Annotated in this window: 48 protein-coding genes, 1 tRNA gene and 1 pseudogene (2 of these 50 running past the window's edge); 30 read left to right on the forward strand and 20 right to left on the reverse strand. The window is 66.9% G+C overall.

The annotated features are described in order from the left end of the window. Both H976_RS0117320 and H976_RS27035 read right to left on the reverse strand, forming a co-directional pair. A protein-coding gene (locus tag H976_RS0117320; RefSeq protein ID WP_027862563.1) for a sensor histidine kinase crosses the window boundary here: on the reverse strand, positions 1 to 997 show its 5' portion. Its footprint begins 125 nt before the window's first position; only the first 997 of its 1122 coding nucleotides appear in the window; the start codon lies at positions 995 to 997; its stop codon lies beyond the left edge, outside the window. A 52-nt stretch (positions 998 to 1049) separates the two neighbouring features. Next, a complete protein-coding gene (locus H976_RS27035) occupies positions 1050 to 1940 on the reverse strand; it encodes a class I SAM-dependent methyltransferase (RefSeq protein ID WP_051276969.1) in 891 nt (296 codons plus the stop codon). A 34-nt stretch (positions 1941 to 1974) separates the two neighbouring features. Here H976_RS27035 and H976_RS0117330 point away from each other — a divergent pair, with 34 nt between their 5' ends. After that, positions 1975 to 2694: a hypothetical protein gene (locus tag H976_RS0117330; protein ID WP_027862564.1), complete on the forward strand. Its 720-nt coding sequence runs from the start codon at positions 1975 to 1977 to the stop codon at positions 2692 to 2694. 225 nt (positions 2695 to 2919) lie between these two features. Here the strand turns inward: H976_RS0117330 and H976_RS0117335 are convergent, their stop codons facing one another. Then, on the reverse strand, positions 2920 to 3726 hold the full coding sequence (locus tag H976_RS0117335) for an HAD family phosphatase (RefSeq protein WP_036227101.1): 807 nt from the start codon (positions 3724 to 3726) through the stop codon (positions 2920 to 2922). A gap of 138 nt (positions 3727 to 3864) precedes the next feature. On the opposite strand from H976_RS0117335, the gene ssd reads away from it, so the two are divergent. From ssd to H976_RS0117370, 7 genes are all read left to right on the forward strand, one after another. Then, the gene (ssd, locus tag H976_RS0117340) at positions 3865 to 4944 is read left to right on the forward strand and encodes a septum site-determining protein Ssd (protein WP_027862566.1); all 1080 of its coding nucleotides are present in this window, start codon (positions 3865 to 3867) and stop codon (positions 4942 to 4944) included. Then, positions 4941 to 6095, forward strand: a complete 1155-nt coding sequence (locus H976_RS0117345) for a TadA family conjugal transfer-associated ATPase (protein WP_027862567.1) — start codon at positions 4941 to 4943, stop codon at positions 6093 to 6095. The genes ssd and H976_RS0117345 overlap by 4 nt, the downstream gene beginning before the upstream one ends. Beyond that, positions 6092 to 6871, forward strand: a complete 780-nt coding sequence (locus tag H976_RS27040; RefSeq protein ID WP_051276970.1) for a type II secretion system F family protein — start codon at positions 6092 to 6094, stop codon at positions 6869 to 6871. The genes H976_RS0117345 and H976_RS27040 overlap by 4 nt, the downstream gene beginning before the upstream one ends. Then, on the forward strand, positions 6868 to 7614 hold the full coding sequence (locus tag H976_RS0117355; protein WP_027862568.1) for a type II secretion system F family protein: 747 nt from the start codon (positions 6868 to 6870) through the stop codon (positions 7612 to 7614). Before H976_RS27040 ends, H976_RS0117355 begins: the two co-directional genes overlap by 4 nt. A 151-nt stretch (positions 7615 to 7765) precedes the next feature. Beyond that, complete coding sequence (locus H976_RS0117360; protein WP_027862569.1) at positions 7766 to 7993, forward strand: DUF4244 domain-containing protein; 228 nt, start codon at positions 7766 to 7768, stop codon at positions 7991 to 7993. Between the two features lie 88 nt (positions 7994 to 8081). Further along, positions 8082 to 8438 (forward strand): TadE family type IV pilus minor pilin, encoded by a 357-nt coding sequence (locus tag H976_RS0117365; protein WP_027862570.1) that lies wholly within the window; start codon positions 8082 to 8084, stop codon positions 8436 to 8438. Further along, positions 8432 to 8800, forward strand: coding sequence for an Rv3654c family TadE-like protein (locus tag H976_RS0117370; RefSeq protein ID WP_051276971.1), 369 nt, complete (start codon positions 8432 to 8434; stop codon positions 8798 to 8800). Before H976_RS0117365 ends, H976_RS0117370 begins: the two co-directional genes overlap by 7 nt. A gap of 10 nt (positions 8801 to 8810) precedes the next feature. Here H976_RS0117370 and H976_RS0117375 read toward each other — a convergent pair whose 3' ends face one another. Next, positions 8811 to 9116: a hypothetical protein gene (locus H976_RS0117375; RefSeq protein WP_027862572.1), complete on the reverse strand. Its 306-nt coding sequence runs from the start codon at positions 9114 to 9116 to the stop codon at positions 8811 to 8813. Positions 9117 to 9168: 52 nt separating this feature from the next. After that, the gene (locus H976_RS0117380; RefSeq protein WP_027862573.1) at positions 9169 to 11499 is read right to left on the reverse strand and encodes a DEAD/DEAH box helicase; all 2331 of its coding nucleotides are present in this window, start codon (positions 11497 to 11499) and stop codon (positions 9169 to 9171) included. Positions 11500 to 11631: 132 nt separating this feature from the next. Between H976_RS0117380 and H976_RS0117385 the strand changes: the two genes are divergently transcribed. The 15 genes from H976_RS0117385 (at position 11632) to H976_RS30095 (ending at position 35069) form a co-directional block, all read left to right on the forward strand. Continuing rightward, positions 11632 to 11967, forward strand: coding sequence for an STAS domain-containing protein (locus tag H976_RS0117385; RefSeq protein WP_027862574.1), 336 nt, complete (start codon positions 11632 to 11634; stop codon positions 11965 to 11967). Between the two features lie 125 nt (positions 11968 to 12092). Further along, positions 12093 to 14405, forward strand: a complete 2313-nt coding sequence (locus H976_RS0117390; protein WP_027862575.1) for a sodium-translocating pyrophosphatase — start codon at positions 12093 to 12095, stop codon at positions 14403 to 14405. A gap of 149 nt (positions 14406 to 14554) precedes the next feature. After that, entirely contained in the window at positions 14555 to 16033 is a 1479-nt protein-coding gene (locus H976_RS0117395) for a methyltransferase (RefSeq protein ID WP_081682994.1), read from the forward strand. Between the two features lie 7 nt (positions 16034 to 16040). Next, positions 16041 to 16976 (forward strand): MBL fold metallo-hydrolase, encoded by a 936-nt coding sequence (locus tag H976_RS27045; RefSeq protein WP_196804131.1) that lies wholly within the window; start codon positions 16041 to 16043, stop codon positions 16974 to 16976. Positions 16977 to 17174: 198 nt separating this feature from the next. Beyond that, positions 17175 to 18890, forward strand: coding sequence for an ABC transporter ATP-binding protein (locus tag H976_RS0117405; protein WP_027862577.1), 1716 nt, complete (start codon positions 17175 to 17177; stop codon positions 18888 to 18890). Beyond that, positions 18887 to 20644 carry an ABC transporter ATP-binding protein gene (locus H976_RS0117410; RefSeq protein ID WP_027862578.1) on the forward strand — a complete coding sequence of 586 codons (1758 nt, stop codon included), beginning with the start codon at positions 18887 to 18889 and terminating at the stop codon, positions 20642 to 20644. Before H976_RS0117405 ends, H976_RS0117410 begins: the two co-directional genes overlap by 4 nt. A 160-nt stretch (positions 20645 to 20804) precedes the next feature. Further along, entirely contained in the window at positions 20805 to 23501 is a 2697-nt protein-coding gene (topA, locus tag H976_RS0117415; RefSeq protein WP_036227104.1) for a type I DNA topoisomerase, read from the forward strand. A 1-nt stretch (position 23502) separates the two neighbouring features. After that, positions 23503 to 24168 carry a cutinase family protein gene (locus H976_RS0117420; protein WP_081682995.1) on the forward strand — a complete coding sequence of 222 codons (666 nt, stop codon included), beginning with the start codon at positions 23503 to 23505 and terminating at the stop codon, positions 24166 to 24168. Positions 24169 to 24177: 9 nt separating this feature from the next. Continuing rightward, the gene (tmk, locus tag H976_RS0117425; protein ID WP_027862581.1) at positions 24178 to 24816 is read left to right on the forward strand and encodes a dTMP kinase; all 639 of its coding nucleotides are present in this window, start codon (positions 24178 to 24180) and stop codon (positions 24814 to 24816) included. Positions 24817 to 24880: 64 nt separating this feature from the next. Further along, complete coding sequence (locus H976_RS0117430; protein WP_027862582.1) at positions 24881 to 26017, forward strand: DNA polymerase III subunit delta'; 1137 nt, start codon at positions 24881 to 24883, stop codon at positions 26015 to 26017. 44 nt (positions 26018 to 26061) lie between these two features. Next, the gene (locus H976_RS0117435) at positions 26062 to 27663 is read left to right on the forward strand and encodes an alpha/beta hydrolase (RefSeq protein WP_051276972.1); all 1602 of its coding nucleotides are present in this window, start codon (positions 26062 to 26064) and stop codon (positions 27661 to 27663) included. Between the two features lie 80 nt (positions 27664 to 27743). Then, positions 27744 to 27816: transfer RNA gene (locus tag H976_RS0117440), tRNA-Thr, on the forward strand. 545 nt (positions 27817 to 28361) lie between these two features. Continuing rightward, positions 28362 to 31898 carry a hypothetical protein gene (locus H976_RS0117450; protein WP_155918418.1) on the forward strand — a complete coding sequence of 1179 codons (3537 nt, stop codon included), beginning with the start codon at positions 28362 to 28364 and terminating at the stop codon, positions 31896 to 31898. A gap of 131 nt (positions 31899 to 32029) precedes the next feature. Further along, entirely contained in the window at positions 32030 to 33283 is a 1254-nt protein-coding gene (locus tag H976_RS29025) for a hypothetical protein (RefSeq protein ID WP_051276973.1), read from the forward strand. Between the two features lie 280 nt (positions 33284 to 33563). Then, positions 33564 to 35069, forward strand: coding sequence for a hypothetical protein (locus tag H976_RS30095; RefSeq protein WP_155918421.1), 1506 nt, complete (start codon positions 33564 to 33566; stop codon positions 35067 to 35069). Positions 35070 to 35197: 128 nt separating this feature from the next. Here the strand turns inward: H976_RS30095 and H976_RS0117460 are convergent, their stop codons facing one another. Beyond that, positions 35198 to 36742 (reverse strand): hypothetical protein, encoded by a 1545-nt coding sequence (locus H976_RS0117460; protein ID WP_155918423.1) that lies wholly within the window; start codon positions 36740 to 36742, stop codon positions 35198 to 35200. A gap of 248 nt (positions 36743 to 36990) precedes the next feature. Between H976_RS0117460 and H976_RS31165 the strand changes: the two are divergent. The 3 genes and pseudogenes from H976_RS31165 to H976_RS30100 form a co-directional block, all read left to right on the forward strand. Then, positions 36991 to 37173, forward strand: a pseudogene (locus tag H976_RS31165) (integrase); the annotation flags it as partial. Further along, positions 37167 to 37862 (forward strand): tyrosine-type recombinase/integrase, encoded by a 696-nt coding sequence (locus H976_RS31170; protein WP_369759038.1) that lies wholly within the window; start codon positions 37167 to 37169, stop codon positions 37860 to 37862. The pseudogene H976_RS31165 and the gene H976_RS31170, both read left to right, overlap by 7 nt. 173 nt (positions 37863 to 38035) lie before the next feature. Then, positions 38036 to 38788, forward strand: a complete 753-nt coding sequence (locus H976_RS30100; protein ID WP_155918426.1) for a hypothetical protein — start codon at positions 38036 to 38038, stop codon at positions 38786 to 38788. A 278-nt stretch (positions 38789 to 39066) separates the two neighbouring features. Here the strand turns inward: H976_RS30100 and H976_RS0117480 are convergent, their stop codons facing one another. From H976_RS0117480 to H976_RS30105, 7 genes are all read right to left on the reverse strand, one after another. Further along, entirely contained in the window at positions 39067 to 41124 is a 2058-nt protein-coding gene (locus H976_RS0117480; protein ID WP_027862588.1) for a KAP family NTPase, read from the reverse strand. Positions 41125 to 41482: 358 nt separating this feature from the next. Beyond that, positions 41483 to 42304 (reverse strand): hypothetical protein, encoded by an 822-nt coding sequence (locus H976_RS0117485; protein WP_027862589.1) that lies wholly within the window; start codon positions 42302 to 42304, stop codon positions 41483 to 41485. A gap of 147 nt (positions 42305 to 42451) precedes the next feature. Beyond that, complete coding sequence (locus tag H976_RS0117490; RefSeq protein ID WP_027862590.1) at positions 42452 to 43045, reverse strand: hypothetical protein; 594 nt, start codon at positions 43043 to 43045, stop codon at positions 42452 to 42454. Positions 43046 to 43212: 167 nt separating this feature from the next. Beyond that, entirely contained in the window at positions 43213 to 43590 is a 378-nt protein-coding gene (locus H976_RS0117495) for a hypothetical protein (protein ID WP_155918429.1), read from the reverse strand. Beyond that, the gene (locus H976_RS0117500) at positions 43587 to 43838 is read right to left on the reverse strand and encodes a hypothetical protein (RefSeq protein ID WP_155918432.1); all 252 of its coding nucleotides are present in this window, start codon (positions 43836 to 43838) and stop codon (positions 43587 to 43589) included. The genes H976_RS0117495 and H976_RS0117500 overlap by 4 nt, the downstream gene beginning before the upstream one ends. A 221-nt stretch (positions 43839 to 44059) precedes the next feature. After that, positions 44060 to 44530 carry a HEPN family nuclease gene (locus tag H976_RS0117505; RefSeq protein WP_027862593.1) on the reverse strand — a complete coding sequence of 157 codons (471 nt, stop codon included), beginning with the start codon at positions 44528 to 44530 and terminating at the stop codon, positions 44060 to 44062. Positions 44531 to 44865: 335 nt separating this feature from the next. Continuing rightward, complete coding sequence (locus H976_RS30105; RefSeq protein ID WP_155918435.1) at positions 44866 to 45102, reverse strand: hypothetical protein; 237 nt, start codon at positions 45100 to 45102, stop codon at positions 44866 to 44868. 770 nt (positions 45103 to 45872) lie between these two features. On the opposite strand from H976_RS30105, the gene H976_RS0117515 reads away from it, so the two are divergent. Continuing rightward, on the forward strand, positions 45873 to 47351 hold the full coding sequence (locus H976_RS0117515) for a hypothetical protein (RefSeq protein WP_155918438.1): 1479 nt from the start codon (positions 45873 to 45875) through the stop codon (positions 47349 to 47351). A 259-nt stretch (positions 47352 to 47610) separates the two neighbouring features. Next, complete coding sequence (locus H976_RS30110) at positions 47611 to 48189, forward strand: hypothetical protein (protein WP_155918442.1); 579 nt, start codon at positions 47611 to 47613, stop codon at positions 48187 to 48189. On the opposite strand, the gene H976_RS0117520 is transcribed toward H976_RS30110, so the two are convergent. From H976_RS0117520 to H976_RS30115, 3 genes are all read right to left on the reverse strand, one after another. Then, positions 48178 to 49167, reverse strand: a complete 990-nt coding sequence (locus tag H976_RS0117520) for a hypothetical protein (RefSeq protein WP_155918445.1) — start codon at positions 49165 to 49167, stop codon at positions 48178 to 48180. The genes H976_RS30110 and H976_RS0117520 overlap by 12 nt on opposite strands. Positions 49168 to 49528: 361 nt before the next feature. After that, positions 49529 to 49909: a hypothetical protein gene (locus tag H976_RS0117525; protein ID WP_155918448.1), complete on the reverse strand. Its 381-nt coding sequence runs from the start codon at positions 49907 to 49909 to the stop codon at positions 49529 to 49531. A 106-nt stretch (positions 49910 to 50015) separates the two neighbouring features. Continuing rightward, complete coding sequence (locus H976_RS30115; protein WP_155918451.1) at positions 50016 to 50354, reverse strand: hypothetical protein; 339 nt, start codon at positions 50352 to 50354, stop codon at positions 50016 to 50018. A 1515-nt stretch (positions 50355 to 51869) separates the two neighbouring features. Between H976_RS30115 and H976_RS29030 the strand changes: the two genes are divergently transcribed. Next, on the forward strand, positions 51870 to 52649 hold the full coding sequence (locus H976_RS29030) for a class I SAM-dependent methyltransferase (protein WP_051276974.1): 780 nt from the start codon (positions 51870 to 51872) through the stop codon (positions 52647 to 52649). Positions 52650 to 52781: 132 nt separating this feature from the next. Here H976_RS29030 and H976_RS27060 read toward each other — a convergent pair whose 3' ends face one another. The 4 genes from H976_RS27060 to H976_RS0117560 form a co-directional block, all read right to left on the reverse strand. Then, positions 52782 to 53402 carry a bifunctional 2-polyprenyl-6-hydroxyphenol methylase/3-demethylubiquinol 3-O-methyltransferase UbiG gene (locus H976_RS27060; RefSeq protein WP_051276975.1) on the reverse strand — a complete coding sequence of 207 codons (621 nt, stop codon included), beginning with the start codon at positions 53400 to 53402 and terminating at the stop codon, positions 52782 to 52784. 214 nt (positions 53403 to 53616) lie between these two features. Further along, positions 53617 to 55383, reverse strand: a complete 1767-nt coding sequence (locus H976_RS0117545; RefSeq protein WP_155918454.1) for a hypothetical protein — start codon at positions 55381 to 55383, stop codon at positions 53617 to 53619. A gap of 276 nt (positions 55384 to 55659) precedes the next feature. Beyond that, positions 55660 to 56550, reverse strand: a complete 891-nt coding sequence (locus H976_RS0117550; protein ID WP_027862599.1) for an LpqB family beta-propeller domain-containing protein — start codon at positions 56548 to 56550, stop codon at positions 55660 to 55662. Positions 56551 to 56968: 418 nt separating this feature from the next. Further along, entirely contained in the window at positions 56969 to 57571 is a 603-nt protein-coding gene (locus tag H976_RS0117560) for a maleylpyruvate isomerase family mycothiol-dependent enzyme (RefSeq protein ID WP_027862601.1), read from the reverse strand. Positions 57572 to 57625: 54 nt separating this feature from the next. Here H976_RS0117560 and H976_RS0117565 point away from each other — a divergent pair, with 54 nt between their 5' ends. Next, a protein-coding gene (locus H976_RS0117565; protein WP_027862602.1) for a MarR family winged helix-turn-helix transcriptional regulator crosses the window boundary here: on the forward strand, positions 57626 to 57671 show its start. 398 nt of this gene lie beyond the right edge of the window; 46 of the gene's 444 nt are visible here — the first part of the coding sequence; its start codon is at positions 57626 to 57628; its stop codon lies beyond the right edge, outside the window.

The raw sequence follows: 57671 nt of genomic DNA on the forward strand, positions 1-57671 counted from the left end.
TGCTCAGACCGATCGAGTCCATCGAGCTGTCCCCGGCCAGCGCCCGTCGTACCCGCTCGGGGTCCTCGCCGACACCGTCGTCCTCGATGTGGATCACCGCCTCGCGGTCGTGGTCCTCGGCCGAGATCGAGATGCGGCCGCCACCCTCCTTCTCCCCGAGCCCGTGGCGCACGGCGTTCTCCACCAGGGGCTGCAGCGAGAGCACCGGCACGGTCACCGGGAGCACCTCGGGCGCGATCCGGAGGGTGACCTGGAGCCGCTCGCCGAAGCGCGCCTGCTCGAGCACGAGGTAGCGCTCGATCGACCGGAGCTCCTCCTCGAGGGTCGTGTACTCACCGTGCCGCTGGAGCGAGTAGCGCGAGAAGTCGGCGAAGTCGAGCAGCAGCTCGCGCGCGCGGTCGGGGTCGGTGCGCACGAACGACGCGATGGCGCTGAGTGCGTTGTAGACGAAGTGCGGCGAGATCTGCGCCCGCAGCGCGCGCACTTCGGCCTCCATCAACCTCGTCCGGGAGACGTCGAGCTCGGCCAGCTCGAGCTGGCCCGACACCCAGCCGGCGACCTCGGTGGTCGCGCGCACCAGGCCGGCCGATGCCAGCGGCGCGAAGACCATGAAGGTCCCGATCACGTTGTCCTCGACGGTGAGCGGGCTGACGACGGCCTTGCGCAGCGCGCAGGTCGGGTCGCCGCAGTCGAACTCGGCGTGGTCGTGCACCGTGGTGTTGCCGTCGGCGACCCCCGAGAGCGCCAGCGAGGCCGCGCCCTCGACGTGGGGGCGGGCCTGCCCGTCCCAGGCCAGCAGCCCCGCGGTGTCGGTGAGCGCGACGGCCGGCGCGGAGAGCAGCGAGCGCAGGTGTCGCACCGATCGTTCAGCGGAGCCCGTGCTCAGGCCGGTGCGCAGCGCGGCCGTCATCAGCGAGACGGTGTGCAGTGTGCGGAAAGTGGCACGGTCGCCCTCGCTGCCGAGGTGACCGGGCCGTAGCCATCGCCACCGAGCCATGCATCAAGAGTAGATGGGTAAGGGCCCGGCACGACGGGTTCTGAGACGGCCGTCAGTGGAAGTCGATCAGCTGCATGCCGGGGTCCTCGGGCGGCTTGCGCGGCGGCCGGGTGACAGGCCCGGTTTCCTCGCTGTCGTCGTCCTCGAGGCCGGGCGGTGGCGCGTCGAGGTTCTCCGGCGGCAGGTCCTGATGACGTACGACGGCCCGGTAGCACCGCGTGATGTAGGGCACCTGCATGCCGTCGTGGCCGCGGCCGTACTCGGCGTACAGCGAGTCGACCTTGGCCAGCACGTCGGCCCGCGCGGACTCGCTCATCGTGGCGACGTGGGAGACCGAGCGGGCCAGGTCGGCCAGCGTCTTCGCCGTGTGGGGCTGCCAGATGCGGAACTGCTTGCTGTCCACGAAGCCGAAGTACGGCGTCTCCATCAGCGGCATCGCGTCCTTCTCGCTGCTGGCGTCGGGAGAGAGCAGGCGCTTGAGGCGCTTCACCCACGGAATGCCCTCGTCGTAGGTGTTCCACGCCAGCGCGAGCACCCCGCCGGGACGCAGCACCCGCGCGATCTCGGCCATCGCCACGTCGTGGTCGAACCAGTGGAAGGACTGCCCGCACACGACCACGTCGACCGAGCGGGAGCGGACCGGGATCTGCTCAGCGGTCGCGACGACGTGGTGCGCGTCGACGCGCGTGGCCAGCACCGCCAGCATGTCGGGGAGCGGGTCGGTGGCGAGCACGTCGTGGCCGGCGCGGTGCAGCACCTCGGTCAGCTTGCCGGTGCCGGCACCGAGCTCGAGGACCATGGAACGTCCGGAGCCGACCATCCAGTGCACGGCGTCGTCGGGGTACGACGGGCGGGCGCGGTCGTAGGCATCGGCCACCGGTCCGAACGACCGTTGCGGGGGTGCGCCGTGCTCGCGCTGGGGCTCGCTCCTGGGCTCGCTCATCGTGCGCTCGAAGTTACCCGATAGCGTTCCGGCCGTGCCCCACCCGTCGACCGATTCCGCCAGTGACCCGCTCGCCTGGCTCACCGGGCTCGAGGGCGTGCCGTCGGCCTTCGCCGCGACCCGTGACGGGATCGACGTGATGCTGCGTGACCGCGGACTGCGCCGGACCTCGCCGGAGCAGACGGCGGAGTCGCTGTTGAGGGGTGCACACGCCAGCGCCGAGCTCGCCGGATCGGCTTCGTCGCTCGAGGACGTGCGTGCTGGTCTCGGTGACGAGGTGGCCGCCGGCGCGGTGCGGGTGAGCACCGAGCTGTTGTCGCTCGTACCCGTGATCGGGCGTTCGCCGCTGCAGGCGTTCGCGCGGCTGCACGTGCTGGCCGGCGGGTCCGGGCAGCCCGGCTCGCCCGAGGGTGCTCAGCGGCTGCAGTCGTTGTCGGCCACCTTGCTGGCGACCTCGACACCCGGGCTGATCGTGGCGGCGCTGGTGCACGCCGATCTCGTCACGGCCGAGCCGTTCGGCACCCACGACGGGCTGGTAGCGCGCGCGGCCGAGCGGCTGGTCATGGTCGCCCGGGGAGTCGACCCGGCCTCGCTCGTCGTACCCGAAGCCGGGCACCTGGCCCTGCGGGCGGCGTACGAGTCGAACCTGCGCGGCTACCGCGACGGCGGACGCGACGGGCTGCACTCCTGGTTGCTGTACGCCGCCGAGGCACAGACGAAGGGCGCCGAGGCGAGCCCGCTCCTGGACAGATGAGCGGCACCGAACTCCTCCAAGAATTCTTGGAAGATCTCGATGCCGCTCGACACACGGGATTGGCTACCAGGCGTGCATTGTCTAACTGTGGCCCCCGGCGGTTCCGGGTCTGACCAGCGCCCTGTAGGAAGGGTAGATCGCCGCGTGGGTACCGCCACCGTGTGAGCTCTGGAGTTGTTGTGTCCTGTGTACGCCGGGGCCCAGAGGAACACAACCCTTGACTTTTCAAGCCGCGGCGCGACGCCGCCTGAGGTTGAGCCAGACCGCCGCGACGATGGCCGCGACACCGCCGATCGTGAGCGCCGCGATGGTCTGTCGGGCGGGTGGGAGCTTCAACCTGGTGCGCAGCGCGACCGGCTTGTTGAAGACTAGGATCGGCCAGCCGCGGTCGCGGGCGACGCGGCGCAGGTCCTTGTCGGGGTTGACCGCGTGGGGGTGGCCGACGGCCTCGAGCATGTGCACGTCGGTGATCGAGTCGGAGTAGGCGTAGCTGCGCTTGAGGTCGTAGCCGCGGCGCAGGGCGAGGTCGCGGATGGCGGTCGCCTTGTTCTCGGCGTAGGCATAGAAGCTGATCCCGCCGGTGTACTTGCCGTCGCGCACCTCCATCCGGGTAGCGACCACCTTGTCGGCGCCGAGCATCTCGCCGATGGGCTCGACGACCTCGGAACCGCTCGTCGAGACGATGATGACGTCGCGACCGGCCAGGTGGTGCTCCTCGATCAGGCTGACCGCCTCGTCGTACACCAGGGGGTCGACGATGTTGTGCAGGGTGTCCCCGACGATCTCCTTGACCGTCTCGACGTCCCAGCCCGAGCACAGCTGCGACATGAACTGCCGCATCTTCTCCATCTGGTCGTGGTCGGCGCCGCCGACGAGGTAGACGAACTGTGCGTACGCCGAACGCAGGACCGCTCCGCGCGAGATCAGTCCGCCGGCCTGGAACTCGCGGCTGAAGGCAAGCGTGCTCGACTTCGCGATGATGGTCTTGTCGAGGTCGAAGAAGGCTGCCGTCGGTCGGGGCACCGGGCTCATGTCCTGAAGTGTAGGCAGCGCGCCGGATTGCCCCATGAGATGGACCGTTTCGCGTCCACAGGCCGTGTCGGTGCCGGGTTGTCCACTGCTCCGGATCTCGCGCTCGTCGGCGCTGCCGGTGCGGCGCAGCATCGACTCATGGATGCCCCCAGAGATGCCTCCGCCCCTCTCCTGATCTCGTCCGATCCACTGCTCGTCTCCGACGTGCAACGCCTCAGTGCTGCCGCCGGCGTGCTGCCCGAGGTGGTGCGCGACCCGGCCCAGGCGCTGCGCCGGTGGAGTGCAGCGCCGGTCGTCCTGGTCGGTTCCGACTGCGCCGGTGTTCTCGCGGCCTCGAGCCCACCACGACGTGCTCGCGTCTTCGTGCTCGGCCGCTCGCCGCTCGACAACGCACTGTTCCGCGACGCCCTCGGGGTCGGTGCCGAGACCGTGGCCGGCCTGCCGGAGTCGGAGACCTGGCTCGTCGAGCTGCTCACCGACGTCGGCGACGGCTCGGCCGTGCCGGGGGTGACGATCGGGGTGCTCGGAGGTGCAGGCGGAGCCGGTGCCACGGTGTTCGCAGCTGCACTGGCGCAGGTGGCGGCCGACGTCGGCCCGACGCTGCTCGTCGACGCCGATCCCATCGGGGCCGGGATCGACCGGGTGCTCGGGCTCGAGTCGTCCGACGGCATCCGCTGGGACTCGATGCTGCAGACCACCGGCCGGCTGAGCTCGCGGTCGTTGCGCGAGGCGCTGCCGCATACCGGGATGCTGTCGGTGCTGACCTGGCCGCCCGATCGTCCCGCCTCTTTGCAGGCGTTCGCGATGCGCGAGGTGCTCTCGGCCGGGCGGCGCGGCTTCGACGTCGTGGTGGTCGACCTGCCCCGGCACCACGACGCCGTCGTGGAGGAGACGATCACCCGCTGCGACCACGTCGTGCTGGTCTCGACGTTGACCGTGCCGGGCGTGACGTCCGCGGCCCGGGTGGCGAGTCGCCTGCCGGAGTTCAGCCCGGAACGACACCTCGTCACGCGGGGGAGCAGGGCCGGCGCCACCCCCGAGTCGGTGAGCCGGTTGCTACGGATGCCGTTGCTGGCCTCGATGGGCGACCAGCGAGGGCTCGACGAGGCGATCAACCTCGGCGCGGGACCGGCCCGTTCCCGTCGTGGCACCCTCGCGCGGGCGGCCCGTTCGTGCGCCATCGCGCTGCTGCCGGATCGGTCAGTGGCTGCGGCATGAGCGACATCCCGGTCGAGCTGCTGGACGGCGTACGCGAACGGTTGGCGCGTGACGCCGCGCCGCTGACGCCCCAGCTGGTGGCCCGGGCGCTGCGCGACCAGGGACGCCCGGTCGGGGACGCCACGGTCCTCGCGGTGCACGACGCGCTGCATCGCGATGTCGTCGGAGCCGGACCCCTCGAGCCGGTGCTCCGTCTCGAGGGGGTCACCGACGTGCTCGTCAACGGCGCCGACCAGGTCTGGATCGACCGCGGTGCCGGGCTCGAGCGCACCGGCATCACGTTCCCCGATGACTCGTCGGTGCGCCGCCTGGCCCAGCGACTGGCGGCGGCCGGTGGCCGCCGTCTCGACGACGCCTCGCCGTACGTCGACCTGCGGCTGCCCGACGGGACCCGTTTCCATGCCGTGCTCGCTCCGCTGTCCCGTCCGGGCACCGTGCTCTCCCTCCGGGTGCCGAGGCAGCGGGTCTTCACGATGGCCGAGCTGGTCGCCGCGGGTGCCGTGCCGGAGGCCGGTGTCGGCCTGATGGAGTCCGTCGTCCGAAGACGGTTGGCGGTCCTGATCAGCGGCGGCACCGGCTCCGGCAAGACGACCTTGCTGAACGCTCTGCTCTCCATGGCCGACGCCGGGGAACGGCTGGTGCTGGTGGAGGACGCCTCCGAGCTCCGGCCGGAGCACGCCCACGTCGTGGCCCTGGAGGCGCGGCCGGCCAACATCGAGGGGGCCGGTGAGGTCACCCTCCGCACGCTGGTCCGTCAGGCGCTGCGGATGCGCCCCGACCGGCTCGTGGTCGGCGAGGTTCGTGGGGCCGAGGTCGTCGACATGCTGGCCGCGATGAACACCGGCCACGAGGGAGGGTGCGCGACCGTGCACGCCAACTCGGCCGCCGACGTGCCGAGCCGCATCGAGGGGCTGGCCATGGCTGCCGGGCTCAGCCGCGAGGCCGCGCACAGCCAGCTCAGCTCGGCCGTCGACATCGTCATCCACCTCGGCCGAGACGTCGACCGGATGCGTCGGGTGAGGGAGATCGGCGTGGTCACCCGAGCACCCGACGGTCACGTCGAGGTGGCCACGGGCGTCGCGTTCGCTCCCGACGGCCAGCTGCGTCCCGGTCCGGCGATCGACGTCCTTTCGGCCCTGATCGAGCCGTGACCCTGCTGGCGGTGGCACTCGTGGCGGTCGCGACCACGCTTGCGATCCCGGCCCCCACGCAGCTGCCCGGCGCGCCCTCGGCCGACCGGGCCGTGCCGCGAGTGCGGGTCGTGGTCACGCTGGTCTCGGGTGCGCTGGCGCTGTGGTCCTGGCTGGACGCGCACCAGTTCGCGCTGGTCACACTGCTCGGACTCGTGGTCCTGGGCATCGCTCGGCTGGTCCGGAGGCGACAGGTGGCGCGAGCAGCAGACCGAACGGCCGAGCGGGTCCTGGCGGTGTGCGACGCGATGGCCTCCGACCTGGCTGCCGGTCAGCCGCCCCTGGTCAGCCTCCGTCGTGCTGCCGAGGAGTGGCCCGACTTCGCGCCGGTCGCGGTTGCCGGGCAGATGGGCGCCGACGTGCCCAGCCAGCTGCGCGAGCTCGCCCACCGTCCCGGTGCCCGCCAGCTGCGCACGCTCGCGGCGACCTGGCAGGTGGCCCACGACACCGGCTCGGGGCTCGCGGCGGCGATCGGACAGGCGGCGGACGCCATCCGTGCCGACCGTCGCACCGCCAGGCTGGTCGCTACCGAGCTGGCCTCGGCCCACGCCACCGCCCGGATGCTGGCGGCGCTGCCGGTCGGCGTCCTGCTGCTCGGCACCGGCATCGGGGGTGACCCGGTCGGGTTCCTCACCGGGACGACGGCGGGTCTGGTGTGCCTGGCCATCGGGCTGGGCTTGTCCTTCGCCGGGTTGCTGTGGCTCGAGCGCATCGCCGACCGGGTGCTCGGCCGATGAGCGGTGGAGTCTCCTGGCTGGTCGGGTCGCTCGCTGCGCTGTCCGTCGCCTTGTTCCTCAGACCGCGACCTGTGCTGCTGCCTGAGCCACCCGGGACCGTCGCTCCTCGGTCAGCCTCGGGGTCGGGTGAGCGGGCGGTGCTGCGCCGGCTGCGACCCGTGCTGGCGACGACCGCCTTCGCGGGCGGGTGGGCGATGTTCGGCGGACCAGTCGGCTGGGTGGCCGGGTCCGGCTCGGCCGTGGCGGTGTGGGTCGTCCTGGGTCGCGCGGAGGATCCGGCCGCCGTACGACGTCGGGAGCAGCTGCTGGACGACCTGCCCACCGGAGTCGACCTGCTCGCCGCGTGCCTCGACGCAGGGGCGGCGCCGGAGTCCTCGCTGGTCGTGGTGAGTCGCGCGCTGGAGGGGCCCGTCGGCGAGGAAATGCTCGCCATCCACCACCGGCTCGAGGTCGGAGTCGACCCGGCCCAGGTCTGGCGCGCCGTCGCAGCCCATCCCCAGCTCGGACCACTGGGACGTGCGATCGGTCGTGCCCACGAGACCGGTGCACCCGTCGGACGGGCGGTGCACCAGCTCGCCGAGGAGCTGAGGGCGCAGGCCCGCGCGGACGTCGAGACCCGTGCTCGCAGCATCGAGGTCAAGGCGGCAGCACCGCTCGGACTGTGCCTGCTGCCGGCCTTCGTGGTGCTCGGCGTGGTGCCGATGGTGGTCGGCGTCTTCAGCTCGATGCGGCTCTTCTGGTGACCAGCACACGTCCACAGACCATGGCCGCACCCAGGTTCTCCACCGGGCAGAAAGACGTGATCGCGCTCGGAGGCCGGGTCGAGAAACCTCGACCACGTCAACACATCCACCCCGGACCCCCACGGCCCGGGTCGCCAGTCAGGAGACCGTCATGAGCAACACCGCACTCGCCCTCGTCGAGGAGTCCCAGGACCGCGCCAGGAGCCCCCGGCTCCGCCTGCTCCGGGACGAGGTCGGCGCCACGACCGCCGAATACGCCACCGTCACCGGCTGCGGTGTCGGGTTCGCCGCGGTCCTGTTCAAGTTCCTCACCAGCTCGGCGGGGCAGGGCTTCTTGAAGCTGATCTTCAACGCCATCAAGGGCCTGCTCCCCTTCTGAGCCCCCAGGCCGGCCGGCGGGGCGCGCTGGGGCTGTCCGCTCCGCCGGCCGCACCCCCTCGACAGCTCATCGGAGACTGGAGACCCACATGCGACGCGACGAGTCCGGCGCGGTCACCGCGGAGACGGCGATGGCGTTGCCGCTGATCGCCATCTTCGCGCTCTCCATGGCGTGGCTGGTGAGCCTCGGCATCACCGATGTCCGCGCCATCGACGCGGCCCGGGAGACCGCTCGAGCTGCAGCCCGCTCGGACTCGAGCGGTGAGGCGACCTCGCTCGGTCGCCGGGTCGCCCCCGACGGGTCGCGCATCAGCGTCAGCCGCGTCAACGGGACGGTGGTGGCCCGGGTCAGCAGCCCGGTGCGCGGACCGGCCGGGTTGTTCGGGCGACTGGCGGCCTTCCACGTGACCGCCGAGGCAGTCGCCGCAGAGGAGCCCACGTGGTGAGGCGTCCCGGCACCGACGAGCGAGGTGCCGGGACGGTCCTGGCGGTGGCGATGATGGGGCTGCTGGTGACCGTGACCGTGGCGGCCGCGGGCGTGGTGGGGGTGGTCGCCACCCATCGCACGGCCCAGGCGGCCGCCGACCTGGCCGCCCTGGCAGGCGCGGCGGCGCTGCAGGATGGCGGCGACGCGTGCGCGCAGGCGGCCGACGTCGCCGGGCGCAACCGGGCTCGCTTGAGCGGCTGCCAGATCGAGGGCTGGAACGTCTCGGTCGTGGTCACCGCCCACACGCCGTCGCTGCCGGGCGGGGTGCTCGACCTCGAGGCTCGGGGGCGTGCTGGCCCGGCCGTCGACGCCGGGCCGTGATCGCGCGCGTTCAGTCCTCGGTGTGGTCGCCCGAGTCACGCTCCTCGCGCTTGTACTCGTCGAGCTGGTTGCTCAGCTCGCCGACCTTCTTGCGATCGGCGCGACGCGCGGCGGCGCGCTTGGCGGCACTGCGGAACAGCAGCAGGCTCAGCACGATCAGCAGCAGCGTGCCCATGCCGGCGAAGAACACCAGCGAGGCCGAGCCGTTGACGTTGAAGGAGCCCATGTCGATGGTGGTCGCGTCGCCGCCTCCGAACACGGCGGCGAGCACCAGCAGGACGGCGATGATCAAGATGATCAGGGCGGCGACGAACACGAGGCACGACCTTTCCGATGAGTCGGTTCGACCCTAGAGGAGCGAGCCCGGGTTAGTCGTCAGGAGCGCCCTCGAGCAGGAGGTCGAGCAGGGCGATCGCCCCGGATTTGTCCAGGGGGTTGTTCTGGTTGCCGCACTTCGGCGACTGCACGCACGACGGGCAGCCATCGGTGCAGGCGCAGGACGCGATGGCCTCGCGGGTGGCGCGCAGCCAGGGTCGCGCCGCGTGGAAGCCGCGCTCGGCGAACCCGGCGCCGCCGGGGTGACCGTCGTGGACGAACACGGTCAGGCGCCCCGTGTCGGGGTGCAGTGCTGTGGAGACCCCGCCGATGTCCCACCGGTCGCACGTCGCGAAGAGCGGTAGCAGTCCGATGGATGCGTGCTCGGCGGCGTGCGCGGCTCCGGGCAGGTCGGCCTCGGCGATCCCGGACTCGGTGAGCACGTGGTCCGGCAGCGTCCACCACACGGCGGTGGTCTGCAGCACCCGCTCGGGCAGGTCGAGCGGCTCCTCGCCGATCACCTCACCCGAGGGAACCTTCCGTTTCAGGAACGAGACCACCTGATGGGAGACCCGCACGTCGCCCAGGCTGAGCCGCGCCTCGCCCCAGGGCACCACCGCCCGCTCGGCAAGGATCTCGATGTCGGTGATCTCGCGGGCCGAGGTCGAGTAGTCGGGCTGCGCCGGGACCACGACCGCCACCGACTCGTCGAGGTCGAGCTCGGCCACCAGCCAGGTCTCTCCCTGGTGCAGGTAGACCGCGCCGGTGTGGGCCGTGCCGTGGGCGGCAGAGGCATCGACGGTGCCCAGGACGCGACCGGTGACGTCCTCGACCAACCGGACGGGCGAGCCGCCGCTCGAGCGGATGTCGGCGAGGTCGCTCGCGCGGCGTCGGTCGGTCCAGAACCAGCCGCGCGGGCGGCGCCGCAGCAGCCCGCCCTCGGTGAGTGCGTCGAGTGCAGCCTGGGCTGCGGGCCCGAACAGGGGCAGGTCCTCGAGCGTGAGCGGCGACTCGGCCGCGGCGGCGCACAGGTGCGGTCCGAGGACGTAGGGGTTGTCCGGGTCGAAGACGTTGGCCTCCACCGGTTGGCCGAGGAGGGCCTCCGGGTGGTTGACCAGGTAGGTGTCCAGCGGGTCGTCGCGCGCGACCATCACCCCCAACGCGTCACGGGCGCCCCGCCCGGCGCGACCGACCTGCTGCCACAGCGCGGCGCGGGTGCCCGGGAAGCCGGCGAGCAGCACGGCGTCGAGGCCGCTGACGTCGATGCCGAGCTCGAGGGCGTTGGTCGCGGCCAGGCCGATCAGCCGGCCGTCACGCAGGGCCGCCTCGAGCTCGCGGCGCTCCTCGGGGAGGTAGCCACCGCGGTAGGCCGCGACCTGGTCGACCAGGCTCGGGTCGACCTCGCCGAGCAGCCGCCGTGCCGTGAGGGCCACCGTCTCGGCCCCACGCCTGGACCGGATGAACGCGAGGGTGCGCACTCGATCGACGACGAGGTCGGTCAACAGGTCGGCGACCTCGCTGGTGGCGGAGCGGCGTACGGGCGCACCGTTCTCGCCCACGCCGGGCACGAAGGGCGGTTCCCACAGGGCCAGTGCCGTGCGCCCGCGCGGCGAGCCGTCGTCGGTGACGGCCACGACGTCGAGGCCGGTGAGCCGCCCGGCCGACACCTCCGGCTCCGCGACCGTGGCCGAGGCCAGCACGAAGGTGGGGTGGGCGCCGTACAGCGCAGCCACCCGCCGCAGCCGCCGCAGGATCTGGGCGACGTGGGCACCGAAGACGCCGCGGTAGTGGTGGCACTCGTCGATCACGACGTAGCGCAGCGAACCGAAGAACCGTGACCAGCGCGCGTGACCCGGCAGCAGCGAGCGATGCAGCATGTCGGGGTTGGTCAGGACGTACTCGCCGTGGTCGCGTGTCCACTCCCGCATCTCCGGCGTGGAGTCGCCGTCGTGGGTGGAGCAGCGCAGGTCGGGGAGGCCCGCCTGGCCGAGGCGGCGCAGGGTGGCCAGCTGGTCCTGGGCGAGCGCCTTGGTCGGCGCGAGGTAGAGGACACCGGTGCCGCGCTGGCCCTTCGGCCCCCGCGAGGACTCGATCGCGTGCAGCCCCGGCAGTAGATAGGCCAGCGACTTGCCCGACGCCGTCCCCGTCGAGATGACCGTGTGCCGCCCTTGGTGGGCGAGGTCGGCGGCCGCCACCTGGTGCGTCCACGGAGCAGGTACGCCGAGCCGCTCGAACGCCTCGCGGACGGGTTCGTGCAGCCACGTCGGCCACGCGGCGACACGCGCAGGACGCGCCTCGACGACCTCGAGGTGGGTGAGGCTGTCGCTGCGCCCGGGGCCGCCTGCCAGCCGCCCCACCAGCGTTTCGAGATCCACCACCTGCACCCGTTCAGTCTCTCAGCGGACCCTGACGGTCTGCCCACGGCGGCGGCCGTGGCGTGGTTCAATACATTTCAGATAAAAATGGAAGCGTAGGAGTGGGGGACCGGGGTAGGCCCCTGGCTCGGAGGAGAGACCGTGGATCTTTCGTTGCAGACCCGCGAGGTGGACAGTCGCACGATTGTCTCCGTCGGCGGGGAGATCGACGTCTACACGGCGCCGAAGCTCCGCGACAAGATCACCGAGCTCGTCGGTGACGGTCACCACCAGCTGGTGATCGACATGGAGAACGTCGACTTCCTCGACTCCACCGGGCTCGGCGTACTCGTCGGCGGCCTGAAGAAGGTGCGCGCCCACGAGGGCTCCATGGAGCTGATCTGCTCCCAGGACCGCCTGCTGAAGATCTTCCGCATCACCGGCCTCGCCAAGGTGTTCACCATCCACGAGTCGGAGTCAGCGGCGCTCGGCGCCTGATTCGACCCGGCTTCGGCCCCTTCCGCGACACGCACCGCCCGGTGTGTGAACCCGGTCACTGCGCTGTGTCCTGTGACACGTAGACTCCGCGGCTGTCATCCCCAGACAGATCCCCGAGGAGAATCATGACCGGGCTCCACCCCGCAGTCGTGCAACTCGAAGGCGCCAACCTCGTACTCGTCATCGTCGTCGCCGTGATCGCGCTCGCCGCGCTCGCGATGGCCTGGATGTTCCGTACCGAGGTCCTCACCGCCGACGAGGGCACGGACAACATGAAGAACATCGCGCATGCCGTGCAGGAGGGCGCCAACGCCTACCTGACGCGTCAGTTCCGGACGCTCGGCATCTTCGCCGCGGTGGCCTTCGTGGCCCTGCTCGCGCTTCCCGCAGACGACATCGGGGTGCGCATCGGACGCTCGATCGCGTTCCTGTTCGGTGCCGGCTTCTCCGGCGCCGTCGGCTACCTCGGCATGTCCCTCGCGGTGCAGTCCAACCTGCGCGTGGCGGCGGCCGCCAACTCGGTGGGTCGTGACCCGGCCATGAAGATCGGCTTCCGCACCGGCGCCATGGTGGGCATGCTCACCGTCGGCCTCGGCCTGCTGGGCGCCAGCGTCGTCGTGCTGGCGTTCAAGGACAAGGCGCCGCACGTGCTCGAGGGCTTCGGCTTCGGTGCCGCGCTGCTCGCCATGTTCATGCGGGTCGGCGGCGGCATCTTCACCAAGGCCGCCGACGTCGGCGCCGACCTCGTCGGCAAGGTCGAGCAGAACATCCCTGAGGACGACCCGCGCAACGCCGCGACCATCGCCGACAACGTGGGCGACAACGTGGGGGACTGCGCCGGCATGGCGGCCGACCTGTTCGAGTCGTACGCCGTGACGCTGGTCGCCGCGCTGATCCTCGGCTCGCAGGCCTTCGGCGACAAGGGCCTGGTCTTCCCGCTCCTGATCCCGGCCATCGGTGCCCTGACCGCCGTGCTCGGTGTCTACCTCACGGTGCCCCGGCCCGGTGAGAACGGTCTGAAGACGATCAACCGCGCCTTCTACATCTCGGCTGCCGTCGGCGCCGTCGCCTCGATCGTGCTGGCGTTCATCTACCTGCCCAGCAGCTTCGCCGACTTCGACGGCGTCACCAAGAACGCCCTCGACCTGATCTCGACCAGTGCACCCGACGGCGACCCGCGCATCATCGCGTCGGCCGCGGTGGTCATCGGCATCGTGATGGCGGCCGGCATCCTGGCCCTGACCGGCTACTTCACCGGCACCGAGTACACGCCCGTCAAGGACGTCGGCAAGACCTCGCTCACCGGCGCGGCCACCGTGATCCTCTCCGGCCTCTCGGTCGGCTTCGAGTCCGCGGTCTACACGACCCTCGTGATCGGAGCCGCCGTCTTCGGTGCCTTCCTGCTGGGCACGGGCTCGCTGACGATCTCGCTGTTCGCGGTGGCGCTGGCCGGCTGTGGCCTGCTCACCACCGTCGGCGTGATCGTGGCCATGGACACCTTCGGTCCGGTCTCCGACAACGCTCAGGGCATCGCAGAGATGTCCGGCGACGTCAGCCCGGAGGGGGCCCAGATCCTCACCGAGCTCGACGCGGTCGGCAACACCACCAAGGCCATCACGAAGGGCATCGCCATCGCCACGGCGGTGCTCGCGGCGACCGCGCTGTTCGGGTCCTACGCGACGTCGGTGCTCGACGAGATCGTGAAGTCGAGGGCGACTGACTTCTCACTCGCCGACTTCTTCGTGTTCAACCCCGCCGTCCTGGTGGGCGTGCTCCTCGGTGCGGCCGTGGTCTTCCTGTTCTCCGGCCTCGCGATCAACGCCGTCGGCCGCGCGGCCGGGGCAGTGGTCTTCGAGGTGCGCCGCCAGTTCCGGGACATCCCCGGGATCATGGAGGGCACCGGCCGTCCGGAGTACGGCAAGGTCGTCGACATCGTCACCAAGGACTCGCTGCGCGAGCTGGTCACCCCGGGTGTGCTGGCGGTGCTGGCACCGATCGCCGTGGGCTTCGGCCTCGGCGTCGCGACCCTGGCCGGCTTCCTCGCCGGTGCGATCGGTACGGGCACCCTGATGGCCATCTTCCTGGCCAACTCGGGTGGGGCCTGGGACAACGCCAAGAAGCTGGTCGAGGACGGCCACCACGGCGGCAAGGGCTCGCCGGCGCACGAGGCCACCATCATCGGTGACACCGTCGGTGACCCTTTCAAGGACACCGCCGGCCCGGCGATCAACCCGCTGATCAAGGTGATGAACCTGGTCTCCCTGCTGATCGCCAGCGCAGTCGTCTCGATGAGCGTCGGCAAGGACGAGAACGACGCGCTGCGGATCCTGATCGCCCTCGTGGCGGCCGCGATCATCGCGGTGGCGGTCATCGTCTCCAAGCGCCGCGCCAACGTGATGACCGACGACGCGCCCGCCCCCACGCAGGCCGCCGTCTAGTTCCGCCGAGCGGGCAATTCTGGTTGCCCCGAGCACCCTGACCGGGCAGTTCTGGTTGGTTCGTCCAACCGAAACTGCCCGGTCAGTGCTTTCTGCCCAACCACAAGTGCCCGGTCGGCGAATTGACGGGGGCCGCTAGCGTGCGCGGTGTGGTGGACGAGAGTGGGTTGGCGGCCAGGTTGAGGGCGGCGCTGGTCGGGGCGGGGTTCACCTACGACGGCGTCGCCGCGGCGTTGGGTACGACGGCCCACACCGCGCTCTCGCGCAACGAGACCCTCCCCGGCCTCCGGGCCACGACCGGCGGAACACCTGTCGAGACGCTGACCCGGCTCTGGCTGCTCCAGGCGACCGTGCCGGTCAGCCGGGTCGAACAGGCACTGCCCGGGCTGCTCGACCCGCTGTGCACCGCCGGACTGCTCGAGCGATCGGTCGGCGAGGTCCGCGCGCGGGTCGACGTACGCCCCTATGCCGCGGACGACCTCGACCTCTGGGTGGCCAGCGACCTCACCCCCGGTCTCGACGGGCAGCCCAACCGCGTCTCCGCCGACCACGTGCTGGGCATCAGCTCGGCCGCGACCTCGCTGGCCCAGCTGACCGTCCGCGAGCCGGTCGCCCGCTCCCTCGACCTCGGCACCGGCTGCGGCGTACAGGCGCTGCACCTCGCCTCCCACTCCGACCGGGTCCTGGCTACCGACGTGAACAAGCGGGCGCTGCGGCTGACCCGGTTCAACGCCGCGCTCAACGAGGTGGCCGACCGGATCGAGGTCCGCGAGGGCAGCTTCTTCGACCCGGTCGCGGACAACCAGTTCGACCTGGTCGCGACCAACCCGCCGTTCGTGATCTCCCCGGCGACGGGGGAGCAGCTGGTCTACCGCGACTCGGGACTGCCCGGCGACCGCGTGGTCGAGCACATCGTCCGGGGCGTCCCCGACCTGCTGACCGTGGGCGGTACGGCGCAGGTGCTGGCCAACTGGATGATCACCCGCGACCAGCCGTGGGACGAACGACTGGCCGGCTGGATCGACGGCTGCGACGCGTGGGTCGTGCAGCGCGAGGTCGTCGACCTGCCGACGTACGTCGAGCTGTGGCTCAAGGACGCCGGTCTGCACGGCGGGCCGGAGTACCACCAGCGCTACGACACCTGGCTCTCCTGGTTCGACGAGCAGGGCGCGGAGGCGGTCGGCTTCGGCTGGATCAACCTCCGTCGCGTGCTCACCGGCGACCCGACGCTGCGCTTCGAGGACTGGCCGTACGACGTCGAGCAGCCCATCGGTCCGGAGGTCACCGATCTCTTCACCCGCATCGAGTCGCTCCGCGGGTGGGACGACGACCGGCTCGGGGCTGCCCGGCTGGTCGCCCGTCCGGACCTCCGGCAGGAGACGTACGGCGCCCCGGGGGCCGAGGACCCCTCGGAGATCGTGCTCCGCCAGCAGCGACTCGTACGCCGGGCCCGGCAGGTCGACACCGCCGAGGCGGCCCTCGTCGGTGCCTGCGACGGCGAGCTCACGACCGACCAGATCCTCGCTGCCCTGGGCCAGCTGCTCGACCAGGACCCGGCCGACCTGCGTGCGTCGTACCTCCCCGTGGTGCGCGACCTCATCACCGAGGGTTTCCTCGACCTATCCTGAGCCGCTGGTGGACTTCGCACACGGAGCACCGGTCGCAGGTGACCTCGACGTCGAGTGGAGCCACGGCGTTCCGCGTGGCGGGGCGGATCCGGGGCCACCCATCCAGGTCCACGAGTACGACGAGCACACGATCATCCTGAGGCAGAGCAAGAGCACCCACTACGAGGCGCCTTTCCTGTACCTGCTGATGGGCAACGACCGCGCGGTGCTGTTCGACACCGGTGCCACGCCCGACCCGGCGGTGTTCCCGTTGCGCGAGACCGTCGACCGGCTGCTCGCGTCGTGGCAGGCGCGGAACGGACGACCGGACCACCACCTGGTCGTCGCCCACTCCCACGCCCACGGGGACCACGTCGCCGCCGACGAACAGTTCGCCAGCCGGGCCGACACCACCGTGGTCGGGCACGACCCGATGGCCGTCCAGCAGTTCTTCGGGTTCGCGTCCTGGCCGGAGGAGGTGGTGCAGCTCGACCTCGGCGGGCGCGTGCTGGAGGTCACCGGCATCCCCGGTCACCACCCCGCCTCGATCGCGGTCTTCGACCCGTGGACCGGGTTTCTGCTGACCGGCGACAGCGTCTACCCCGGCCGGCTGTACGCCGACGACATGACCGACTTCCTCGCCAGCGCCGAGCGACTCGTCGAGCTCGCGGCCGCCCGTCCGGTGCGCCACGTGATGGGCTGCCACATCGAGATGACCCGGACGCCCGGTCGGGACTATCCGATCGGCACGACGTACCAGCCCGACGAGCCGCCGCTGCAGCTGGCGCCCGACCGACTGCTCGCGGTCCGCGACGCCGCCCGGGCAGCCACCGCGCGACCAGGCGTGCACGTCTTCCCGGACTTCCTGATCTTCAACGGGACCGGCCCGACCGCGATGCCGAGGCTGATGCTGCGCACCCTGCGCCAACGACTGGCGGCCCGTTGGGGGCGCCTGACGTCCTGAGCCGGTCGTCGAAGACCTGCAGACCCCGCGCCTGCAGGTCTTCCGCGACCGGTCGAACAGGACACCCCACGCTAGTCCCGTTGCGGCCGGACCGCATCACGTCGTCGGGCTGTCCCTGGCCCGACACCCCCCGAGAGCAGTCCGGCGGACCGGAAAAATCGGTCGCGCCGACAGCGCTCCGCTCCGTAGCGTGAGGCGGTGCGCGACCTCCCCCTCCACCATCCCGGCACCGCCGACCACCGGTCGGCGGGGCGACTGCTGTGGTGGCTGGCCAAGGGCCAGTGGCACACCTTGGTGCTGGGGATGCTGTTCGGCATCGTCTGGATGAGCGCGCAGGCTGTGCTGCCGGCGGTGATCGGGCGCGCGATCGACAAGGGCGTGGCGGCGAAGGACTCCCAGGAGCTGCTGACGTACGCCGGCCTGATGTTCGCGATCGGATTGGTGCAAGCAGCCGCCGGCATCATGCGCCACCGCTTCGCGGTCACCAACTGGCTGACCGCTGCCTACCGCACCGTCCAGCTGGTCGGCCGCCAGGCGGTGACCCTGGGTGGCACCCTGCCGCGCAGGGTGTCGACGGGCGAGGTGGTCGCGATCGGTACCTCGGACCTCGAGCACCTCGGGAACCTGATGGACGTCAGTGCCCGGTTCGCCGGCGCCATCGTCTCGTTCGTGATCGTGGCCGTCATCCTGCTGCAGACCTCGGTCACGCTCGGGCTGGTCGTGCTGATCGGCGTACCCCTGCTGATGCTGCTGGTCGGCCCGTTGCTCAAGCCGCTCCAGGTGCGAAGCACCCACCAGCGCGAGCTGATGGGCTCACTGTCCAACACGGCCAGCGACATCGTCTCCGGCCTCCGGGTGCTGCGCGGCATCGGCGGCGAGCAGGTCTTCCACGGCCGCTACGAGCGTGAGTCCCAGACCACGCGCCGCGCCGGCGTCGAGGTGGCCAGGTTGCAGTCCGTGCTCGATGCGCTCCAGGTGTTCCTGCCCGGTGTCTTCGTCGTGCTGGTGGTGTGGATCGGCGCCCGCTACGCGGTCGAGGGCAGGATCTCGGCCGGTGAGCTGGTCGCGTTCTACGGTTACTCGGCGTTCCTGATGATCCCGCTGCGCACGGCCACGGAGTACTTCAACCGGCTGATCCGCGCCCGCGTCGCCGCCCAGCGCGTCTGCCGCGTGCTCGCGCTGACCAGCGACCACCCGGACCCCGAGCACCCCTCCGCTTCTCCGCCGGTGGGCTCGCCGCTGCGCGACCTGCGCACCGGTCTCAGGGTCGCTCCCGGCTCGCTCGTCGCCATCGTCAGCGAGCGTCCCGACGAGTCGGCCGCCCTGGCCGAGCGGCTGGGACTGACCGGCGCCGAGAGCGACGCCGACGTGCTGCTGGGCGACGTACCCCTCGCGTGCCTCACCCGTGAGGAGGTACGCCGACGGGTCGTCGTCTCGGACACCGCGGCGGCCCTGTTCTCCGGCCGCCTCGGCGACCGCCTCGACGTCAGTGGGCACGGTGACGTCGCGCGGGCAATGGAGACGGCATCCGCCGCCGACGTCCTCGACGGCCTCCCGGACGGCTTCGACTCCTGGGTGGCGGAGAAGGGCCGCACGTTCTCCGGAGGGCAACGGCAACGGCTGGTGCTCGTGCGTGCACTGACCCTCGCCCCCGAGGTGCTCGTCCTCGTCGAGCCGACCTCCGCGGTCGACGCCCACACCGAGGCCCGGATCGCCGCCCGGCTCCGCGCCCACCGTGCCGGCCGGATCACGGTCGTGACCTCGAGCAGCCCGCTGGTGCTCGGGGCGGTCGACGAGGTGGCCTTCCTCCAGCAGGGACGCATCGTTGCCACCGGTCGCCACGAGGACCTGCTCGACGAGGTCCCCGACTACCGGATGGTCGTGACCCGCGAGTCCGAGGCGATGACGTCGTGAAGGCGCCGGACACCACGTCGCTGCCGGTCGCGAACGGCCGGTCCGTACGCCGCTACGCACGCACCATCGCGCGCCAGTACCCCCGGATGCTCTGGACTGCGTTGGTGCTGCACGTCCTGGCGGCGCTGGCCGGGTTGGCGGCGCCGCGACTGATCGGCGACCTCGTCGAGTCCGTGCAGGAGGGCACCACCGTCCACCACGTCGACCGGGTCATCGCCGTGCTGGCGGCGTTCCTGGTCGCCCAGACGGTGCTGACCCGCTACGCGCGCTACGTCAGCCAGGCGCTCGGCGAGCAGGTGCTGGCCGAGCTGCGCGAGGACTTCGTCGCGAACACGCTGGCCCTGCCCGTCGGCGTCGTCGAGTCGGCCGGCTCCGGCGACCTGCTCACCCGCACCGGTCGCGACATCGACCAGCTGGGCTGGTCGGTGCGCTGGGCGTTGCCCGAGTGGACCATCGCCGTGGTGACCGCCGTGGTCACCTTCGTGGCCGCGCTGAGCGTCGGCCTGTGGGTGGCGATCCCGTGCCTGCTCGGCCTGCCTCCGCTCGTCATCGGCCTGCGCTGGTACCTCGCCCGGGCCAAGGACGGCTACCTGCGCGAGGGAGCGTCGTACTCACGCATCAACGCCACCCTGACCGAGACCGTCGAGGGGGCGCGCACCGTCGAGGCGCTCGGACTCGCCGAGGAGCGCATCGCGACCATCGACGACGACATCAGCGAGTCGTACGCCGCTGAGAAGTACACCCTCTACCTGCGCACGGTCTTCTTCCCGAGCATGGAGCTGTCCTACCTGATCCCCACGGTCTGCACACTCCTCCTTGGTGGCTACCTCTACATGCAGGGCACCGTCTCGCTGGGCGACGTCACTGCGGCCACCCTCTACGTGCAGATGCTGATCGACCCGGTCGACCGGATCGTGTCCATCCTCGACGAGCTCCAGCTCGGTGCCGCGTCGCTGGCCCGGCTGCTCGGGGTGGCCGAGGTCCCCGACGACCGGGAGGTGACCGGACACCAGCCGGAGGGTGAGGAGCTGGTCGCGCAGGACGTGCGGTTCTCCTACGTCGACGGCCGCGACGTGCTGCACGGCGTGGACCTCGACGTCGCCCCCGGGGAGCGGATCGCGATGGTCGGTCCCTCCGGTGCCGGCAAGTCGACGCTGGGTCGACTGCTGGCGGGCATCCACCCGCCCCGGGCGGGCAGTGTCGAGCTCGGTGGCGTCGGCCTGGTCGAGATGGCACTCCCGGTGCTGCGCAGGCACGTCGCCCTCGTCACCCAGGAGCACCACGTCTTCGTCGGCACCCTGCGCGAGAACCTCGCCCTGGCGGCGCCACCGGGTGCCACCGACGACGACATCCGTGAGGCTCTCGACGCCGTGGACGCGCTCGGCTGGGTCCTCGACCTGCCGGACGAGCTGGACACGGTGGTCGGCTCGGGCGGCCGGGCGTTGACGGCTGCGCAGGCACAGCAGGTCGCGCTCGCCCGGCTGGTGCTGGCCGACCCGCACACCCTGGTCCTCGACGAGGCGACCTCGCTGATCGACCCGCGCTCGGCCCGTCACCTCGAGCGATCGCTGGCGGCGGTGCTGCACGGGCGGACGGTCATCGCGATCGCCCACCGCTTGTTCTCGGCCCACGACGCCGACCGGGTCGCAGTGGTCGAGGACGGCCGTATCTCCGAGCTCGGCTCGCACGACGAGCTGGTCGCCGCCGGTGGCTCCTACGCCGCGCTGTGGGACAGCTGGAACGGCAAGCACTGAGCCCCCGAAGTCGCGAAGTAGACCAGTGCCGGGGATCCCGGCCCCTTCGGGGCCCCGGCACCCCGCAGTGGACGGGTGTCAGGGACCGTTGCGGCGACGCGCTACCTTGACGGGGCCCCACGGGTCGCCCCGCGGGGCATTCAGTGCAACGCAGCAAAGGATGAGTAACAGAGAAGTGGCACACAAGCTCGTCATCGTCGAGTCACCGGCCAAGGCCCGCACCATCGAGGGCTACCTGGGCCGGGGCTACGTCGTGGAGTCCTCCATCGGGCACATCCGCGACCTGCCGCAGAGCGCCGCCGACATCCCGGCCAAGCTCAAGGGCGAGCCGTGGGCCCGTCTCGGCGTCGACGTCGACAACAACTTCGAGCCGGTCTACGTCGTCGCCCGCGACAAGAAGTCGCACATGACCAAGCTCAAGGGCCTGCTCAAGGACGCCGACGAGCTCTACCTCGCCACCGACGAGGACCGCGAGGGTGAAGCAATTGCGTGGCACCTGCTCGACGAGCTGAAGCCCAAGGTCCCGGTGCACCGGATGGTCTTCCACGAGATCACCCCGGCGGCGATCAATGCGGCCGTCGAGAACCCGCGTGAGATCGACATGGACCTCGTCGAGGCCCAGGAGGCGCGTCGCATCCTCGACCGCCTCTACGGCTACGAGGTCAGTCCCGTGCTGTGGCGCAAGGTGATGTCCGGTCTCTCCGCCGGGCGGGTGCAGTCGGTCGCGACGCGGCTCGTGGTCGACCGGGAGCGCGAACGGATGAAGTTCCGCGTCGCGTCGTACTGGGATCTCGAGGGCACCTTCGACGCCGGCGAGAAGCACGACCAGCGGATGTTCCCGGCCCGGCTCCACTCGGTCGACGAGACCCGCGTGGCGCGTGGCTCCGACTTCGGCCAGGACGGTGAGCTCAAGCCCAACGCCAAGGTCGTGCACCTGACCAAGAGTCGGGCCGAGGCCCTGGCCAGTGGCCTGCACGACACCGAGTTCGCCGTGCGCTCGGTGGAGTCCAAGCCCTACACCCGCCGCCCCTACGCACCCTTCCGTACGACGACCATGCAGCAGGAGGCCAGCCGCAAGCTCGGCTTCAGTGCCTCCTCCACCATGTCGGTGGCGCAGCGTCTCTACGAGAACGGCTTCATCACCTACATGCGCACCGACTCCACGACGCTCTCGGAGACCGCCATCTCCGCGGCTCGGAGCCAGGCCCGTGATCTCTACGGACCGGAGTACGTCCCCGACGCCCCGCGCATCTACGCCTCGAAGGTGAAGAACGCGCAGGAGGCACACGAGGCGATCCGTCCTGCCGGTGACTCCTTCCGTACGCCGGCCCAGACCGGCCTGACCGGCGACCAGTTCCGCCTCTACGAGTTGATCTGGATGCGCACCATCGCCTCGCAGATGAAGGACGCACTCGGCAACTCGGTGACGATCCGGCTGGGTGGTGTCGCCAGCACCGGCGAGGACGTCGTCTTCTCAGCGAGTGGTCGGGTGATCACCTTCCACGGGTTCCTGAAGGCCTACGTCGAGGGCAGCGACGACGACAGCGCCACCGACGACCAGGAGACGCGACTGCCCAACGTGAGCGAGGGCGACGCGGTCAACGCGGCGGCGATCCGGGCCGAGGGCCACTCGACCAAGCCGCCGGCCCGCTACACCGAGGCGACGCTGATCAAGGAGCTCGAGGAGCGCGAGATCGGCCGGCCGTCGACGTACGCCTCGATCATCGGCACCATCCTCAACCGCGGCTACGTCTACAAGAAGGGGACCGCGCTCGTCCCTGCCTGGCTGGCGTTCTCGGTGATCCGGTTGCTCGAGGAGCACTTCGCGCGGCTGGTGTCCTACGAGTTCACCGCCGGCATGGAGGACATCCTCGACGAGATCGCCGGCGGGCGGCGCGACCGCAACACCGAGCTGGCCGAGTTCTACTTCGGCAGCGGCCAGGTGGAGGGGCTCAAGGAGCTGGTCACCGAGCTCGGCGAGATCGACGCCAAGGAGCTGGCCACCTTCCCGATCCCGGGGCCGGACGGCAGCGACAGCGGGATCGCGCTGCGCGTCGGCAAGTACGGCCCCTACCTCGAGGGTCCCGGCGACGACGGCACCCCGGCGGCCAAGAAGGCCAACGTTCCCGACGACCTGCCGCCCGACGAGCTCACCCTCGAGAAGGCCAAGGAGCTCCTCGCCAACCCGGCCGGTGAGGAGATCCCGCTCGGCACCCATCCGGAGACCGGGCTGGAGATCGTGGCCAAGAACGGCCGCTACGGTCCCTACGTCACCGAGCTGCTGCCCGAGGACGCGCCCAAGAAGGCCAAGCCGCGCACCGGCTCGTTGTTCAAGGACATGTCGCTGGACACGATCACCCTCGAGCAGGCGGTCAAGCTGCTGTCGCTGCCCAGGGTGGTCGGCGTCGACAGCGAGGGCACCGAGATCACCGCGCAGAACGGCCGCTACGGCCCCTACCTCAAGCGCGGCACCGACTCGCGCTCGCTGGAGACCGAGCAGCAGCTCTTCGACATCACCCTCGACGAGGCCCTGCGCATCTACGCCCAGCCCAAGCAGCGTGGACGGGGCGCCTCTGCGACGGCGCCGCTCAAGGAGCTCGGCAACGACCCCGTCTCCGGAGCCCCGGTCGTGGTGAAGGCCGGCCGGTTCGGTGAGTACGTCACGGACGGTGAGTACAACGCCACTCTCCGCAAGGACGACTCCGTCGAGGCGATCACCCTCGAGCGGGCGGCCGAGCTGTTGGCCGAGCGGCGGGCCAAGGGGCCGGCCAAGAAGACCGCCAAGCGGGGCGCGAAGAAGTCCAGCGCCAAGAAGACCACCAAGAAGACCGCGAAGAAGACCGCCAAGAAGAGCTGACGTGCGCCGCGCTCTCCTCGTTGCGGTCCTCCTCCTGCTGACCGGATGTGGTGGGCAGGCGCCGCAGACGGCACCCACGCCCGAGCCTTCCGCTCCTCCTTCGTCGCCGTGCCCCACGCTGGTGCTCGCCTTCCGCGGTCAGGGCCAGTCGACCCGCGGCTTCCACGGCGGCGGCCGGGAGGCGGGCCAGGTGGCGGAGCGGCTGGGTGCCCGGGTCGTCGGTGTGCGCTTCCCCTCCAGCGCTGACTCTTCGTACGACGCGGACGTGGCGGCCGGCGTGCGGATGGCAAGCCGGCTGATCCGCTCGGCCTGCGGGCGGGTGGTGCTGGTCGGCTACAGCCAGGGTGCCGAGGTCGCCCACCGGGTCGTCTTGGCCCACCCGCGACGGGTCGCGCTGGCCGTGCTGATGGGCGACCCGCTCCGCGACCCTGCCGATCAGGTGCACACCCTGGCCCTCGGCACCGGCCCGTTGAGCGGCCGGGGCAACGGTGGTCCGTACGCCCGGTTCCCGGCCGGCGTACGCCCCCGGGTGCTGGAGGTCTGCGCGCCCGGCGACGACGTCTGCAACGCCCCGCCGACCGGCCGGTTGGGACCGCCGTCGGCGACCCACCGCACGGCGTACCAAGGTGACGGGGCGGTCCGGCGCATCGTCGGCGCCGCCTCGTAGGCTCGCCTCGTGCGCGACTTCCCAGGCTTCTACTCCGAGAGCGGATTGTTCGTCTGCTTCGAGGGTGGCGAGGGCGCCGGCAAGTCGACCCAGGCGCGCCGGCTCGGCGACCGGCTGCGCGAGGACGGTCATGTCGTGGTGCTGACGCGCGAGCCGGGAGACACCCCGGTGGGCGCCGAGATGCGCCGGATCGTGCTCGACCCCGCGACCGGCGAGCTGGCCGACCGCACCGAGGCGCTGCTCTACGCCGCCGACAAGGCCGAGCACATCCATGCCGTGGTCAGGCCGGCGCTGGAGCGGGGCGAGGTGGTGATCACCGACCGCTACGTCGACTCCACGCTCGCCTACCAGGGAGCGGGTCGCGCCCTCGACGTCGACGAGCTCGAGTGGGTGGCGCGCTGGGCGACCGAGGACCTGCGTCCGCACCTCACCGTGCTGCTCGACCTGGAGCCGAGCACCGGCCTGACCAGGTTCGAGGAGCGCGACCGCATCGAGGGTGAGTCCCTGGAGTTCCACCAACGGGTGCGCGAGGCGTTCCTCGGCCTGGCCGCGGCCGACCCCGACCACTACCTGGTGCTCGACGCCCGTGACGACGTGGAGAAGATCGCGATTGCCGTGCTCGACCGGGTGCGAGGGTTGCTCTCATGACCTCACCCCACGCCGTTCTTCTCCCCCGCTTCGCTCCTCCGAACAACGCCGCGGGGACCCCGAAATGACGGTCTGGGACAGCCTCGTCGGGCAGGGGCAGGTGATCGCGCGGCTCCAGCGTGCCGTGGCGGGGGAGATGACCCACGCCTGGCTGTTCACCGGTCCTCCGGGTTCCGGTCGCTCCAACACCGCGGTCGCCTTCGCGGCCGCGCTCCAGTGCGAGCAGGGCGGCTGCGGCCAGTGCCACTCCTGCCACGAGGTCGCGGTCGGCTCCCACCCCGACGTCCGCGTCACCCGCACCGAGAAGCTCTCGATCGGTGTCGACGAGGTGCGCGAGCTGGTGCGGGCCTCGGCGTTGGCTCCCGTCGGGCGCCGCTGGCAGATCATGGTGGTCGAGGACGCCGACCGGCTCACCGACCAGGCCGCCAACGCCCTGCTCAAGGCGATCGAGGAGCCCACCGAGCGCACCGTCTGGCTGCTGTGCGCGCCGACCGTCGAGGACGTGCTGCCGACGATCCGGTCCCGCACCCGTCTCGTGGTGCTCTCGACTCCCTCCGTCGACGACGTCACCGACTTCCTGGTGCGGAGCGAGGGACTCGGAGTCGAGACCGCGTCGTACGCCGCCCGCGCCAGCCAGGGCCACATCGGCCGGGCTCGCGCGCTGGCCCGCGACGAGGACACCCGTCGCCGGCGGCGCGAGGTGGTCGCGATACCCGGTCGGCTCTCCTCGCTGGGCGCCTGCATGGCGTCGGCGGCGGACCTGCACGACCTCGCCAAGGAGGAGGCCGACGCGCTCACCAGTGACCACGACCAGCGCGAGAAGTCCGACCTCGACCGTGCCTACGGTGTCGTCGAGCGGGGTCGCCGACCGCGCGAGTACGCCCCGGCCCTGCGCGACCTCGAGAAGTCCCAGAAGACGCGGGCCAAGCGGCGCCACCTCGACGTCGTCGACCGCGGCCTGATGGACCTGGTGTCGGTCTACCGCGACGTGCTCACCGTGCAGCTCGGCACCGGCGTCGACCTGGTCAACGAGGAGGTGCGCGGCGACGTGGTCGCGCTGGCCAACGCCTCCTCGGCCGAGCAGAGCCTGCGCCGGATCGAGGCGGTGTTCGAGGCGCGCGAGCAGATGCTCGAGTTCAACGTGCCGCCCCTGCTGGCGCTCGAGTCGATGATGGTGGGGCTGCAGATCGTCCGCGACTGACTCGAACCGCCAGATCTCGACCGATATCCGCCTACCCTTGCCGCATGACTTCCCCGTCCGCGCCTCCGCCTGCGCCGCCGCGCAGGAGCACGACGCGGATCGTGGCCGCGGTGGCGCTGGTGCTGGTCGTCGTCCTGGTCGGCGGTGGGCTCGCGGCCTGGGCCACGTTGGGTGCCGACAGTGGCGGCAGTGACGATGCTCCTCTCGCGACGCCGCCCAAACCGAGCTCGACGGTCGCGGCTCCGTCGTACCCCTCCGAGCTAGCCAAGTTCTACACGCAGAAGCTCGACTGGAAGAACTGCGACTCCGACCAGTGCACGCACCTGACGGTGCCGCTCGACTACGCCCATCCCCACGGCCGGACCATCGAGCTGGCCGTGCTGCGCGCGCCCGCCACCCGTCGGGGCGAGCGGGTCGGCCAGCTCGTCGTCGATCCCGGCGGACCGGGCGGCTCCGCGGTCGACTACGCCTCGTCGGGCGCGTTCACCTTCGGCGGTCCGCTGACCCGCTACTTCGACATCGTCGGCATGGACCCCCGCGGCGTCGGCAGGAGTACGCCGCTGGAGTGTGGCGACACCGAGCAGGTCGACGAGTTCGTCGGCGTCGACCCCGACCCGGACACTCCTGCCGAGGTGAAGGACTTCGACCGCGTCAACCGTGAGTTCGGCCAGCGCTGCCTGACCAGGGACGCCGGGCTGACCCGGCACATGTCCACCATCGAGGCCGCCAAGGACATGGACATCCTCCGCGCGGCTCTCGGTGAGCGGCAGCTGGACTACCTCGGTGCGTCGTACGGCACCCTGCTCGGCGCGACCTACGCCGACCTCTTCCCCCACAACATCCGCCGGATGGTCCTCGACGGCGCCCTCGACCCGACGCTGACCAACGAACAGCTCAACCTCGGCCAGTCCCGCGGCTTCGAGACCGCGCTGACGGCGTACGTCCAGTACTGCGTCGACCGCGGCGACTGCGTGCTCGGCGACGACGTCGACGCGGCCAAGCAGCACATCCGTCAGCTGCTCGACAGCCTCGACAGCAAGCCGCTCCCGACGAGCAGCGGTCGTCCGCTGACCGAGAGCCTGGGCCGGTTCGGCGTCGTACTGCCGCTGTATGTGAAGACGCTCTGGCCCATCCTCAGCATCGCCCTGTCGCAGGCGATCGAGGACGGTCGTGGCGACCAGCTGCTCGCGCTCGCCGACCAGTACACCGCCCGCGGGCCCGAGGGCTACAACTCCAACGAGTTCACGGCGTACTGGGCGGTCAGCTGCCTCGACTACCCAGACAGCGTCCCGGGCGCCCAGATGCCGAGCAAGTTCAAGGAGTTCGACGACGCGTCGCCCACCTTCGGCCGGCTGTTCGTCTACGACCTCGCCAAGTGCGCGGACTGGCCGGTCAAGAGCACCCACAAGCCCGCGCCGATCCATGCTCCCGGCGCGCCGCCGATCGTGGTCATCGGTACGACGCGCGACCCCGCCACGCCGTACATCTGGGCGAAGGCACTCGCCTCCCAGCTCGACTCCGGCCGCCTGATCTCCCGCGACGGCGACGGCCACACCGGCTACCACCAGGGCAACCAGTGCGTCGACGACGCCGTCCAGCACTACCTGGTCGGTGGCACGGTGCCGCAGGACAACCTGTCCTGCTGAGGGCCCTCCCCGGTTTGGAGGGCGCGCCCCCTGCGCCCCTATACTCGTCCGGCGTGCCCGGCTGCCAGGCCGGGTGCTGCGCCGCCTTAGCTCAGTCGGTAGAGCGTCTCACTCGTAATGAGAAGGTCGTCGGTTCGATTCCGACAGGCGGCTCCCAGTAGGCCTCTGACCTGCGGAAACGCAGAGGGGGCTTTCGTGTGCGGAGCCAGCAGCGGCCGGCTCTCAACAAACTCCCAACAAACCCCGGCGGAGTTCTGCCGTGTGCGCCGGCACGGCATTACGTCTCGGCAGGTCAACTGCACGGAGCAGGCGACCGCGAAGGTTGCCTCCCCCGGGCATGGGTTGTCCACGGAGGCTGCGGCTGCCGACGGACTGATCTGTGAACCAACTCGGGCGGTGGGCCAGCATGCCGACTCGGACGGTGCCTGTGGCGTTCCAGAGCCTCCGCGGTTCACGTCCCGCGTGGCGCGGTGCAAGCCAGTCCGGGCAGCCGCAGTCGCGCCTCCGAGACAGCTCGTGTGTCCGGTCACGAGACTGTCGCGCTGGCCTTGGGGGTAGCCCACCCCGCCCAGAGTGACGCGGTTGAATCGTCGGGGCAGCAGGCTATGAGCCCACTCGCTGGAGGAGCCTTCATTCAGGCCTATTCTTGGGCACACCAGCCCAGGGTGTAACCAGCTAGACGATCCGGAACGCGTCCCTTGCCCGAGCAGAGCAGCGATACCCGATCCGAGGGACCCGGTGATCGGGACGCCCTTCCGCTAAGCTCGCGAGCGCCCGCATCGGGACCCGGGACCAATCGCGGGCTCTGGACCGCTCAGCGCGAGGAGCTCCACGATGCGCTGGCGTCGCAGAACACCACGTGCGCCCAGCTGTATCGGGAAGCCGTTGACGCCCTCGGTTCACCTGACCTCAACATCGGCAAGTTGGTCGTCGCTGGCCATGCAGTCCGTGAACTCGTCAACCTACTCCCGGGCGTGCTTGGCGACGTGGACCTTCCCGAGAGGGTCCGCGATTCCGAACTCCGCGACGAGCTCGTGGCATCGTGGAGCGAGTATCAGGCTGATACCGCTGCTGGGCGTGCCGCGCCGGGCCTGATACCTGCCAAGGTCGCGAACGCGCTAAACGTCTGGGTTCAGGCGCAAAACCAGATCACGGAGAACTCCCAGGCACGTCGAGCGGCGCTGGTCCTAGGCACGATCGACGCGTCCGATGACAGCAGCGTTAGGGTGGTCGTCGGCGCGGTGGGAATTTTTGAGCACCTCCGCCATCCGACCGCGGAGGATTCCGAGTCATCGATGGACCGTGCCGCGTATCAGGATGCTCTGAGCATCATCGAGAATGCGATCACCAGCCGCATCCTCGGTTTCTTCGCCGTGAAGGAGAAACTTCAGGGCGTGGTTGACTCCGCGAATGTCCAGACCGAAGACGGCACCTGGAGAACACCCGCGGAGACTGACGTGTCAACGACACTCGCACGCATAGGCGGCCTTCAACACCGCAGGATCTTTTACGACCAGCTTGGCAACCCGGAGTGGATTGGATCGCTGGACCGTTTTGCAGCACTCGAGCCACCGAAGCGGCTCGATGCCGACGGCGGCCAACAGTGGCAACCATGGCCGGCTGGGGACTACCTGGTGCGAATGGCTGAGCACCGGCCCCTGGAGGTTCGGCAGATCTTGCTCCGGGTCATCGATGAAGAAACGGTATGGCGCACAAAGGTCCGGCTACTCGAGGCAGCCCTTCGGATGCCGGTCGCGGAATCGAGGGCCATGGCATCAGCCATCCAGGCGCACCTGACCGGCGAGCTCGACCCCTATGTCGCCCTTGACGTCGTGACCTTCATCGAACAGCTATCGCAAGCCGGAGAGACGCAGTCTGCAATGCGCCTCGCCCAAACGCTGCTGCGCCCCCGCCTCTCACCCAACGCGGGGGACGCCGGGCGCCGGCGTGTAGTAGCCGGAATAGATTCATATTGGTACGCAGAGGCCCTAAGACGCGTGACGTCCGCACTCAGTGCCGACTCACGCCTCCTCGGCACGGTGTACGCATGGCTGCGCGAGGAGCAGCGGCTCAGTGATTCCTGGGACCCAGAAAGGGACTGGGACGCGAGCCACATCTGGCGGCCCTCGATCAGCGACCACGAACAGAACTATCGACACCACGACATCGCAGATGCGCTAGTTGATGCTCTCAGGGACATCGCGATCAGTCAGGTGGAATCCGGAGTAGGCCTTGAGCGGGTTATGAGGACACTCGAACGCGACAGGATGCCGATCGCGATGAGAATTGCTGTGTTTGCACTGTCCGCGCAGGACGGCCAACAAAGCGACGCGCTACAGGTAGCAAAAGAACGCGTGCTCGACCGAGACCTACTCCACCACCGGTGGTTCTTCCGTGAGTACACCCAGCTCGCCGCCGCGACTCTGCCGCGCCTCAACGAGGCCGACTACGGTCGATGGGAAGCACTTGTGGATGAAGGTCCCCAGGTCAGCGAGCAACGCCGTCAGCGGATTGTGGAGCACCGGGCAGAAGGACAGACCGAGGACGACGCCTTCGCCGAGTACGCCACGATGCGGCGACATGAACTCCTTTCGGCCGTCGGAGCGGATGCGCTTCGAGGTCGTCTCCTCGACACTCATACCGGACTCGTGGAAGACCTCGGCGAGTACGAGCACGCAGGGTTCCGAAGCTGGCACTCGATATCGGCCGGCGAAGAGGCTCCGCCGATCGCCGTCGAACTTGCCGACATGCCTGCCAAGGATGTTCTTGCCATCCTCCGCGACTGGGTACCCGACGAGCGGCAGACCGGGACGAGGGAAGGGCTTGCGGAGTCGCTACAGGAAGCCGCCGAGGCCAGACCAGCTGAGTTCAGCGCTCTGACGCAGGCCTTCGTGCACTTGGACGAGCCGTACCGGTCCCGCTTCCTGGACGGAATAAGGCAGGCGGCTGAGTCCAACGCGGGGGCCATCGACTGGAGCGCCTACTTGCTTGGCTCCCGAGAACTGCAAGTCGCCGTCGGGCGCGAGGACGATCGGAATATCTATCCGCTGAGGCAGGTCTGCATCACGATCGAGCGGGCCGTCAACGGGGAGAAGACCCGGCTTCCCGAACAGTTGCTCGCTGATGCCGCCGCGATAGTCGCGACGTGTATCGACGACCCTGACCCGAGCGATGAGGATGGCTTTGGTAGCGACCACCTGACCAAGGCTTTCAATGCGATGCGCCCAGTTGCCGCTCACACCTTGATTCGCCTTGCACGGGCAACAAAACTCGCCCAGAGCGAGGAGTTCGACTCCGCACCGGTGATCGCTGCTGTCCAGGATACTCTCCAAAGCCGACTCGTTCCCCGCGACCCAAGCCTCGCTGTCGCAGCCGCGTTCGGCGAGGGCCTCAGCCTGATGATGTGGATCGACACCGCATGGACTGCCTCCTGGTTGCCAGGCGCCGCCACCACCGACACATGGGGCGACGTCTTCATCACCACCGCCCTGACGACCAACACGACCAGCACCCAACTGCTGAACGACCTCTGGCCCAGCATCGACACCATCCTCGACCGCACCGCGGGAAACGAGTCAGTTGAGATGGGCTGGCGATCTGACCGACCGGTCTGCGATTTCATCGGTGACCACCTAATGACTCTCGCCATGTGGGGCTCGACATCGCCATGGCCAGAACGCACAGAGTCGTACTTCGGGCGCGTGAGCACCGAAACGGCTGCAGCCGTGCTCGGGCAAGTGGGCTGGCGTCTGATGAACACAACCGAACCCTCGCGAGAACTCATCCAGCGCGCGGAATCCATCTGGGACGCTCGGCAGGCTGCCGTCGACCAAGGCAACGCCGATGCCGGCCAACTCGCCCAGTTCTACTGGTGGGTCCATAGCAACAAGTTCCCCACTACCTGGTGGCTCCCGCGCCTCGCTCGGGTAACCGAGCAGATTGACTTCGATGGCCGCAGCTTTATTGGAGAGCACATCGAAGAGGCGGCGCAAACCTACCCTGGGGAGGCCGTGGCCCTCATGACCCAGCTGCTACGAAGCGAAGGAGCCGGGACCCTGGCCCGGCACGGGCTTGTCACCTCGGCTCCCAAGGTGATCGCACTCGGACTGCGTTGCGCCGATGAATCAGTCGAACGGGTCTCCCGGGAACTGATGGATCTTCTGGGCGAGCAGGGGATCGTCGATATGGACGAACAGGTGGCAAGGGCCGCACGGGAAATCGAAGACACGAACTAGATGGGCCGGCAGGCGCACCTCGGCCACGCACGTGTCCCACACCGCGACCGGAAGCAGTGATCTGTCGGAACACTCTTGGACACTCGCTCGCCCGCTTGAACACATCGTCGTGTCGCACGCGACAATCACGCATGCCCATCTTCTACGGCTTCCTTGATGGCGACCTATTCGGACCCAAGACCCTAGACGCCTATCTGGAGGGTCGTCTCGCGGCGGCAACAAAAGCCGTCGAGGACACAGCCGATACGCACCTGCTTGCCGACCCCGAGGAGGTAGCCGGTCAACTGATTTCGCGATACGAGATTGAACCCCTACGAGTTGACTACAGCAGCGCTGAGGCCACGCAACCAAGCGAAGGCATGGACGGAGAGGACCGCCTTTCGGTTATCGTGCCATTCACTGGAGACGCCGAGTTGCTGCGTCGGGACGCCCACCACCGATCGATCAAAGGCACGATCCGCGCCCAGGTCGTCGAAGACACTGACGAGTCCCGCATCGTCTACTGGGTCACAGGGCGCCCTCTGACCGCAATACGGGTCAGAAACCAAATGGATGAAACACATCAAATGCTGCGCTCCGCAATCGAGTGGACGAATAGGCTCGTCGCCGATTGGAACGCCACCCTGGTCACGACTCTGACCGACGCCGCTCGGCTACGAGCAGCCCGGCTCGCCCGGCTCCAAGACTTGGCCGCCAACCTTCCCATACCGATCAGAGCCTCCAGGGACCACGCTGTACCAATCCCAGTCCAACCTCGGGAGATGCCCGCCCGAGATCTTGTGGCGCCAGTATCGAGACCGAACGGCAGGCCTGAGCAGTGGATGCTTGAGGAGGACATCTACGAAGACGTTCTTGAAAAGCTGGAGCTATTTGCCGCAGCAGTCGGCCGCTTACCGGTCACCATGGCAGGGCTCGGCGAGGTGGACTACCGCAACATTGCGCTCGTCGTCCTGAACAGCAACTTCCATCTGTCAGGTGCCCGCGGGGAAGTCTTCAACGGCCTCGGAAAGTCAGACGTCGCAGTGCCCTGGCGCGGCCGGAACGCCTTCATCGGTGAGTTCAAGAAGTGGGACGGCCCGAAAGTGGTGACCGACGGCGTCAGCCAGCTCTTTACCTACCTGACGTGGCACGACACAAAGGCTGCACTGGTGCTCTTCATCAAGGAGCGGAATGCTTCCGAACTGATTGAAAAGGCCGACAAAGCCATCCGGGATCATCCGCTGTTTGAGGTAACCCTACCCTCACCAGAACCGGACACTCGACGGAACTACAAGTTGCTCAGCCCTACAGATGACCAGAGGCGCGTGCACCTAGCACTCCTTCCCGTGGTGATCACGAAATCAATCCCGAACGCCGACCCAGACTTGTTGCAGAATTTGCAGTGACTATCCGACCGTCTTTCTTAGCAGTCGCGGCCCAAGACCAGGGCCGAACTCGGCGCAGACCTGTTCGTCCTGGACCAGCACTCGTAGTGGCGCGATGAACGACCTGTGGCGGATCCACACAACGCACGACGCGTACCCACCACTCGCGCCTTAACGCCGCTTCTGGTTCCAGCGTCAACAGAGCGTCCCGGGGAGCGTGGGTGCAACCTGCCCGGCGACACACGAGGAACCGGTGAGCGACTGCCTTGCCTAGGCAGAGATGCACTGTCATGGTCGGGCCATGACCGGGGACGACGAACTGCCGGTCGCTGTCGTTGTGGTTCACGGCATCGGCCAGCAACTGCCCATGGATACGCTGCGATCGCTCGTTGACACTCTCTGGGGGCCCGGTCCGGGTGCCCGAGCGGGCCAGTCAAACGACGGTCAAGAGATCTTCAACAAGGTGGACAGGCATTCAAGCTTCCTGGACTTACGGCGTCTTTCGCTCGCGACAGGATACGGGCATCCTCGCGTGGATTTCTTCGAGCTGTATTGGGCCGCGGCCTTCGGAAGCGGGACAGTAGGTCAGGTACTCGCGTGGGCCGCGAGACTCCTCGGAAGCCGTCCTCGCGGAGCGCAAATGAAGCAGATCGTCTGGACGACAAGACTTGCAGTCCTGGTGTTCGTCGCAGCTGCGGCGAGCATCTTCGTTGTCGGCTCGGCTTGGGGATGGTGGGCGAAGCTGGCTTTTCTCCTCCCGTTCCTTGGCGCCATCGGGTTGGTCGCGCGACAAGCGGCTCGGACGGTTCTCGCAGATGTGCTTTCCGACGCGAGCCGGTGGTTCGCGCCCTCTCCAAAAGACATCGCTGGGCGGGACAAGGTGCGGCAACTGGGTCTGGGACTTCTCCAGTCTTTGCACAAGCCAGACGAGGACGGCTGTGCTCGCTATGGGCGCATCGTCGTAGTCGGCCATAGCCTCGGCTCAGTAGTGGCCTACGACGTTCTGCGAATCGCGTTCGATCGGCTTCGCGCTCCGTCTTCGCTCCCAGGAGAAACGCTAGTTGTCCCGCTCTCGAAACGGCAATGCGTTGCTTGGAACTACGAGAGCGAGCGAGTTCGGCTCAATTCTGGCAGCGCGGCGGACATGAACAAGCGGGTGAGGGCTTTCCAGTACGTGCAGCGGCAGTTGCATGGCGAGCAACGAGACGTGGGGGTCCCTTGGTTGGTCACCGACCTGATCACAGTGGGGTCGCCGTTAACTCACGCCGCGGATCTGTGGCGCAGCAAAGCGGCGGAGTTCCCGCGTCGAGTCACCGAAGGGGAATTCCCAGTCTGCCCGCCGATCGGGGAGTTTCAACACAGCGAGAGGCAGCGTGCCCGGCAAAACCAAGCGATCCCAACGGGAGCGGATTCGGTTCCCATATGCTTCTATCGAAAGGTCAATGAGGGGCCTTTGATTGCCCATGAGGCGTCGCTGTTCGCATCAACTCGCTGGACCAATTTGTATATTCCAATGCGGTGGTGGCTCGGAGGTGACCCCGTCGGTGGCCCTTTACTCCCCATCTTCGGACCAGGCGTGAAGGACGTTCCCGTGCGTGTTAGCGCCCCACAGAAGAGGCGTCGCGCCATCATGGCGGTGCCGGTTCGCGCACATACTTGGTATTGGCGGCGTCACCCCGACACGAGCCAGGATGACATCAAAGATCGCGAAGGGCTTCGAGACGCTGTGCGGCAGCTCGAGATCGTCATCAACCTTCGAGAGAAGCGCGCAACACCATATAGATTCCGGTCACTTCTGTCGGACTAGCTCTCGACGGGTCGCGAGCACGCGTCGTTCCCGGGGCCGACTAGAACAAAGCCACGAAGCTCGAGTGCGTGAACCACGGGTGGGTCAAGCGTCGTGATTGCTGATTGGCTGTGTGCAACACGCCCATCTCAAGGTCCGTGCTCGGGTTGACGCAGGAGTGGGTAGGCGGCCCATGCCTCCTCCAGTAGCGGGTTGCGCCGTGGAAATGCAGCGTCTTGCAAGGCGTTGCCCAGATTCCAGGTCGAGCGACTTGGATCTGACGTGATTTTCGTCAACTGGCGTGCGACCTCTTCGACGGAAAGCGTCACAAGTTTCTCGATTTCGCGAAGCGAGGCCACCAATGTTGGGAAAGGCGAGGAGATTGTCAGGTCTCGCATCCATGGGCTGTTACTGAGATAGTGCGGTTCGGCAGTGACGACGACGCCAATACGTGGCACGTCCTTTGGTATGTGAGCAAGTTCGGCGCGGCCTGCATCAAGCGCACTCGATGTCGTGCCTAACTGCTTGACAGCCCGGTTTAACAGACCCTTGCTGCGCTCCTCAAAACCGTCCATGGCGGCCTTCTCAAGCAGACCGAAGCGGGCAGATTTGACCTCAAACATGACCAGCGCGGATGGGAGCACTAAAAACCAATCGATGCTCTTAACATGAGACTTGCCGTAGGTGATCTCCGGGTAGACATCGGCCGGCCGACCGAGCGTTCGCAACTGGCGACCCACATAGGCCTCGACCAAGGTCCCGAGGTCATGCGCGAACGCGTCTCCCAAGACCTCCTTGCCAATGGGAAAGAGCGCGCCCGGACTGATCGTCCTCAAGATCAATCGCGGCTGCGGTGCAAGGTACCTGCCGTCGGGCATCAACACGAATGGACGACGCGTGAGTGGGTTGTACGCGTAGCGCTCGAGGCCTGCTGCCGGTTTCGGCGCTGCGGCATAGTCTGCTTTGAACTCCGCAAACGTGGATGAGAGGTCGGCCAGCCGTCGATCAAGGGCGTAACGCGGCCACTGTTCAAGGATCTCAGCGAGATCGTGACGGTCGAGCCAAGCAGGGTCATACCAGCCCGCGTTCTCGTTCGCCGCGACCTGGAGGAGAAAGGTCGCGCCAACTGCCAGCCCGAGGGGCATGCCGAGCATTAGCTGCCAAGATCGTTCGTTGGCGAGAACCTTAAGATTGAGATTGGCGGGTTTGTCTATCAGCATGGCGTGAGAACGGCTGACCTCTTCGAAGATCGACTCGCCGTAGGGGAACTGCTCAAAGGCGATCCGGGTGAGTAGGCCGAGCACGCCCTTCGAAACGCCGGGTAGATCACTTTCGTAGAGGTCGTTGTGCGCGTTAAAAAGCACGCGGAGATCGTCACCATCGAACCGTGCATTGCGGTGCTCATTGCTCCACAGGATGGACTCGCGTGCTGCGAGCGCAACAGCCCACGGCGGATAGGTTTCGAGATTGGTGGGGCGATCGAAGGGCTCGCCAGAGCCCACGGTCAGGGCGGCTAGGGCGGGAAGAAGAACCGACGGTCGATGGCGGCGTACCACTTGGCGGAACTCTTCGAAACGCACCGTTCGGCGGAGCTCTTGGACACCGGCCGCCCGTCGACGCGCGACCATGCGCATGTAGTCATTCACCGCCGCTCCTGTCCGGAGTTCGCTTGCGCGTCTTGCGCCTTCGTCCATGTGGGGAGCCTCGAATGCTTGTCGTCTGAGTCGACAATGATCACTCCAACCGCGAGGCGGTGCAATCGGTCGCGATGGACAGCGCTAGCCGGAGCGCCGAGGGTTTGCGCAGTGCCGGCAACACCTCGCGCTCCTAGGGTGCGAGCAAGTGCCTCACCGTCGGTGCGGCGAGCCTTGGCGAGGCTGCTCTCCTTCGCCAGGTGCAACCGATGACCTCAACAACGCTCTTACCGTTCCAACCCGATGCCATGTCACCCGCGCAACTAGCCGCGGTCTCCTACCTAGCTCGGTACTCCGGTCACACCCGCGTCCTGTACGCCTATCAACTTCGTCGATGGTTCACCTGGTGCGAAGACAACGCTCTTGACCCACTCCTCGGCATCCAGCGAGCACACGTCGAGCTCTACATCCGCTACCTCGGCGGTTGCGGCCTCATCGACTCTTCGGTGGTCACGATGATGCACGCGGTGCGAGGGTTCTTCCGGTTCGCTCACATCGACGGGCTCGTCTCGTCCGACCCAGCCGTCTGCGCACGTCTCCCGAAGGTCCACCGCGACGAGTCCCGTACCCAGGGCCTCGACCGGCTCGAGCTGATCCGGTTCCTCCAAGTCGCCCAAACCATCAGCGTCCATCACGGCGCTCTCGCCTACCTGCTCGGTATCAATGCACTCCGCGCCTCAGAAGCCGCCGCCGTGCGCATCGAGGACTACCGCGAAACACTCCGCGGCCACCGCGTCCTGCACCTTGTGGGAAAGGGCAACAAACCAGCGACGATGCCACTGACCGTGCCGGTGCTCCGCGTCCTGGAGGCCTGCCGCGGACACCGCACCACCGGCGGCTCGTACGACGCCCGCTCTCAGGCAAGCCGATCGACCGCCGCGACGCTTATCGGATGGTGGTCCGCATCGCCAAGGAGGCCGGCATCCTGCGACACATCAGCTCACACTCGCTGCGGCACGCGGCGATTACCAACGCGCTCGATGCCGGCGTTCCGCTACGCGACGCTCAGATCCTCGCCCGTCACGCCGACCCACGCACCACCGAGCACTACGACCGAGCTCGCGGCAACCTCGACCGTCACGGCGTCCATTTCCTCACCGCCTACGTCGCTGGGGTCTAACCCAAACCGCCAATTCTCGACGGGCGCGGCCCGACCTCTCGCCCAGTTTGACGCGAGGTGGCGCGCAAGAGGGTGTATCCGTTCGGTCGGCCCGACTGCGAGCCTCACAGCCCTGGTGAGACGAAGATGAGGACACGACCAGATCCGGGGTTCGTGGTAATACGTTCGGGTCTGTGGATCCGAAACTACTGGACCTGCTCCACACGTGGGTAGAGAAAAGCGGACGTGCGCTCGAGCTCAGGGTCGCACGAACCCTGAGAACTGCAGGAAACGCAAGCGTTCAGCAATCATTCACCTACCTGGACGAGGTAACAGGGATGGTCAGGGAGTCCGACGCGCTGGCACGCTTCCGATGGACGTCCTTGAACGACGTTCCGTGTGACCTCACAGTTGCCATCGAGTGCAAGAGTCGCAGCGACAAGCCTTGGGTTGCGTTCTACGACCGGCAGATCGCCTCAGCCTCCAATCTCGACAAATGGGTTGTCTACGCGCACGGTCCTTTCGTCGGAATCACAGAGCCACTAGACGAGCTGTGGCTCGGCGAGCCTCCATTCTCAGACGTACAAGTTGCCACCCACGTCGTGGAAGCGCTTTCTAACGACAGTCGAAATCGCGCCAATGACAGTGTGCGGCAGGTCCTCAGCTGCGCGGCATCTGTCAAGACGAAATTTCTGAAGAATCTGAGTCCGAACCGCCCGGCACTTGTCCTGCTGGCCGCCGTTGTCACCGCGGCGCCCTTGGTGACTTGCACACTCGACGCCTCGGAGAAGGTTCTGATGACTCAGGTCGACCAGATTCAGGTCTGGGGGAACAACGCCGACGGGACGCGCGCTCGCGTATTTGTGTTGAACGAAAGTGTCCTGCCTGCCTTTGCCTCCGGTCTCCGCGATCGCGCGATAGCAGCGGGCCACGCCACCGACAGTTGACTTGGGTACGCACATGCCGCGATGCGTGTGGCGCGATGCGACTTGGGTGCCTTCCTGCGAGCGAATCGTCACGTCATGGCGACGCGCTCACAACCCTGCGTGATGGTTACGGATCGTAGAGACCGCACGCGACCTGCCACAGCCGGCGTGACATGGCGTATCGCTAAGGCCGAGTGCAGTCGGCTCATGCTGTGGAACGGATCCCTCGGAGGTTTCAGTGCCACTCGGGATCTCGGTTGACAATGTCGCAACGCAAGCCAACTGACTAGGCTCTCCGGCTATCGCGTTGGGGGTATCCACCGTGCCATGGCGAAGTGACGTCGATTCGACCAACTGACATCTGTTTCTTCCCACTCCTCGTCCAGTGTCACTGACGGTAGCTCGGAACCATCGGGTGCAAGCCGATTGAAGTTCTCGTTGGAGAAGTTGTGTATCGAACGAATCGGCTGCGCGGAGAATGAGGTGGCAAGGGATACAAATCGGCTGGCTAGGTCCGCCAGGGTGAACCTCCTGTTGCGAAGGTCTTGGGCGATCCCGTCGCGTAGTCGGTCAACCTCACCGGACGTCAGGATGAAGTCCAGGACAACACCGGTCCTCAGCTGATCATCTGCGTCGTCTCGCCTTCGCAAGTGATCCGTGATGACTTCTTCGAAATCTATGGCGACCTTGCCGCAAAGGTCGTCGCATGTGTCGCCGATCGTCGATGCGCGTGGTTGCGCCTTCCAGAGGATCCAGGCCTGAACCGCGGGGTCCTCGCACAGCCTCACGACCCTTAGCAGCTCGCTCAGGTCAGTGTTTTCGATGATCAACTCTGCGAGAATGTGCGCGGCCCAAGTGATCGCTTGCTCCTGGGTTCGGTAGCCCGAGTTCATTCCTCCGGCGAGCCCCGTCACACGCCGCATGAGCGATTCCAGCAACTCAACGGTGCAGAATTCTGGTGCCAGTCTCCCGTTTAGTTCGCTCACGGCGATCATCTTGCGAAGAGCCAGGTCTGCCCGGTCTTGGTTCGACTTACGCAGCAGATCATTGAACGCCCCCCGTGCTCCCGAGGCAGCGGACCGGAGCGCCTGTGTGACTGCGACATCGGAAACGTCGTGAGCAGGGATGGCATGAACGAAGTACCGCGGGAAGTACGAGTGACGAGATACCCCCAGAGGGATCTGTCCGAACGACCCCGAGCCGAATGCTGGAAAGAGCAGTCCGAGCGCAGTCTCTGCATCACGCCGCGATCGCTCGTCCTCAACCAGCGCGAGAAGGTCGTCCCACTGGTGTGCAACCTCGCCAGTAGCGAGTTGCGTGGGGGACTGGGTCGCCGTGAGTTCTCTACGCCATTGGGGGAGGTCTCCGTGAAGGCGGGGGAACTGCATCTTGACGAACGTGACGAGCAACAAATCCACAATGTTGATCTCACCCGGCGAGTGCATTGATGCAGAAAGTTGCAATTGGGCGACAAACCTGTCTACCGACCGCGGTGTTAGGAACTGCGACTCAAAGAGATCCGGCAAGTACTGGAGGCGCCCATCGTCGTCCGCGAAGGAGAAGCCGGTTGTCGCAAGCGCCGCAGAAAGGGCAGCATCTAGGCGGCTAGTCATTTGTTCAGGGAGCAGCGGTGGCACTGCAAATGGGTACTGCACGATCTTTTCCATGAAAAGGCGAGACCGCTCGGTTGACTTGCTGGCGGCTCCTTGTCCGAGGGTGGCGAAGAGTGTCTCCTCGTCGTAGGCGAGCACGTAGCTCACGCCCGGAAATCGGCCGAGCAAACGAACGACCTTCAGCAAGGCGAGCAACTCTTCTGGTTGGAGCCGGTCGATGTCGTCCGCGATGACGAGAAGGGGTGTTCCGCTGGCCCCGATCGCTTTCGAGGCTGCTTTGAAAGCCTTGTCCCAACTGGGGCTCGCAGTAAGGAGGTCTGCTGTGTTGGTTGCATAGTCGGCTGCCGATGCCCCAGCAACTGGTATGAGCTTCAACGCGGGGGCGACCACGCGCGCGCACGCAGCAATCTTCTCCTTGAGTTCCCGGTCCTTCTGCACGGAGAGGCCCTCGCTGATGGCCGAGTAGAACTCCGACAGGAGCGACTCAGCATCCGCGGTTGCCCAAGGAGTGAATCGCACGACCTTCCACTTGGTATCCCTCTGGGCGAGATAGCGGATGGACATCTGAAGGATCGAGGTCTTGCCGCTTCCCCACGGTCCGGTCAAGCCGATGACAGGGCTGCCGTTCCACGAGTGAGTCTCATCGACCAGGTTCGCGAGCCGCTTAGCGATGTGCCTCGTTCCAATGGTATCGCTGCGGATGCGGTCGATCGGGTCGTCGAGCCAACTGCCGTCGTCTTCCATTGTTCCTCCAGGGCAGCTCTGAATGCTCCGCGCGTCAGCTAGGAACCAGATGCTGCCACGTGCGAGCTACCTCGGCACAGGCCCGCTCTCGGATGCAAGACCGCGGCGACGGCCATTCACGTTGCTGTCATGACCTGATAGCAAACCGCTGAATCAGAGATCCTTGTCCTCGACCATTCGACCAGGACCACAACGTCCGTCGAAGACCTTCTCGAGCGCGGCGGTCAATGTGAGTCTCCTGCGGCATTCCGTCGCGAACGCCCGGGTCGCCGGGGGGCTGTGGGCGCCCTGCGCGAGCGCTTACATGGCAGTTGGTTGGGCGGCGAGGTGGCGCGAACTCTGCGCGTGGGCGCGCGGGTCAAGGAAGCCACTCCTCTAGATGACCCGGGTGCGTCCGATACGGAAAAGCCAGGTATGAGGCGACAAGATCGACGATTTCATCGTCGCCGCGCTCGTTGAGCCTGCTGAGGATACGTCGCTTGGCCGTCGCATCTTCGGCGAGTCGCCTACCTAACCGGCAGTTGCACGTCTCCGAAGGAGCTGGTGGGACAGCGGCGCACTCTGACTCATGCGAATCTTGCGCAAGCACGTCCTCCTGCAGCACGACGTCAAGAAACGCCAGCAACCCAGGGCGCGCCATCTGGGTCACATCGAATGCCCCAACCTGGGATGCCATGGGAATGGGGTTGCAAAGCGTGATCCCAGCTTCCGCGTAGGCTGCTACCGGGTCGGGCCGTTGGCTGCGATATTTAAGCGCCGTCAGACGAGCATCCTCATCCTTGGTGATCCAAGCCAACTGCAGTTCCCTGCTCAGGATCGCCACGACGTGAGCAGGCGACATCGCTTCGTTCAGAGTGGCTCGAATGGCTGACACAGGCTGGACGTGCTCGTAGTGGAAGACGATGCGGCCGGGATCAAATCTGGGCTGTGAGTGCCACGTCTCGCGACTCAGATCGATGCCACCCTGGTCCGCCACGGCCTTGGCGGTCACGCTGATCGATGGTCTGCGAGCCGCCGGAAACGCTATGTCGCACAACTTGCGGATATCCACGGCGATCGACTCGGCCAGACGAGCGCGTTGGAATTTGCTCAGCTCGGGATTCGAGCTAGCGCGCGACTTGTCCAGCAGCCCTCGGGCAAAAGGGAAGGCTAGAGATTCGAAGTCACTCAGCTCGGCCATTGGCTCAACTTAGATGACACCCCCGACACAAGCCTTGACCTTGTCTTCGGTGACGGCGGCAGCTGGCAGAGAAGAGCGAAAGCACTGCGTCATCCCGCCGCGTGTCGGGTCTTCATACTTGCGACTCGGCGACGGCGGGGCCGTGGGCTACACGTCAGTCGAGTACAGCCAACCCGTGAATGGTCCGTCGAACATAGCCAAGCCGACCTGCGAGGTTATCTGGATCATGTTTCGGAACTGCATCTCATCGACATGGGTTCGTGCAACGGCGCTCGACATCCAGAAATGCGTGTTGCCTTCTGTGCCGACAAAGCCCGAGAACTGCCTCTCGATCCTGCTGACCTGCTGGCTTCCAGGGATGACCTTGATATGCATCGGACGAGGTTGATCGAGGGGTGCAATCGACGCATGGATCTGGACGCTCACGCTGCCTGGCCGTGGCATGAGGTACACAGTGACGACCTTCTGCGCCACCGCAGTGGGCTCATGGCCCGAGTCGAGCGGCACCTCCCACATCGTCATGCCGTTCTCGTCTGGGACGGCACGGGCGTTCAGAAACCGACCCCGGATGGAAAAGTTCGCCTTGGCGGTATCGAACTCGTAGAAGACGGCGTCGGTCCCTGGCGGCTGGCTCGATCGGAATCGGACTCGGACGTCACCATCATCGTCGTAGTTCCAGGTCACGCCGGCCCGGTCGAGCGCTGAGCCAATCTCTTGGGCGTTGCCGCGTGTCAGGTCCATAGCTCTTTCCAGCCTGCGGGTGAACGACCAGACGTGCCCTGGGCGCCGTCTGTCGGCTCGGACTCCTGCCGCGCAGCATATTGGAGCGCGCAGTTGAAAGGCAGTCGAACCAAGGCGCCGTCTTCGATGCGCGTCATTCCGCCGCCTTCGAACGTCCTCGCCCCTGGCTAGATGGTGTCCTCCGCAAGGAGCTCAAGGAGCGCGAGCGCAGTTGTGGTCACGAACCAACTCTCGTCCAGGTCGACGAAACCAGCCTCCTTGTCACTCGGATCATTCAGTTGAGCCTCTTGGACAACATCGATCAGGCTAAGCCGGCGCAAACGCGCGACCATCGGTCCCGTGACGACCTCGGAGACGTTAAGCGCCTTCGCCAGGAAGGCAGCGGCATCCGAAGGCCGTCGTTCGGACATGGCGAGAAGGGATCTAACGTCCACGGCTTCTAGCTGCTCCGCGATACGCAGCAGCTCCCTAACCTCGTCGACCCTGGCATCGTCTTCCGCAATCGCAGCCGAGGCAAGCACTCGACCCAATAGTCGGATTTTCATTTCGGAACTGTGCGGACTGCACTTTCGACCGCTGCACGGAACATGTCGCTCAGTTCTTCATCGGCAGCAAGCTGGGCGAGCAGTTGCTCCATGCCGATCTCTGCCGAGGCCGTCTCGCCCAGCAACTGCGCCCGGCGTTGCTCGCGCTCGAACATTGCCTTACGCCAGTCCGCGACCAAGGGACCGTACTTCGGTATGAGACTGAGCATCAGTTGGCTCGTCGGGTGGGGGCCGAGATCTTCTTCCACCGGTACATACTTGCAGGACAGACTGGACGATGCGGTTCAGTGGCCTGAACGTCTATTCGGACGATCCCTCCGAGGGCGCCCGCCCCATTCTGCCGCCAGCCGGTGAGGACGGATCGAGAGTTCCGTGGACAGGACGATCTGTAATCTTCCTGAAGGACAATGGACGCGTGGCGCCGAGAACGACCGGGCACGAGAGAGAAAAGCCGCGTGCGACCGTCTATTTACGCGGCCGAGGTTGCGAAGCCACCGAGATACATGGCAGCGATACGTCGTGCCAGCTGCTCAAGATCCTCCACAGAGATGCGCGCCTTCCAGGTCACTGGACCACTGGCGCCCTTCCGGTTCCAGATCTCGACCCACTCGATTTCGCCTCCGTCATCGGCTCCGAACTCGACATTGAAATGCGCCACGGCATTGCGTAGATAGCGCAAGAAGTCTCGGAGGTCCTCTGGTTCGGAGCCCTCGAGAGTCGACAGCTTCGGCCAACCTTGCGCCCTCATCTTCGGCATCGGTGTGCGCGGGATCAGGCCAACCTCGCGCTCGCGCGGAGCGACCACCAGTCCTAGTAGCGAATTCCACAGCTGCGTCACCGGATGGACGTCGTGGTTGCCGAGCGCCTCTTGTGCCTGGATGTGGTCCAAGTTCTCTAGCGTCCGCGATGCGAAGTCACGGATTAGGTGCTTGTACTCCATCCGGCGACCGTACCGAGGAGAGCGCGACAGGGCTCTGCCATCCGTCGGGTCTTTCCGCCGCCTGTCGGACGGGGGCGTGTCGGCGCCCCTTGGGGGTGGGCTGGATATGCAGATGACCCGACGCTCGACCGGTGCGAGCTCCGGCCCGAATCGGTCTTGCGGAAAAGGTCATGCGGGCGTCTACGCCCCTGAACTGATCACGAGGGTGCAGCCGGATAGACCTCAGTCACGATCAGTCGGCGAGACTGGCCGTATTTGATGCGCCCGTCATCCCTTGGCCCTCCGATTCCTCGCCAAGGACCGACCTCGCCTTTGGGGTCGGTCGTAGCGGAGATTCACCTATCGTCAATGCCCGGCCCGGTATCGAATTCGGTTTCGTTGGCCGAGGGGTTGACCTTTTCCCACCCGCGGTGGATATCAAGGGTCGTCTCTCCGTCCAGCACCTCGCCGGCACCGAAAAGAGTGAAGCTCGCGGGGTCACATGTCACGTTGCATGTGCGTGAGATGCCATCGATGTCGGCTGCCTTTCCTGTTGCAAGAACCACGCCATCTTCGCCGAGCAAGCAATCCACGTGTCGACCCCAAGGCCCCCACTCCAGTGCTCGGGCTCACGCTGAGCCTAGGCACTTCACGCATCTCGAATCGTCCCTCTTTTGTCCCGTAACGCCGCCGTAGGCCGACTTGCTGAGATCGTGGGAGCACGCTGCCAGCGGCGGAATGCTAAACGAAGGTGCGAGCGGCTGGCTATCGCATCAAGTCCCAAATGAACTCAGAGTTCCGAAGGAGGTGAAGAGCATGGTTGGAAACGTCCCGCCCAACTACGGGCACCAGCAACAGGCTGACGCCGAGGCAACGCGGCGCGCTCAGGAGTACCAACAGCAGCTTGCCCACAAGCAGCAACTGGAGGAGCAGCGTCGTGCCGAAGAGCGTCAGCGAGCACTGGATGCAGAGGCGCGTCGACGAGCGAGCGAAAACTCGCAGCGTCGATAGCCCACACCACATGTAGCCGCTCCCGAGGTCTGGTCTCGGGAGCGGTCTACTATGACGCCGCCTCGACCGCAGGCGATGTGGCGCGGCGCGTGCATAGCGTCCGAACGTACGAGATCGAACAGAAAGTTCAATGGCCTTTTCCCTCGGCCACGGCTGGCCAGGCATTGACCGGGATGTCGAAGCTCTTTATGACGGTGAACGTATGCGTCATTCCGCCGCGAACGGGGCCAATAGTGGCGGCACCCCCGGTGCAACATGTGCTAACGCGGACTATGCCAGTCGGTCGAGAGCCGGGCTCATCGTTGACACCCCTCATCTGCCACATCACGCTCGACTGAAGGGGGTGGTTCTCGTGGCCACGACGGGCAGCCCAGCTGAATCACTGCAGAACAAGCCAAAGGGTGAGGAAGAGGGAGGCTCTTGGAAGAGAGCCAGGGCTGCCCTCGATCGGCTAGCTGAACCATGGAGCGATTCCACGCTTTGGCTCTCGCTTCAGGTGCTCATCGTCTGGACCATCACCAGTTGGGTGCTCCTGCAGGCCGATCTCCAGAAGGGCTCAGACACTGACGCAAACAATTGGATTCGGGGCGTCCTAGTTGTCGCATGGCTACTCTTCATAGCCCGCTATCTAATGCTGCTCGTAATGCGTGATCGGCCTAGCCCCAATCCGGAGTTCGTCATCGACTACACGCTTTGGCAGCAGGCCGATGCCATGACGAGGTTCGCCGCGCAGCGCGGAAAGACGCCGGACGCACGAGATCTCGCGACCGTGCGCAAGTACGACAGTGTTTCGTTCGACAAGCCATCCACCAAGCGCATGAACGAGATCGCCGAAGCTCACCAGCACCTATCCCGGCTCGTCGCCCCCGCAGTGCCCATGACGATCCTTCTTCTGTGGGAGAACACATATCAAGTAAAGCCGGAGGACGAGGACGTAGACGCGGAATCTCGCCACAGACACACGCCGCGGCGCCTCGTCCAAAGCTTCAGCTGGCTCGGCAACGTGCGACTCGCGCGCATGATGCTGGGACTGGCCCTGGCCCTCCTTCCCGTCTTCATCGCGCTGGCCCTGTATAAGGGCAGCTCACTCGCCAAGCCTGAGGACCTGGTCACCGGGGGTTTCGTCAGCAAGGCCGCTTCTGCTGCCTACCTAATCGTTGCGTCGGCCCTTGGCGCCGCCTTCGCAGCCTTGTTCAAGGTGCGGAAGTACGTGGAGCACCTGAACTATGACCCGCAGTACGAGTCGTCGTACTGGGTGCGGTTTGTGCTCGGCCTTGTGGCGGGCCTACTGCTCTCAGTGCTGCTCGTGACGCTGCTCCCGGACCAAAAGGAGGCTGATGCATTTCGCATCACCCTGCCAATCCTGGCGCTCGTTGGGGGGTTCTCCTCCGACCTCGTATACCGAATTTTAAAGAGACTCATCGATTCGATCGAGACGTTGATCGAAGGCAGCGCCAGCGAGATCAATGAAGCCGAGAAGACGCGGAGTGACGCGAGGCTGCGCGAACTAGAAATGGAATCGCGTCAGCACCTTAACGAGAGCCTGCTGGCAGGTAAGCGAGTCGAGGCAAAGTCGTTGATTGAGACTCGCAAGTTGCTACCTCACGGCACAGGTGGCGACGAAGCGCGCAAGCAGATTGACGCCCGCCTAGCGGCGCTCTTCGAAGAAGCTGAAGTCGACGATGACGATGACGATGACAGCGGCCGTGACGGCAAGGACCCGATGTTGGAAGCGGACCAGCAGGAGGACAACGCTCCTTTGGATGATGCGCGCCGGCAAGAGCGAGGCGACGACGCCGTGGTGGATGACGTGCCACCAACGCGGTCATGATGACGACCCTTCCCCGCCGACAGAGACGACACGGGGCTAGGCGCCTAGGCGCGGTGTTGGGTTGCCCACCCGAACCCACATCGCGCCACACCCGAAACCCGCGTCTTTCCGCCGCAAAGGGTGCGCCCCCGGGACGCCCAGGATGATCTAGCGATCTGTTCCTCGTTGTCCGTGGCGTGTCGACAGGGCGCGCTGCCTGCGCTTCGTAAGGTCAACTCATGGATGCGTCGCATTCGGCGCGGTTGGTTGGCGTCTTCCGATGAGGGCATCCCGCCTGGTGGCTGTGATCGTCCTCGTGTTTGCGATTGCCTGCGCGTTCTACCTGTTCCAGCGCAGAACGACGACGGCAGGCTTCGTGGCAGCGGCTGACCTTCCGGCCTTCCATCAACTGGAAGAGCGTGACATACGTCGATCCGAGGTAAGCGCCGCCGACCTTCCCGACGGCACCGTGCGTTCGCGGAGTGAGCTGATCGGCCACTACACAATGGGCCGAGTCCAGCAGGACCACCCCTTTGACAGAGCCGGACTTGGCCCCGAACTACCGCCACACTCCGTGACGGGGATGGCCATTATGGGACTGGACTTGACACCCGCGAGCTCGCTTGGGGGCACGCTTTCCGCTGGAGACCTCGTGACGATCGTGCAGGTACCCGATGGCAAGGGGCTCGCGCCTGTTGCAAGCGACCGGATCCGACAGGTACGTGTGCTGGCCGTGGTCAAAGACCAGAAAGCAATTCTCGTAGCCCTCAACCCTGACCAAGCCAAGGCCTTTAGCTCCGGCGCTGCGAGCAGACCTCGCATCCTCGTTCTACGAACGACCCCGTACTCAGGACCTTGAATCGTTCGGAGTACCAGCGGCTGATGGCGGAGTTCCGCTGCGGCCTTCACCCAAGTCGCGGTCCGCACGACGTCGGCCAAGACGGGTGCCCTGCGGCTGTTCCCACCGAGCTGGACTGTTGAGGACGACGAAGTCTGCAATGAGATCAAACGCCTTTTTCTCGTCTTGCACGTCGGCAACGGACGGCCAGGCATCCAGAAGGAGGCCACGGTACAGATCGAATGCTGTTCGCTGTTGCTCGGCCATCTGCACCGCACTGCCGAGCGAAAGCACGTAGAAGACGTAGGCGACAGCCAAACAGCCCAAGAACAGACCCATGAAGACGAGCGGCGCACCGGTTGTCAGGAGGCAGACCATCGCGAGCAGACACCCAGACGTGCCCGCAAGGAAGGACACGACCAAAGGAAACTCGTACTCGCGCACGAACTCTTCGTAGTCGCGCTGAAACTGGGGCGGAATCAACGGGTACAGCCGAGGCCAGAAGATGATGGGATCGATCCCATAGCGCTCAATCGGATACTTCTCGGCCGACAGCAGGATGTTCCCAAGCCTCGTCGGCAAGACGTCCTCCAGCCAGCGCTCGCGCGGGTACGAGTAGTACGCGCGTGTTGAATCGGGGGTTCTTTGCCGCACCTCTAACAGGGCGTTGCGATGCCAGACGACACCCGGCGCCAACTTTCCGACGCGCTTGAAGAGTGCGACGACAGGGTATCCCTCGAAGAGTCGGACGATGTCTCGCCATCGCCCCGCGACAATGACCGCTACGAACCACGCTGCGCTGACGTAGCCGGCCGTGATCAGGACTTGAGGTAGGAACTCGAGTCGACCGAAAGCGGCGAAGGCGCTCTGGAGCTGATCTGTGAGCGCCAAGATCATCGTGGCGTCCACGGCCAGGAAGATGAGTACAGGTGCGAAGGCGTTGAACAGAAACCGACGTGTTAAGACGGCTTCGAGGGACGCGAGGTCACCGGCACCCACCACGTCAAACCTTTATGCGTCTCTGGGCTCAAGGGCTGGAACATCCGCCCCGCAGAACTGACATTCGTCTGGCCAATCTGCTCTGGGCGGCAAATCTGTTCCGCAGGATGTGCACCTGAGTAGCGCGACTCTGGCGGTCGCATTGCCGCGAGGAGTCTCTCCACCTGGGCTCATGGCACCTCCCGTCCCTAGGCTCAGTGTGGAAGGAACCGACCGCGCTGTCCATCATTGATGGAATTCTAATCGGACTTAATGACGCTTTCGATACTGAATCGTCCAGTGGTGTCTTATTGCCGCGTACTTCCTCCGACAGTCGTCGTGGCAGAGCGCAGGACCGCCATGAGGCCCCCTGGGTGATCACTCAGTGAGTGAGCCAACGTTGGAGTTGCCGGCCGGACGATCCGGAGGATTCCGCACTATCCCCGTAGGGCATCTCATCCATGTCGCTGAGGACCCGATCTACGGAAGTCTCCATGGAGTTCTTTGATGCCTTCGCGGCCAGGAAACACACCACAGCGACCAGCGTGAAGCAGATTCCGGCGGCGATGATGGCGGGCCACACCCACGCGGCATCGGCTTTCTGATCGCTCGTCATCACGGAGCGCGCTGGAGCCCACGCCACCCCCGCAAAGACTGCGCTGACGACGACACCCACTGATGCCCACGCCGCCGCCGCGAACTGACGGTTAACGCCCGTGAGGCTCGCGATCTCCTTACGTAAACGTGCCCAGTCGCGTTTCATGAGCACCAAGTGTTCCTCGCCCTTGCTGGGGATCTTGATTGCCCCCGGGGGCATAAACGCGGTGCCCGAGTCTCCAGGATCTCCTCCCCTGCCTCGCCCCCCAGCGTCAATCACCATCGATGGCCTCGCGGTCCTCGGCGACTTCAGGTGGAGTCGGGGTTACTCCACTCATGACCGCGTTGAACAGGCGCGTGAACGCACAGTTGTTACAGATCAGCTGGAACAATGGGTAAGTACCAGATCCGCCGCTGAAAACGAGGTTGCCCTCCTCCCAGGGGCGGATCTCAACTGCCTCTGTGATCGTCCATTGCACCGTGCCGCAGATTGGGCATGCCCGGCTCCCGGTCCACTTCTCGTCCAACCATGCGATGGCCCGCTCACGTTCGCCCGAACGGCGCTCGTCCTGGTTGTCGGCACGCTTATCCGCCCTATGATCCTCAGCCACGCAGCGAACGTAGTGCCACAGGCAGTCCAGACACCAGGTGCGAGATGCGTTGTGGACAAGCGGTAGTACAGCCTGCGCTAGGCAGGAGGAAAGCTGCCTAGAAGGAAGCGCGAGAGTCTCGCAATGCTTGCGGCGAGACTCGCCAACAGCTCCCAGGTGAAGCAGAGGTCGGCTCGCTTGGGTGCCTCGCCGCCACCCTCGATGATCACGAACCTGAGTCGAGGGCTCGCGGCAATCAGATACCCGGAAGACACCCTCGCGAGTCCAGCCGTTCTGGAACGGCGCAGCTCACGCCGGGGGACGCGGGTCCTGACGTTCGCGATCCAAGGCGGTTCTGCGAAGGTCGCACACCGCGACGCGGCGCCGCTCTTGCCGCGCTCGCCACATTTGGCCAAGCGCAGAACGCCTCCGCGGCGTACCACGTTTACTCGACGTCGGCGAAACCGGACCGCTTCACCCACAGATGCCTATGTGCTCCTGATCAGGTCGCCCGAGACAGGATGTTGCAGTCCTCGCTCGAGCTGATGCGTCATTTCGCCGCGGGTCGGCCACGCGAGCAGCACCTATTTTGGCGCCATGCGGCGGACGGCATCTGTCAGACTCTCTCCATGGCTGTCGTGACTAGCGATGATGAGCTGTATCCCCCTTCTGGAACCGAGTGTCTGCTGTGCCTAGGCGACTTCTCAGATGGCCAACCAGCGGTCTACTGGCGCGGTGGCCAAGATCTATTCCTACATGGTGGCTGCGCAGGCACATTCGTACTTCGGCTCGCCCGCGATGCGTGGCAGCTGGAACGTGATGCAGACGATGACAAGTTTGAGTTAACCAAGGATCGCTGAGTAAGGCTTCCCGCCAAGCTCCCCAGCGGCGCGAGGCGCACGCGCCGCCTACCAATAGGAGATTGTGCGATCACAACCGCGCAATCAAAACTGGGCCGGCTACCAACGACTCCAGTTTTCGTTCAGCGTGATCTGCATCGCCTCAATAAACTCCGCATGTCTCGTGACGTGGCAGCCGTTCGAGCATGTGGCGCCATCGCCGGGCTCATAGTCAACGATCTCTGGGTCGACGCCTTGCATGGCAGGTCGCGCATACCTGACCAGTGCCTCTTGACCGCACAAGGGGCACATCAGGACCTTCTTCGGGTGCTGAGCCATGAAATTCCTTCCATCGAGACCAGGCCTTCATCTTGCATCAGCCCCACGAGCAACGTGATCCGAATGCGTGTGGGCAAGGGAAGCGCCTTGGGCTCGCGTCTTTCCGCCGCCTTCGTGACATCCATGTTTAGCTTGCGATCGACCTGGGTCAGAGGCACGTGGCAGCTTGCGCGCCACTTCGCCGCCTGTTCGCTCACGTGGTCCGCGGCAGGCAACGCTTGGGTTGGGCTGCACGCAGTCGACCTGGCGCTCTTCTACGCGGTCTTAGAACCGCGGGGTGGCTGGGGCCTAGTCTGAGTCACTGCCCGTGCGGACCGCTCTCCGAGTAGCCGTTGCGTGCCGAGCTGAGGAGTTTCCGATGGGCTGGGAAGAAGCGGGTATTGCCTGGAGCGATCGCGCAGTTGACTGGGCGTACTTGATGGAGCCGCTCTTCACTCCTGTCTATGAAACGCTCGGCAGGTCTCTCGCTCTCCAGCCGACCCACTCGCTGCTCGACATCGGGTGCGGAGGCGGCCGTGCTCTGCAGGGATACGCGGCACAGGGATTTCAGGTCGCTGGTATCGACGCCGCAGAGGGTCTGCTCAGCATCGCGCGTCTCCGCGCGCCGCAAGCCGACCTGCGACAGGGTTCCCTGACCGAGCTGCCCTGGCCGGATGGCACCTTCGACGCAGTCACTGGCGTGAACTCCTTCGTGTACGCCGACGACGGCGGACTCTCGGAAGCCTTCCGGGTGCTCAAGCGCGGCGGAAGGTTGGGCATCGGGTTCTGGGCCGACCCCATGGACTTCGTGTTCTGCATGACTGCCCTGGGAAGGGCTTTGGGTCCGTATGTCGCCCCGACGAGCACCAACACCCCCTTGGCCATGTCCGAGCCAGGGAGGGCGCGTGAGCTGCTCGCGGCGGCCGGCTTCGACGTACTCAACTCCGGCTCCGTCGATTGCGTCAGCGAGTTCGCGGACGCAGAGACGGCCTACCGAGGGTTGGCCTCGACGGGAATGATCTACCCCATTGTCCAAGACGACGCGGAGGCGGACCTGCGGGCCGAAGTCATGGATGACCTCCGCTCGCGGTATTCAGTCGCCGACGGCATCAGGATGCACGCGTCCATCGGCTGGCTTGTCGCCGAGCGATCACGCTGACGCCACCCCGTGAAAGCGTGCCCGGCTTACCGCCCGGGGAGTTGAAATGTCCATCTCTTGACCGCGCGGAACCCGGGCCAACCCGCTTCTTTCCGCGAGACGACGATGGCAGGAGCGGATCTATGACAATGGCTAGTGGCTGGTTGAACCTGCCCCTCCTCGTGACAGTTCGGCTCGCCACCAGGCACCGCTCTCGATCCGCTCAACTCGGCGCAGGATGAGGTCGCCGATGGCAAACTCCTCGAGCTCTGCACGGGTCAGCGGCCACGGCGGTCCTGTCACCTCGGAGCCTTCGTCCCGTGTGGTCGCCAGGACCAGCAGAGTGCCTTCTGGTGCCACCAACGCGGCAATGTTCTGCGCCGCCACTGTGTGGTGCTCGAAGGGCATCGACTGCACGGTCAGACTCTCTACGACCAGGTCGAACCTGCCCTGCCACTCACGGGGAAGATCCAAGACGTCGGCAACGAACCCATTCACCTCGCTGGCTGGGTACTTTCGCCGCGCTCCAGCAATCGCGGTCGGCGCGAAGTCAAACCCCGTTGTGCGAAATCCCAACAGCGCAAGGAACTCGGCGTCAGCGCCGTAGCCGCACCCCACCACCAGCGCCTCGCGGCCGCCACCAGCTAGGTTTCGCGCCTCGGCCCACTCCACGAACTGGGGACGAGGGCCGCCGTAGTCCCACGGCGGCTTGGCTCCACCGGCCTCCGCGCCTGTGTAGATCGCCTCGAACTTGCCAGATGGCTCGCCCGTCACGACTCGAGACTACCTATCAGATTGTTCCCGCGGGACAAGTCGAGACCTGGCCTGAGTTTCTATCCGTTCGATGCCGCAGGGCCGCGGTCAGTACACCTGAGTCATTCCGCCGCCTGGCGGCGTTCTCATCTGGCGATCGCCGGTCGTTCTGCGGACAGGACCCGACATTCGGGGCAGTGGCGGAACCTGGGGGTTAGTGCGGCCCCGCGCGTCGTCAACTGCTGTCGTTCCTCAGCAGTTGTCGTACGAGGTCCGGAGTGAAGCGGCGCCAATGCTCCCGGTCTTGTGAGACCTCGGTGGCCCCGGGTGCGCCCCTGGCGAAGAGGTCACCCACCAGCCGCGGGGTGACATCCTCGCCAGCTGCGGGGTCTGTGAATGTCCGTGCGCCGTCGTGGGAGATGCGGTATGGGGCTCGATAGTCGCCGGTGATGATGGTGCCGTCGGGCCAGACCCTGAAGCTGGCCGGCCCTTCGCCTTGTGGGTAGGGGCCGAGCTCCAATGTCCAGGTCGCGCCCGCGTCGAGGCTCACGTACATCGTGCGTCGCCCTGGCACCAGCAGGGTGGATCCGGTGCCCTGAACGTCTCGGGCACCGATGCCAGGTCCGAGGTCGTGACTCGTCCAGGGCCCACCTGGCACCGCCGAGCGCACCACCGTGCGGCCGGGCGCTTCATTGCCCAGAGCCCACATCCGGCCCCGTCCGTCGTTCGCGTAGACGAGGCCGTCTGGTGAGGCGGTTCCGGTGAACTCCGCAAGGTCGCTGCGTCGGAAGACCCAACCGCCCTGGACGAAGGTGTCACCTGACGTGACAGGACGCCTGGCTGAGAAGTCGAAATCGACCGGGACCGAGCGTCCCGCAGCATCCACGAACTGCACTCCGGCGTCCGTGGACAGTACGAACCCGTCGCCGGCCGCGTCCACGTCCGCGCCGCGCGTGAGTCCCTCGGCAACGATCCGGTCCATGCGGTCATAGAGGCGCCAGGCCGACTTGGGCCCGCGGCCATAGGTGACCAAGACCAGTCCGTGACGGCCCAACGCCACGTCGTGCGGGCCGAGCTGACTGATTCGATCGGCGGCGCTGGGCTGGGCAGGCAGGCGCAGGTCCGCGGCCGGTGCTGCTGGGGCTGTGCGGGCATCGCCCGCGGCATCGATCACCTGGCGCCACGTCGTGCCGTCGTCCGCCGACATCCAGACCAGGTGGTGAAGCGCATGCTCGGGGGCCTGGTCTGCCAGCCCGTAGAGGCGGTGTCCGGACGAGAGCACGGTCGTGATCGGGCCGGCGTCGAGTGCGTCGTACGTGGTGTTGGTTGCGTCGGTCCCGCGCCAGAGCTGGCCGTTATAGGGGCCGAGCAGGACTCGCCCGTCAGGCAGGAGGTACGCCAGCTCGGGGTCCTGTGCCGCCTGCGGGGGCTCGGTCACGCGGGTCCAGGACGTGCCGGTGTCGTCGCTGACGAACATGTCCCCAGTGGGGGTTCTCGTCCAGAGGGCGGCGGAGTCCCCACGGACCATCAACTGGTCGACCGCGGCTGGCAACGGTTGGCTCGCCGAGGACTTCGTCCCGTCGGACACAGTCACTGTGTTGTGGGCCCCGGCGGACCAGATGCGTCCGCGCGAGTCGATGGCTAGGACGGAACGTGGAAGCAGGTACAGGCCGTGCGACCGGGGAGAGTAAGCGCAGCCATGCGGGACATCGTCCGTCCCGAAAATGCTGCACAGCACCTTCCCGAACTCACCGCGGCCGAGGTACGTGTCACCGGCTTGCGGCTCTCCTTCTTCGTGCGTCACGGCCACTCTGGTCTCGTGAAGTGGGTCGGAAAGGTCGACCGCATCGGTGAAGTCCCCGGCGTCCGAGCCCAGCAGTCCGGAGTCCACGCGCACGACTGCCGGGCAGCCCGCGTGGGCTTTCCGCAGCCACCCGGTCACCGTCCCATCGCTGTGGACCTGTCGGAAGTAGCAGTGGTGGCCCCCTTCGTAGGTCAGCACCAAGGATCCGTCGCCGGTCGTCTCAGCTTGCGAGGGCCCCAAATGCGCTCTGACCAAGGCGACCCCGGCCGCGGGCTCCGTCGCCGTTCGGTGCGCAGCCGGTTGGTGGTGGCCGGCACCGCCGCTGCACGCCCCGCTCACCATCAAGCACATCAGCACCGCCCCTGTGCCGACCAGCCCCCGACCCACGGTGTGATCGTTTCACCGGCTGACGACCCAGTCGAGGCCTGACACGAGGAGTCGGCACCGGCCAGGTGGACTGTTCGGTCGCGTAAGTTACGGCACGGGTTGCCAGGCGGGCGAATACACGCTTCCGGTGACACCGCCCAGCCCATGGGCGTGGCGGGCAAAGGCAGTCAAAGGCTGCACCACCTGGTGGGGCTCGCTGCCGTCGGCGTTCGCGACCCACACGGCGCCGTGGTCGATGTAGGCGAACTGGCGGCCGTCAGGGGACCAGACCGGTTCGGATTGAGCGCACAGGCGTCTCAGGAGCAGGGTGGGGTGCTGCAGATTTGCATCGGTGGCGTAGACGTTGCCGGCGCAGGAGGCGCCCCGAGTCTGGAGTCCCTGGGCGAGGATGACTCGGCAGTTCGTCCAGGACCAGTCCCAACCCAGGAGATTCCTCGCGCCCGGTATCTGGGCGGCGTGCCCCCCGGTCGTGGCGTCCACCGTGAACAGCCCCGAGGTCCGGGTGTAGTCGTCGGGGCCAGGCCCCTTCTTGGTTGCGCCAACGAGTAGATGGGCGCCGTCGGCCGACCAGCGCGGGCCAACTGGCCCGAACCAGCCCTCAGCGCCGAACGGCAGCCGACGCGGCCGCAGCGTCGCCAGATCGAGCACCCACAGACCCCGAGACTGCACCCCGAACGCGAGCCGCGTGCCGTCAGGAGACCAGGTCGGGGCCCCAACGGGGCCGCGGGTGACCAAGGCCCGTGGGCGGGAGCCGTCGGCGTCCATGACCCACAGCGAGCGCTCGTAGTTGCCGCGCCAGTTCGCCCGCACGAACGCGATCTGGGTGCCGTCCGGGGACCAGGCCGGGCTGCCGGCGTCCAGGGTCTGCGTCAACCGCCGCAGATGGGTGCCATCGCTGTCGGCGATGTAGATGTCCCCAGGGGCGTTGACCTCCTCGGAGTTGATGTCGATGGTGGGATTGCCGTCGAACGCGATCATTCCGTTACCGGGCCGTCCCCGGTGCGGTGCACAGCCGCCGCTCGCCGGAGTCTCTAGCGCCGAGGACCGACCCGACCCGGATGTCGACTGGATGGTGCTCGGTGAGGGATCGCTGGGCGTGGGCGAGCTCCTCGCCGGGGGCGTTGCCGCGGAGCCGGTCCGTTCCGAGCTCGGGCCTGAGGTGCCGCTGCCGCCGACCGAACACCCCGCGACAAGGGCCAAGGTGACCAGCGCGCTGACGCGTCCCATACGGACAAGGCTAGGTCAGATCAGCACCGGAACCGTCGGCTCGTTACGACGTTTAAGCCGGCGCAGATCTGCCGCAGACGCGCACTCTGCGGCTGCCCTGGTCTCCTGCCGTCTGAGCGTCCCAGCGATGCGTCATTCCGCCGCGTGACGGGCTCTGCTTCCTGAGCACTCACTGCTTGGCTGCGCTCGCCTCCGACGAAGCGCGCCGTCGGCCCGTAAGGGTGAGCAGGTGGGACTGGATCGGTGCTTCCTTCTCGAGGCCGTCGCCGTACGTCCAGTCCGCGTCCGTGGCGACCAGCCGCACGCCGCCTGGCGGGTCCCACATCCGCATCGGGCCGCGCAACAAGAGCACCCGGTCTGCGGCCGCGACCGCCGCGTCGACCGGCATGGGGTGCTCGATGCCCAGCGGCACGCAGATGTCCTGGGAGTGCACCAGGATGTCGAGGAGTGGCTCCAGCTCGGTGACGAAGGGAGCCCTCCGACGTGAGCCGACGAAGCCGCGGAGCGTGGCCACGATCTGGGTGTGGGTCAGCGGGCTGTGAAGGGCGGCGTACCGGATCATCTCGTTGTAGCGGAAGCCGGTCCTGACCGCCGGCCAGGCCACGTCACGCAACCGGGCGTGAGAGAACGTCAGGTGCGCGCCGACGTCCCGAACGCTCCATCCTTCACACAGGCTGTGCTGCTCCCACGCTGTCTGCGGGAGCGACTCCAGAAGGCCGGCCAACTTCGAGCGCTCGGTGTCGATGTGCTGCCAGATCGTCTCGCTGTCCATGGCGTGGCGCCTGCCTCATGTGCGTTAGACAGATTATCTGTCTAATCTGGCACGGTGCCCACAGACCGTCAAGAGCCGAACCTTGGCATCCTGCTGTTCG

The sequence above is a fragment of the Marmoricola sp. URHB0036 genome, from assembly GCF_000426045.1.
GTDB lineage: Bacteria > Actinomycetota > Actinomycetes > Propionibacteriales > Nocardioidaceae > Marmoricola.

Bases quoted from the DNA above. Each gene is read 5' to 3' on its own strand.
- topA (WP_036227104.1), top strand. From the start codon at position 20,805: ATGAGTAACAGAGAAGTGGCACACAAGCTCGTCATCGTCGAGTCACCG.
- H976_RS29025 (WP_051276973.1), top strand. From the start codon at position 32,030: ATGCCCATCTTCTACGGCTTCCTTGATGGCGACCTATTCGGACCCAAG.
- H976_RS0117525 (WP_155918448.1), bottom strand. From the start codon at position 49,909: ATGAAACGCGACTGGGCACGTTTACGTAAGGAGATCGCGAGCCTCACG.
- ssd (WP_027862566.1), top strand. From the start codon at position 3,865: ATGGATGCCCCCAGAGATGCCTCCGCCCCTCTCCTGATCTCGTCCGAT.
- H976_RS30095 (WP_155918421.1), top strand. From the start codon at position 33,564: ATGACCGGGGACGACGAACTGCCGGTCGCTGTCGTTGTGGTTCACGGC.
- H976_RS0117485 (WP_027862589.1), bottom strand. From the start codon at position 42,304: ATGGCCGAGCTGAGTGACTTCGAATCTCTAGCCTTCCCTTTTGCCCGA.
- H976_RS30110 (WP_155918442.1), top strand. From the start codon at position 47,611: ATGAGGGCATCCCGCCTGGTGGCTGTGATCGTCCTCGTGTTTGCGATT.
- H976_RS0117360 (WP_027862569.1), top strand. From the start codon at position 7,766: ATGAGCAACACCGCACTCGCCCTCGTCGAGGAGTCCCAGGACCGCGCC.
- H976_RS0117435 (WP_051276972.1), top strand. From the start codon at position 26,062: ATGACTTCCCCGTCCGCGCCTCCGCCTGCGCCGCCGCGCAGGAGCACG.
- H976_RS0117345 (WP_027862567.1), top strand. From the start codon at position 4,941: ATGAGCGACATCCCGGTCGAGCTGCTGGACGGCGTACGCGAACGGTTG.
- H976_RS0117365 (WP_027862570.1), top strand. From the start codon at position 8,082: ATGCGACGCGACGAGTCCGGCGCGGTCACCGCGGAGACGGCGATGGCG.
- H976_RS0117480 (WP_027862588.1), bottom strand. From the start codon at position 41,124: ATGGAAGACGACGGCAGTTGGCTCGACGACCCGATCGACCGCATCCGC.
- H976_RS0117505 (WP_027862593.1), bottom strand. From the start codon at position 44,530: ATGGAGTACAAGCACCTAATCCGTGACTTCGCATCGCGGACGCTAGAG.
- H976_RS0117390 (WP_027862575.1), top strand. From the start codon at position 12,093: ATGACCGGGCTCCACCCCGCAGTCGTGCAACTCGAAGGCGCCAACCTC.
- H976_RS27035 (WP_051276969.1), bottom strand. From the start codon at position 1,940: ATGAGCGAGCCCAGGAGCGAGCCCCAGCGCGAGCACGGCGCACCCCCG.
- H976_RS0117460 (WP_155918423.1), bottom strand. From the start codon at position 36,742: ATGGACGAAGGCGCAAGACGCGCAAGCGAACTCCGGACAGGAGCGGCG.
- H976_RS0117560 (WP_027862601.1), bottom strand. From the start codon at position 57,571: ATGGACAGCGAGACGATCTGGCAGCACATCGACACCGAGCGCTCGAAG.
- H976_RS0117495 (WP_155918429.1), bottom strand. From the start codon at position 43,590: ATGAAAATCCGACTATTGGGTCGAGTGCTTGCCTCGGCTGCGATTGCG.
- H976_RS0117335 (WP_036227101.1), bottom strand. From the start codon at position 3,726: ATGAGCCCGGTGCCCCGACCGACGGCAGCCTTCTTCGACCTCGACAAG.
- H976_RS0117490 (WP_027862590.1), bottom strand. From the start codon at position 43,045: ATGGACCTGACACGCGGCAACGCCCAAGAGATTGGCTCAGCGCTCGAC.
- H976_RS29030 (WP_051276974.1), top strand. From the start codon at position 51,870: ATGGGCTGGGAAGAAGCGGGTATTGCCTGGAGCGATCGCGCAGTTGAC.
- H976_RS0117355 (WP_027862568.1), top strand. From the start codon at position 6,868: ATGAGCGGTGGAGTCTCCTGGCTGGTCGGGTCGCTCGCTGCGCTGTCC.
- H976_RS0117430 (WP_027862582.1), top strand. From the start codon at position 24,881: ATGACGGTCTGGGACAGCCTCGTCGGGCAGGGGCAGGTGATCGCGCGG.
- H976_RS0117550 (WP_027862599.1), bottom strand. From the start codon at position 56,550: ATGATCGCGTTCGACGGCAATCCCACCATCGACATCAACTCCGAGGAG.